Source organism: uncultured Negativibacillus sp., assembly GCF_944388365.1.
Classification (GTDB): Bacteria; Bacillota; Clostridia; order Oscillospirales; family Ruminococcaceae; genus Negativibacillus.
Genome location: NZ_CALXIN010000003.1, coordinates 1 through 57,671 on the forward strand (window position 1 = coordinate 1; position 57,671 = coordinate 57,671).

Below are 57,671 nucleotides of genomic sequence, written 5' to 3' on the forward strand. Positions count from 1 at the left end.
CGTAATTACAACACAAAGAAAAACAAGAAAAACGATCCTGACAGACTTGAGATGAACAAATACTGCAAGTTCTGCCGGAAACACACACTTCACAAAGAAACCAAGTAGGCGAAAGGCGGGCTGTTTAAATGGCTGATGAAAAGAAACCAGGCTTGCTGAAACGTATCGCCTCGAAGCTTTCCCGTTTTATCAAAGACACAAAGGGTGAAATGAAGAAGATTGTCTGGCCGAGCAAAAAGACCGTTGTCAACAACACCGGTGTTGTTATTCTCGTCCTGGCAGCATTCAGCATCTGTATTGGAATTGTCGACTTCGTATTCAATGCAGTTGTCGGTTTGTTCCACTAGTCGAAAGCTTACAAGAACATCTACACCAGCGGAGGGATTTACACTATGGCTGAAACTCCAAAATGGTATGTGGTGCACACCTATTCCGGTTACGAGAACAAGGTAGCATCGGATATCGAAAATGCGGTGGAAAACCGTAAGCTGCACGATTTGATCGCCGGCGTCATGGTTCCTACCGAAAAGGTTGTTGAGATCAAAGACAACAAAAAGCGTGAAGTGGAGCGCAAGATTTTTCCAGGCTATGTGCTTGTCAACATGATCATGACAGATGATTCCTGGTATGTTGTCCGCAACATTCGTGGAGTGACCGGCTTTGTCGGACCTGGTTCCAAACCGGTTCCGCTGTCTGACGAAGAGGTAGCTGCCCTTGGTGTGGAGAAAAAACAGGTTGAAGTCAACTTTGAAGTTGGCGACTCTGTTAAGATCATTGACGGTTACCTTGACGGCTTCATCGGTGTTGTGGAAGAACTGGACACCGAGCGCAACATGGTCAAGGTGGTCGTTTCCATGTTTGGAAGAGAGACGCCCGTAGAGCTTGAACTGGATCAGGTAGAGACAATAGAATAAATATCGTCTTTATGAGGTGACTTAAAACCATAACCCGTTTTAGGTCGTGCCCGAAAGGGTTTGTTCTGCTGTTTTTGCACTGGGTAAAAACAGCACAGTGGGAGGGACAAAAATTTTTACTCTGTCCCGACTGACCACATTTTATGGAGGTGCAATTTACTAATGGCTCAGAAAGTTACCGGCTTCATTAAGCTGCAGATTCCTGCCGGAAAAGCGACTCCGGCACCACCGGTTGGCCCAGCTCTTGGTCAGCATGGTGTAAACATCATGGCATTCACCAAAGAATTCAACGAGAGAACCAAAAATGATGCAGGTCTGATCATTCCAGTTGTAATCACTGTTTACGCTGACAGATCCTTCACTTTTGTTACCAAGACCCCTCCGGCTGCTGTACTCATCAAGAAAGAGTGCAATATCCAGTCCGGTTCCGGCGTTCCAAACAAAACCAAAGTTGCAAAAATCACAAAAGCACAGTTGCAGAAAATCGCTGAGATGAAAATGCCAGACCTCAATGCTGCAAGCCTGGATGCTGCTATCAGCATGATCGCAGGTTCTGCTCGCGCAATGGGCGTCGAGGTAGTTGACTAGTACTCCCCGGGTGGGAGGAGATTTCCGCATTTACCACTCAGGATAAGGAGGAGTAATTTAAAATGAAACACGGAAAGAAATATCAGGACAGCACCAAACTGGTTGATACTGCTGCTCTGTACGATACCACCGAAGCAATCGAAAACTGCCTGAAAACCGCAAAGGCAAAATTTGACGAGACCGTAGAAATCCACGTAAGACTGGGTGTTGACTCCCGTCATGCTGAACAGCAGGTTCGTGGCGCAGTTGTACTGCCAAACGGAACCGGTAAATCTGTTCGCGTACTGGTATTCTGCAAAGGCGACAAAGTTGACGCAGCTCTGGCTGCTGGCGCTGACTACGCTGGTGCTGAAGAGTACATGCAGAAAATCCAGGGCGGCTGGATGGAATTTGACGTTGTCATCGCAAGCCCTGACATGATGGGCGTTGTTGGCCGTCTGGGTAAAGTTCTCGGTCCAAGAGGCTTGATGCCATCTCCAAAAGCCGGCACTGTAACCCCTGACGTTGTAAAAGCTGTTCAGGAAGCAAAAGCTGGTAAGATCGAGTACCGTCTGGACAAGACCAACATCATCCACTGCCCAATCGGCAAAGCTTCCTTCGGCGTTGAGAAACTCCAGGAAAACTTTGAGACCCTGATGGGTGCCATCGTAAAAGCAAAACCAGCAGCAGCAAAAGGTCAGTACGTTAAATCCTGCGTTCTGGCTACCACCATGGGCCCTGGCGTAAAAGTTAACCCAGCTAAGTTCTGCTAATCGGCTTTTGGCTGAAGATAGAGAATAATAAAACCCCTTCCGCAATGCGGGAGGGGTTTTTTGCGTGCTGGTTTCTGTGGCATGACGAAAAATAATTCGTTTTGCAATGTATCCCCGAAAAGTTCCCAGTGGGAAGTTTTCGGCAGTAGAAGCCTCTAGCTGGATACAATATCACGCTTTGGTTTCAGCTAATACATTCGCTCATTGGAGCAGGAAAGTTTCAATCGAGCGAAACAAATAATTTTGGCTCAATAGCACAGACAGCAGAAAAATCTCCCACTGGGAGGTTTTTCTGGCAAGTGCGCAACGCTTATCTGTCAAGGGGGCTTTTCTCTTACAAAAGCCCCCTCTGTTTCAATCCAAAATTTGGATTGAAACATTCACCCGCAAAATGCGCCTGACGATAAAAGCTTTTCGCTCGTTGCGACGAGCGACTAAAGGCTCTGCCTTTAGAATCCGCGAGCTTTTTGAAAAAAGCTCGACCAAAAACTTTTATTCTTGCGCTAAAACTCCCCTAAGAGCCAAACACTTTTCTTTTGGCCGGACAAATATGGAACATATTTTGTCCTCTTTTCTATGCAAAGAAAAGGTAAGCAAAAAGCACCGGCGAAATGCCGATGCTTTTTGCTTATACGGGAAAAAGACAATATTAAGAAAATATCAAAAGAAAAGATGAACTGTTCATAGTGCAGACGGTTGCGGCCGACGCGTAGAAACTCCTGCCCCAATCGACAGGTTTATATGAACAGCCTCAAGCTTGTGTGCAGCATGTGCACAACCAAAAATGAATGAATAGAAAAAGAAGTGTGAAAACTTATTACTTTTACAGTATAGTCAATTTCATGCTAAAAATCAACCTTTTTGTTTATCTTCTACGTTTGCAAGTGAAATTTTTGGATAGATAAATGATTTTTCACACTTCTTTTCTTTCATTTTTAGGAGTTTTCACGCTTTAATCTGTTAAAATTTCTGTTTATTTTTACATCCTGTTTTATCCGCCTGATATTCTCATATTTCTCTCTGGTCGCCATGCCTCCGCGGATGTGACGTTCCTGTTTGTTCCGTTCCAGCACTTCCTTGACCTGCTGATACAGCGTCGGACTGAGCTGCTTCAGCCGCTGGGTCACATCTTTATGTACCGTACTTTTGGACACTCCAAACCGCTTTGCAGCCTGTCGGACGGTGGTGTCCTGTTCTATGATATACTGTGCCAGCTGGACGGCACGTTCTTCCGGTAAGCCCTTCACGCTCTCCCCTCCCACAAATTTTGGTTTTCACCCCTATTCTATGCGGGAAGGCGGAGCTTGTATCCATTGTTTCGCAGGCTTTTCTGCGAAATAGTTTGTCTGCTTAAAGGTGCTTGCTTGCTTTTTATCTTCTGTTTGCTTATACTGAAAAAAACACCAAAGGAGGAATTTCAATGACCATTCTGGAAACTTCTTTAACCGAAGATGTTGTTTCTCGATTGATCGAGCTGTCCCGCGACTGGGAGAACGAGGGCAGCTGCCACGGCTATCGTGCCAACACATCCGACGATCTGGAGGGTCGGCGCATCTTTCTGGCGATGGAAGATGGTCAAATTTGGGGCTATCTGTTTGGCAAGATGGAAACTGCCAATAAAACCAACTCGATCATCACTGAAGGAACCCCTTTTTTTGAGTTGGAAGAACTGTACGTCCGTCCAGCTGTCCGCTCAAAAGGAATTGGTCGTAAGATGTTTTGTCATGTGGAAGAACTGCTGACACAGGAAGGCGTTCCATTTCTCTTTTTAAGCACTGCCACCAAAAATTGGAAAGCAATTCTGCATTTTTATCTGGATGAACTTGACATGGAATTCTGGAATGCCCGCCTGTTTAAGCGGCTGAACCTCCGTAACGATCATTTGCTGTAAACGACAAAAACCCCGCCGCAGTTTTCTGCGGCGGGGTTTTTGTGTAAGAGTGACGTATTTATGCTACAATGAATGGCTTATTGATATTCTACAACGTCGATCCAGCGCATCAGGAATTCCTTTTCGGTTTCCTTCTTCTTGGTCAGTTGAGCAGCAGCGACGATCGGCAGCCAGCGGTTAACATACTGGCGTGCAATGTCTGCCTTGGTGCAGAACAGCTTCATGTACAGATCTGCTTTCTTCTGATCCTCCAGTGCAAACAGCAGATAGGTCATGGCAGCATCTGCGGAGGCATTTCCCTGTGCAGCGTGTGCCCAGTCGATGACCCACAGCTTGCCTTCGTTGTCCACGATGACGTTGGTCGGGTTAAAGTCGCCGTGACAGAGCTTGTTGTGCTTTGGCATACTCTGCAGGCGGGTTGCCAGCTCATAGCGGGTAGTTGCATCCACCTCTTTGAGTGAATTGATCTGATCCATCAGTTTATGACGCAGCGTCTTGATGGTAGGGACGCGCTGTTTGTGGACTTCCAGCTGCAAGTCGACGAACAGTTCCATGTATTCCTGCATTTTATCTGGATGTTCCAGCATCAGCTCGGCAAGGGTTTTGCCCTCGACCTTGCTGCGCACCAGACACCAGCCTTCGTCGGTCGAGCAAACCGACATCAGGGACGGCACGTTCAGCGTGGTATTTTCCTCCACCAGAGCTTCGTTGCGCGCCTCGTTGAGGACATCGGACTTTTTATACTGACTGTCAAACACTTTCATGACCTGGGTATCGGTCGCATATAGGGTTTTGTGCGGCCGTGTAAAGATGATATTCTTTTCTGACATCTTGATGGGTTCCCTCCTTAATATGGTTGTCTGCCCGTCTTTGCGCCGTAGGCAAACAAAAGTTTTTGGTTGAGCTTTTTTCAAAAAGCTCATAGGGGTACGGGGGCAACGCCCCTGTGACATTTCAACAATATAAAATAAAAATCGTTAGAGGCAGGGTGCCGTTTCGGTGCTGTGGTGCGAGAGCACCGTTTCCCAAAGGGAAACTTTATTTGTTTTCGCCTGTCTTTGCGCCGTAACCAAATACTTTTCTTTTAGCAAAGAAAAGGTGGTAGGGGTTGTGACATTCCAACAATATAAAACAAAAATCGTTAGTGGCAGGGTGCCGTTTCGGTGCTGTGGTGCGTGAGCACCGTTTCCCAAAGGGAAACTTTGTTTGTTTTCGCCTGTCTTTGCGCCGTAGGCGAACAGAAGTTTTTGGTTGAGCTTTTTTCAAAAAGCTCATAGGGGTACGGGGGCAACGCCCCTGTGATATTTCAACAATATAAAATAAAAATCGTTAGGGGCTGAGTGCCGTTTCGGTGCTGTGGTGCGTGAGCACCGTTTCCCAAAGGGAAACTTTATTTGTTTTCGCCCGACTTTGCACCATACAAGCCAGAGCAAGTTTCTACCGTCAAAAATCATCCACCGGATAATTTTTGAGGAAAGTTTATACTCTTAATTGGTTTTCGAGAACCTTTTCTCTTGCAGAAAAGGAGATTGAAAACTTTTCTCAATCCCGAGCTCTCCCAATGAGCGCCTGACGATAAAGGTGTTTCGCACTCTGCGGAGTGCGACCAAAGGCGTTGCCTCTGGACACCACCACCTTTTGAAAAAGGTGGACGAAAACTTTTGTTCTGTCCTCCCGCTACCCGTCTTTACGCCGTAGGCGAACAGCGTGCAGGCTCAGCCTGCTATTTTCCGTAGTACGCTTTGAGGTACATCTCTTTAATCTCGCTCATCAGCGGGTATCTTGGGTTTGCACCGGTACACTGATCGTCGAAGGCGTCCTCAACCATGCGGTCCAGAGTTTCCAGGAAGTATTTCTCATCGACGCCGTACTCCTGAATGCTCTTCTTGATGCCGACTCTTGCCTTCAGATCTTCGATCTTCTGAATGAACAGCTCCAATGTCTCCTTATCGTCCTTGCCGCAGACACCGCAGAAGTGTGCACATTCTGCATAGCGGGAAAGGGTATGTGGATACTGATACTGGGAGAAGGTTCCCATCTTGACCGGAACTTCCTCTGCGTTGAATCTCAGCACATAGGAGATCATCAGTGCGTTAGCAACGCCGTGCGGCAGGTGATGATATGCGCCCAGCTTATGTGCCATCGAGTGGCAGACACCCAGGAAAGCGTTTGCAAATGCCATACCTGCCATACAGGAAGCATCCGCCATCTTTTCGCGGGCATACGGGTCATTTGCGCCGTTTTCGTAAGCGCTTGGCAGATATTCAAAGATGCTCTTCATCGCTTTGAGCGCCAGACCATCGGTGTAATCGGTCGCCATGATAGAAGCATACGCTTCCAGTGCATGGGTCAGTGCGTCGATACCGGAAGCACTGGTCAGGCCCTTTGGCTGGGTCATCATGTTGTCTGCGTCGATGATCGCCATATTGGGCAGCAGCTCATAGTCTGCCAGCGGATATTTGGTGCCGTCGCGGTCATCGGTGATAACAGCAAACGGAGTAACCTCGGAGCCGGTACCGGAGGAGGTTGGGATGGCGACAAAGTATGCCTTTTCGCCCATCTTCGGGAAGGTGTAAACTCTCTTGCGGATGTCCATGAAGCGCATCGCCAGATCCAGGAAGTTGACCTCTGGATGCTCATACATCACCCACATGATCTTGCCGGCATCCATTGCGGAACCGCCGCCCAGTGCGATGATGCAATCCGGTTCGAAGGCGCGCATTGCATGTGCGCCAGCTTCTGCGCAGGAGAGGTTCGGGTCAGGAGCAACCTCATAGAAGCAGGTGTGCTGGATGCCCATTTGGTCGAGTTTTTCCTCGATCGGTTTGACATAACCATTCTTATACAGGAAGGAGTCGGTGACGATGAAGCATTTCTTCTTGCCCATCACGGTTCCCAGCTCATCGAGTGCAACCGGCATACAGCCCTTCTTCAGATATACCTTCTGCGGTGCTCTGAACCACAGCATATTCTCTCTCCTCTCGGCAACGGTCTTGATGTTCAGCAGATGTTTGACGCCCACGTTTTCGGAAACCGAGTTTCCTCCCCAGGAACCACAGCCGAGGGTCAGGGATGGGGTCAGTTTGAAGTTGTACAGATCGCCGATACCGCCGTGGGAGGATGGTGTATTGATTAAGATACGGCAGGCCTTCATCGCTTCTGCATGCTTCATGATCTTTTCTTTCTGTGCCGGATGCACATACAGCGCCGCTGTATGACCATAGCCGCCGTCTGCAACCAGACGTTCTGCCTTGGCGATCGCCTCGTCAAAGTCCTTAGCGCGGTACATTGCCAGCACCGGAGAAAGCTTCTCATGTGCAAATTCCTCGGAGATATCCACCGATTCAACCTCACCAATCAGGATCTTGGTCTTTTCCGGAACGTTGACGCCTGCCATCTGAGCGATGGTGTTTGCGGTCTGACCGACGATCTTGGCGTTGAGTGCGCCGTTAATCATGATGGTGTGGCGAACTTTGTCCAGCTCATCGCCCTTGAGGAAGTAGCAGCCGCGGTATTCAAATTCCTTCTTCACTGCGTCGTAGATGTCGCCGACAACGGTGACCGACTGCTCGGAAGCGCAGATCATGCCGTTATCGAAGGTTTTGGAGTGGATGATCGAGTTGACCGCCATCTTGATGTCAGCGGTGTCGTCGATGATGACCGGTGTGTTGCCTGCACCGACGCCCAGTGCCGGCTTGCCGGAGGAATATGCCGCCTTGACCATGCCAGGACCACCGGTTGCCAGGATGGTGTCCGATTCCTTCATGACCTCGTTGGTCAGCTCCAGACTTGGAACGTCGATCCAGCTGATGATGTTTTCCGGTGCGCCTGCTGCAACTGCTGCCTCATAGACAACCTTTGCCGCTGCAATGGTGGAAGCCTTTGCTCTTGGATGTGGGCTGATGATGATGGCGTTGCGGGTCTTTAAGCAGATCAGCGTCTTAAAGATGGCAGTCGAGGTCGGGTTGGTGGTCGGGATGACCGCTGCAATCAGACCGATTGGCTCGGCAATCTTTTTGATGCCGTACGCCGCATCCTCTTCGATGACGCCGCAGGTCTTGGTATCGCGGTAAGCATTGTAGATGTACTCAGCCGCATAGTGGTTTTTGATGACCTTGTCTTCTACGACGCCCATGCCGGTTTCTTCCACAGCCATCTTTGCCAGCGGGATTCTTGCCTTGTTGGCTGCCATTGCCGCTGCAAAAAAGATTTTGTCCACCTGTTCCTGTGTGTAGGTGGCAAAGATTTCCTGTGCCTTGCGCATCTCTTTCATGCGTGCCTGGAGCGCTTCAACGTTGTCAATGATCGTCGCTTCTGGTGCCACTGCATTTGTCTTGGTTGCCATCTCGTTTTCCTCCTGTTTCTGACTGATCTATCTTTGGATATGTTAATTTGTTATTTAATTAACGTTATTTATTTAACAATATCAATTATAGTATGTAAAGGACAAATAGTCAAATACTTTTTTCGAAATTTCCCCGAATTTATTGCAGAAAAATCAGATATTCTAAGCTAATATTTTAGCTATTTTAAATAAATCCATTGTAAAACGTGAAAAATCCGCCGCTTTTATATCGAGAATCTCTATTGGAAGTGATCGCCTTTTCATCGGATACTTGATGAGAAATTTCTCGACGGCATAGAAAAAGACCTGCACGGTAAAACCGTACAGGTCTTTTTTATCTTTGGTGTTTCTTTTGGTATCTTGCCCTGATTTGTGTTCCCACTGCTATCAGCACAAGCAGCAGCCATACGGCTGTGCTTGCCCAGAAGATCAGCTGTCTGCGTTGGGTCTGGCTGGAAACCTTCGGAGCGTCGGACGGTTCGTCCGACTGTTCTGCTGTGGAAACAGCGGCTGTCTGCTCCTGTGTCTCCTCCGCCTCCACACGCTGGCCGCGCACCAACAGGCGGTGGCTGTTAACTCCATAGGGCACGCAGGTGATCAGCGTCACCATGTCCTTGCCTTCTTCGATTTGCAGTGCATCGGTCTGCCACGGCTCTACCGTCAGAATCTGATCTGCCTGATAGCAAAGCTCCTCTCCCATCACATACAGAGAAAAGCGGTCGCCGATTTCCAGCTGTTCCAGCTCGGTGAACATCAGCTGGGAGGCAAGGCCGCTGTGGCCGGCAAGCACCGCATGGGTGCTCTCGCCGCCCACCGGAAGGGAGCTTCCGCTCAGATGACCGATGCCCTTGCGCAGAATCTGCTCGGTGGTTCCTTCGTAGATGGGCAGATAGACGTCGATCTTTTCGATCTCCACATAGCCCAGCAAGCCTTCCTCTCCACCGGAAGGCTGCTGACTGGAGAAGGCATCCTCCAGCGCAGACTGCTCTGTGCTGAGCTGCTGGTTGTATTGCTGCGCCTGCTGCCGCTGGCTGTCCTGCTGGGTGCTCTCCATCTCCTGCTGATAGGCTTCAAACTGTGCGCGATACTCCCGCTGGGAATACAGCGACGAAAGATACGGATAGTTGAGCAGCCCAAGTCCCACCAGAACGATCAGCAAAAATATCACCTTTCGGATAGGTCCTTCCTCCTTCTGCGCCGGTGCGATACCACGCCGGCAATGGCGGCTGCTCCTCCCAATGCCACAAATCCCAGCAGCACCATGCGGTATTCCAGCAGCCATCGGCTGTGGGTCTGCTCTGTGCCGGCGGTTTGCACCGTCTCCTCGGTGCGCTGTCCGCGCACCAGCAGGCGGTGGCTGTTGATGCCGTACGGCGTGCAGGTCATCAGCGTGACCAGATCCTCTCCGTCCTGAATGTACAGTGCATCCAGCTCCTGCGGCTCCGCCACCAGAATCTGATCCACCCGATAACAGAGCGTCCGGTCAAGGACCTTCAGATAAAACAGGTCGCCGATCTCCATCTGCTCCAAATCGCTGAACAGCCGTTTTCCTGGAAGTCCGGCGTGAGCGGAAAGCACGCAGTGGGTGCTCTCTCCGCCGGTGGGCAGCGAGCTTGCCTTGAGGTGACCCACGCCCTCCTGAAGCACCGCTTCCTCGGTGCCATGAAAGATCGGCAGCGACAATTCCAGCTTTGGAATCTCCAAAATTCCCATTTGGCCGTCGCCCAGTGGGTTGAGCTGCTGCTCATAGCTTTCCGGCTCCGACTGCTGCTCTGTGGCAAAAGGGTCGGTCACCCGCTCGCTTCCCTGATGCAGGAGGCGGTTGTACGCAACCGCCTCCTGCCATTCTTCTTCCAGCTGTGAGGTAGAAACCTCTCCCTGCACATACTGCACCTGATTCTGATACAGCCATTGGCTGACAAACGGATAGACTGCAAGCCCTGTGCCCAGCACAATCGCCAGCACTGCCAGCAGACTGGTCCATCTTCTTTTCACAATCTTCCTCCTCGGTCCATCAGCTGCGGCCTTTTCTGCGGGAAAGGACCAGATAGACGACTCCGACCACAATCACCAGCAGACCGCCGGCGGTAAACATCCAGCTTTCCATGCTGCCGGTGTTCGGAATGTACATCGTTCTCGGGTTGACGACGCTGAGCTTGATCAGGTCGTCCTCAATCGAGGCACTGCCCATCTGTCCGTCCACCAATGTTCTGGTCACATCCAGACGTCCGGTATACTCCCCGTTGACCTGCTCGCCGCACAGCGTGATGCAGATGTCCTCGTCGGGCAGTGCATAGCCGTCCGCCGTCTGGATTTCTCTCAAGTAATAGGTGTCCTCCGCCAGGCCATAGAGGGTGAATCTTCCGCCCGCATCGACGCTCAGACGGTTGGAGGCGGCATCTGCGCTGACGATGTAGCTGCCGTCCTCCTGCTGCTCGAGCAGCACCGGCTGTTTGTCCTCGCCGCGGTACAGCTCAAAGACGACGCTGCCATTTGCAGGAGTGTTCTGGTCGCCCAGATACTTCTGCAGCCGGACGCCGAAGCTGTAGCTGTGCACCACATCCCAGCGGTTCGTTTCTTTCCATCTGTCCGGCGGGTCATCCGGCGGATTGGTTGGCGGGTTGGTCGGCGGATTGTCTGGAGGGTCCACCTCGCTGTCGTAGTTCATCCGCGCACTGTTGGTCGCATCTGCTTCGGTGACCAGCGCGGTATACTCCACATACAGCTCCTGCCCTCTCAGCGCTTCCACTTTTTGGAGGCCCTGCTGGGTAAATTGCAGCAGCACTCTGGTGCCGCCCACCGCATCCTTCTGATCCTGCGGCAGGTCTGTGGAAAGCAGATTCTCCTTGATCGTCAGCTGGTAGTCCGCGCCCTCCTGATAGGTCTGTCCGCGGATGTCAGTCACGCTGAGGATGCGCTTAAATTCCAAACCCTTGGTCAGCACGTCCTCCACCGAAAAGGCGGTCAGTGTTTCATATTCGCCCATCACCGGTGGATTGATGGTCAGCTTAAACTGAAGCACATCGCCAGGACTTGCAGTAGCGCTGCTCTGCTGGGTGCCGTCGCTTCCGATGACCTTTTTGTCCAGCTTTTCATACACCAGACCGCTTTTGGCCGAGATGGTGACGTTGGTCTGCCAGTCTCCGCTTTTTCCCTGCGGCAGCGGGAAAATCAACGGGCTCTGCGGCTCCACGATGTTGATGGCATCGCCGTTGATGTCCTTGGCGTCGTCGATGTTGGACTGTACCAGCAGGTACAGTCCGAAGTCCAGTGCCGCCGTCGCTTTGCCGTCCTTACCGGTAATCATCTTTTCGCCGGTGATGCCTGAAAGAGTGACGTTGGTTTTCCCTTCCAGCGCTTCATTGATGCTCTGCTGTGCGCCGGCATTGGTGTAAAAAAAGTAGTTAGAGTCGCTGCCGTCGGCAAAACCTGCAATACCCAGTGTATTGGCAACACTCTCCAGGATGCCGTAGCCGGTTTGCCATTCTTTGCTGCCGGTCTGGATGTTAAACAGGTCGCCGATCCTGTAGGCGGTATACTCCACGCCGATGACCGGCTTGGGTTCCTGCCCGCTGATGTTGTTGATCATCTGCTCCACCGTCAGATTGGCGGTGGTGGTGCCAAGATCGTAGTCATACGCGGTGACTCTGGTCGCTGTCCAGCCGTCCGCTCCGACCGGAGCGGACAGACACCCTGCGATGAGCAGGACCGTCAGCAGCAGCGCGGTCAGCGAAAAACAACCCTTCGATCTGATTTTTTTCATCTTGATTCGCTCCTTTGCTCGGAAATGTCTGTCCTAGCGGTCAGAATGTCGTTTGTTGTGTTTTCTGCGTTTTCTGCCTGCCAGATACCATACGCCTGCACAGGCTGCGCCTGCGCCCGCTACACCTGGCCAGAAGAAGCCTCCTGCACCGGTGTTGATGGTCTGGAAGTACTGGTTGTTGTGGACGGTGTAGGTCACCTCGCTGGCAAGATAGCCGCCGGTGACTTTCCAGTATAGGTCTGCCGGTTTCTCGGTTGTCAATGCTTCAAAAGAAACTGCAATCGGCTCGGTCAGGCGGTTATAACCATCCGGCGTGCTGACTTCCACAATCTGATAGTTGATCTGTGTGCCGTTCTCATCGGTCAGCAGCAGGTGGGTGTAGGTCAGCTTGCCGTCCGCATCGGTGGTCTGCTGTACTTGGAATGTCGCTGCCTTGCAGACGGTGTCATCGATGTCTTTCCAGTTTCCGGCGGTGTCCTTGTACTGCAATTCAAAGACGACGCCCTCCAGTGCCTTGCCGTTGCCATCCATCTTCTCGATGTTTACCTTACCCATCGGGAGGTTCTTGACGGTAAACTTCTTGTCGGTGGAAGCCGAGTCAATCGTTTCTGGAGAGACGATTCCAAACAGATTGTCCTTCATCGACTTTTCGACAGTTTCCTCCACCCTGTACTCGTACAGAGTCGTGCCATCTGCGCGCGGCAGGTTCTTCCAGGTGGCGGTCCAGGCAGCCGATGCATAGCAGGTGTCGTTTTCAGTACCCGCTTCGCCGTTCAGTGTCACTTTTGCAGAAGTGTCGCCGTCATACTTAAATTCTGTCCATTCACCATCTTTGGGCCGCTGATAGAGGGTCAGGGTGACCGTCTTGTCTTTGCTTGGCGCACTTGGTTTCCACTGTTTCTCGGCGGTCAGGGTCATGTGGGTGCGCTTGTTGGTGACGGTTGTACCGCTGTTATCCTGATAGGAGACGGTGTAGTCGTTGCCAAACTTTCCACCAGCGTCAAGGATATCGTCATCATTAACCGTCGGTCCTGTCCAGCCCTCTTTCAGCTCGCGGGCACGATAGGTGTAGGTGACAACCTTGTCGTTCTCGATGCCGTTGGTCGGCAGACCGGTCAGCTCCGCTTTCCACAGGTTCGTTGATGACAGCTTCACAACAAGTGGATTGCTGCCATCTGTGACAATCTTCCACTCGTACACGGTTCGGCTGCCATCCGATGAGGTTTCGTTTACCTCGCGCTGGATGACCAGATGCACCTCCTTCGGCAGGCCGTCGGTCAATTTTTTGCCGGTTTCATCGGTCCAGCGCTTCTCCACATTCAGTTCCTGCGTCTGAAGCCGGTTGTGCAGTGCAATTTTCAGCGTTGTGCCGCTTTCTGCCGAAACTGCTGTCACATTCTGCGGTGTGAACAGGCCGCCCAAAACATCTGTGCCTTTGATTTCATGTTTCAGGGTCTGACCATTCACTGTCACATCATACTCCTGTGTCAATCCACCGGCTGTTATCTTTGTCTCAGCAACGGCATAATAGAGTGTTGTTCCGGCTTGATTTACCCTTGGCAAATCTGCAAAGGTTACCGCTTTGGTGCCGCCGATGGTGGTTTCCAAAGTCGGGGTAAAGTCGTAATTCGTGCCGAACCACTTCGTCCAAGGCTCTTTAAAACTGCCATCATCATTTTTGAAATACTGTGATGCAGGCTGCAATTTTTCATCGCCTTCTGCCACATACAGCTCGCCGGTGATGGTGATTTTATCCAGACCCAGGTAGTCGTCGGTCAGCTTGGTACCGTTCTGATCCTGCCATTCCTTGGAGAAATTCAGGTTAATTTTCAGCGAGTTGGTCAGATCATCCATCTTGTAGGTGTTGCCATTTTCCGACCAGCTGCCGTTGGCAGAGGCAGATTTTGGATAATAGTAATAGCCATCTAATCCATCTGTGTCCTCCTTGACGACATATTTCCACTCCATGCCGTTAGGAGCGAACTTTTCCAGACCAGTGATGGTGTAGGTCCATTCTTTTGCTGTGGCATCCGTACCGTCACTTGGTTCCCATTTCCATTCCCATTTTGAACCGTCGAGATTATGCTCAGGAACAGCTATAGGATCCTTTTCTGTGCCAATTCCGTTATTCTCTCCTCCTGACTGTGCAGGTGCCCAGCGCCACAGTGTCAGCGTTTTCTGGAAATCCTCCAGTTTCGGCCGCAGTTCCAGTGCATCATTCTGGTCTTCCCAAACCTTGGTGCCGGTCAGCTTGATGTTCTCCGGCTCGTATTTGTCGCCGAAGGTGGCGGAAACATCGAGGTTTGCCGCGGTTGCATCATTTACGTTTTTGGTCGGATACAGCTCGTTGTCATACTTCAGGTAGCCATCTTCCATTACGCCCTGCGAAGGAGCTTCAAAGATAGTCCCAAAGTCTTCTACTTTGACATCTCCGCCTTTCACAGCGGACTGGTAGTTGAGGTAGCCGACTACCTTTTCGCGGACAAAGTACCGATACTCATAGCCGTTTGGCTGGTAGATCGGCAGGTTTTCAAAGGTAAAGGTATCTTCGCTGTCCAGTACAAATGTCGTTGCATCAGGATCAGCAGCAGCTTCAGCAGCTTCAGCATCTGTTTCTACCTCCGCTGCGCTCCAGGTCAGCTCGACTGGTTCAAAGCCGGCGTCCTCATAATAGTTTTTGCCGTCGGTGGTGTATTCGCGCACAAGCTCGATGGTGACAGCCGGATAAGCCTTCCAGTTTTTGCCGACCTGCAGCAGCTTTTTGACCTTGAGTGCGCCCAGCGTTGGATTATACTCATTCTTAATCTGGTAGCCGCTGCTCTCAATCTTGCTGAATATCTGATCCTTGCTGACAGTCTCATCCTTAAACTCGATCTCTTCGGTCAGGGTGTAGCTGTACTGCTGGCCATTATCATCATATTTTGGGATTTCCTCTCGTTGTTCAGCAGGAGGGGCACCAATAGCAGTCTTGCTACCATCCTTGTTCAGCTTCCATTCGCCGGTTTTATCAAACGTAAAGTTTGTTTTAAGCGCACTGGTCCAATCTCCGGTATTGATGGTGATGCTGGCGATTTCACCGCCCGGAGATGTGCCGTCTAGTTGTCCATCATTACCCAGCACGCCATCGCAGGTGATGGTGAAGGTAACGGTCGGCAGATTCTCCGGTTTCCACAGCGACGGCAGATTGTCCCACAGTTTGACGCCGGAAATCTCTGCCGGAGCCTCGATGCGGTTGGTGAAGGTTCCACCTTCCAGCACCGCTTCTTCGTTTTCGCCGTCCACAACTACTGTCCGTTTCCAATCCTTATCTTCGATCTGTGTTGTATCATCTCCTTCTATCGTTCCAGTCTCCGTGACATAGCTCAGCTCGACCGGAACATAGTCAAAGTTTGCACCGTCCGCCGCCATGCGTTCGGTGGCATAGTAGAAGATTTCCCGACCTTTGTCATCATACTTTGGCAGCTCCTTAAAGAGACAGCTCCATTTATATTCTGTCCACTCGCTACCTTGGAACTCGGTCCAAACGCGGTCGTGGTATGGTTCGACAACCTCCAATTTGTCGGTATCGTTGTCCAGACGGTACAGGGTCAGATAGATATCCGGACGCATGTCAAGAATCCGATAGACATAGTGGTCCTTCCACGTTTTGTGGAAGCTGACATCCTTGGTGCCAGACAGCTTGTTGGTGACCTTCATTTCCTGACTGTCGGTGTCGTCACCATCATCATCATTGTGATTGGACTGATATTTTCCCGCTTCCACCGAACTGCTGCATTCCTTGAGCAGTTCGATCAGCTCGGCGTCGGCAGATTCTTCCTCCAACTTCTTAATCAGCTCATCTTTCTTCTTAATACAATCATTGTAACTGATGTTTTCCGGCAGATTGCCTGTGCCCTTGTACCACATTTCCTTGATGGTGTAGTGGGCCACCTCGCCTAAAGTATTGTACTTTGGCAGGTTGCAGAAGTAATAGTCCTGCGTATTGTTCTCTGTGCCCAAAATCAGCGGCAGGATTGCTTTACTTTCCTTTCCGGCATTGTTTTGAATCTGAACCTTCTCTTCACCGCCCAGTGTGACAGTATTCTCTTCATAATCAATGTCATATTCTCCACTGTCGACATAGCTCTGATCCTGTTCGGCAAACTCCAGCACCAGCACCGGTGTGATGTTGGCTTTTTCCAGTGCTTTTTGCAGTTCTCCGCCGTCCTGCCAGATCTTGGTGGCGGTGATGTCTATGCTGCCCAGTCGACGGTTGGTGACGACATAGACATCTTCGTTCGCGATGTTTCCTTGATCGCCGTTCTTCAATATCGAGTAGGTGATCTCATAATCGTGGTGCTTGGCCAAAACCTTGTTGGTTTCACCGACATAGTTGGCTCCATCCTGCTTGACAGCTCCGCCTGTGATCTGGGTATCACCCATCTGGGTCTCGAGGACATAGACGTTGTTCACATTATAGTTGGTTATACCGCCATTCTGCAGATCCTCGTCGCTGAAATAGAGATAGTCCATGCCGACGCCGTTTGCCTCGAGCGTCAGCGTGCCCAGTTCAACATCGTTTTTACCATCTACATAGTAGTAGGCGGTGATGGTGACATCCTCGCGGTGGTACAGGTCGCTGTCGTCGATCCAGCGCTTTCTAATCAGGATGCGGTACCCTGTACCGATTGGAGGCGGGTTGCTGACCGAACCCTCATAGTCGCCGGTGACAGGGTCGCGGGTGATGTCATAGCCAGCGACATATTTATTTCCATTTTTTTCTTGCTCGAAGATAAAGTATTCCAGCTGATAACCGCCCTCGTCATAGCGCGGCAAGCCTTCGATATGGACCGGCCAGTGGGCAGCATCCTCCCCGATTTGATCTTTCGACAAAGCGCCCAGCTCCTGAACGGTGACGTTGTATGTCTCCTGTCCGATTGTGACCCTCTCTGTTGTTTCAGGGTCATCTTTTGTACCATCCAGGGTTACCTCAAACAGTTCCTTGTTCTGGCCGTCTCTGCCGCGGGAATACAGCTTAAAGGTGACGCCACCGTTTTGGATAACATTTTGTAACTGATCTTCCGTCCAGCCATTCTGCCAGATCTTGGTGAAATCATAGTTGATGGTATCCTTGACCTTGTTAACGATGGCTGCATTTCCTTTCTGAATCTCTTCCTCGGTCGGTTGAATCGACTCAAAGAGAACCGTCTGCCCATTCTCTTTTTCCCACTCGATGATGGGCTTTCCATCCTTATCCTTTGTCATCAAGTTTTTCTTATCTGGGTCGGTTGACAGATAGACCTTTGCCTCCATAAACTTGTATTCCAGTTCCTTGCCATGCTCGTTATAGGTCGGCACCGACATGCTGGCGCTCTGCTGGAGATTTTCTGCCGTAAAGCCCTCCATCTTCAGCACCTTGCCCTCTACGATGTCCCACGGGATCTCATCCGTCGAACCCTTCAGGCGGGAATACAGCTGCAATTCGACCACAAAGTCGGACAGCTCACTCTGGAACGAGGAAGCCTCCCAGCGCTTGGTGGCAGAAATCGTTCTGCTGGCGGTGATGCGGTTGGTCAGCGTGCCGTTTTCGTAGATATAGATGTTGCCGTTCTCTCTGGTTTCGCCCGATGGCAGAGGGTCAGGCGTAACTTTTCCATCGTCGCCTACTGTGCCAAATACCTGCTCATAGTCGGAACTTCCCTCTTTTTCGATAATTTCCTTGCAGACATAGATGTACTCATATCCCTCTGGGCCGTATTTGTCCAGCTGGGTACTAAAGTCGATGACTTGAGTATCTTTGTCAGTATCCAGCTTTACCGTCAGAATTTGTCCATCTGCACCACGAACCGGCGAGGCCTGATCCCAGGTTTCTTTTCCAGGGCGGTAGCGCCAAAGTTCAAAGCGGCCTGTTGGACGTTTACCCTTATCATCCATATCCAGCCAGACTTTGTTTGCCTTATAGGTGGTATTTCCCTGCAGTGTCAGCACCATGGTATCGCCATGGAACACCTTATCGTTGTTGACGCCCTGTGTTTTGTACTCGACGGTCAGCCAGTCGCCTTCATCACCGATGCCAGTTGCCGGCAGATTTATTTTGCTGACGTCGACTTTTTCGTCATTGTATTGAACTGCATACTGCACCCTGTCACCGTTGACCGTATAGGTGCCAAGGCCGGTAATTTTGACGATATAGTTGCCATTGTCATCCTTATCTACATTACAATCAATCGAGGAATCATTCTGCAAAAGCTTTGCAAGATTGATGGTACCCGTTCCGTCCTGAACATTTTTTGCCGCATAGTACAGGGTAAAATTCTTCACGATCAGATCTTTTATCGTGCCGGTGTCAGGATCGCCTTTCGCGCCGTTTCGCAGATCCACGGTAAAGGAGAACGGTTCTTCCAACAGGTAGTACCATTTTCCCTTTTTCGATTCAGCCTGCCCGTTCCACCAGGTGTAGTTGGGTATATCTTCCTCCGGCACATACTTCCAGACGACCTGTCTGCTGTTGTTTTCGTTACCGCCATAGTGGATGGAGGTTGGAAGGTTTGCTGTGGCCTTCCAGTGATTTCCACTTTCTGTTATCGTGATCAGGTTATCTATATTGTCTAACCCTACCTGCCCCATATTTTCGGCAGTCAATTCGATGTAGTCCTTGTCGGTCACATCTTCCTTGTTCTGTCCTTTGTCCAGAATACAGAACGCCAGCTTCATCCCTTCTTTATAGTTCGCTGTTGAAGGACGCTTGAAAGTATCATCCTTATCAATCCAGTAGATGTCCTGGGTCTGATCGACTCTTTCAGCGATCGCGACGTCCTTTTTCTTTTCCTCCAAGAAGTCTTTCAGCGGATAGGTGCTTTCCTTTTTGGCAAGCTCTTCGGCTGGCTCACCTGCCGATGTCACCGTTACCGAGGAGGTCAGTGTTTTCGGCGGATTGTTTTGGGTATCATCGGTCAGCGTGACCGTCACTGTGCGGGTCCAGGGTTTATCTTTTTCGATCTTAACCGGATTATCCGTGGTACCCCAGGTCAGTGTTTTTGCATCAGTGTCCCATGTTTTACCCGATTCATCTTTGACAGTCGGCGCAACCTCGGTGTTCGTTTTTGCTGGTGCCTGCATAGTGATGATGACGTTGGCATCCGAGCCATCCTCCGCGGTATTCTCCACCGTAATCTGATAGGTCACCTGCAGTTTGCCCTTGTCACTAAAGGTCGGCTGGCCCGACAGCTTATACGTTACACTCACTGCTGAATCTGCTGTCGGCACCGGATCACCCTCATCAGGTGCTGCTCCCAGCGACAAAGGAGTGGCTGCCGATGCCGAGCGGGTGAGTTCTTCCCCTGTCTGGGAAATCGCTTTAAAACTGGTGGCAACGCCGATCTCGCCCTCGGCAAATTCATCCAGCACCTTTAATGCCGAACCGTGCAGCACAAACTGAAGGTCAGGTGCAGCAAGCTCCCGACCTTGATTTTCTGCGTCGGTTATTGTTTTTGTGTAGGTGATGGTCAGAGCAGAGCCATTCACCACAGCAGAGATGTTCTCTGCTGTGGCTGACACGTTACCGGTAACGTCCAAATTGTCGATGGTGACCACCGGCACCTCGCCGATGAGCACCTGATTGCCGACCACCTGTGCATTCCCCGTTGGGTACTGCAATCCCTGCGGCAGTGTAAATGACTGCTCCAGCGTCCATTCTCTGGTATAGATGGTACCGGTCTGCGCATCGTTTTCCGACTGGATGGTCACATGGTAGGAAAAATCCTTGTCGATGATGCGCTCTTTGGGTGGTTCTTCAGAGGGATTCTTTTCCTTTGGCAGCGAGTCGGACTGCCCGTTATTTTTATAAAGCGTTCTGTCGGCCTGCTGAACCATTCCCATCTGATACAGCACCGATGACATCGCAAATACCTTGCTCACCGTTCTTGGCTGTGTTTCAAACAGGTCGCTGCGTTTCGGCTGACCATCATCCGGTTCTGCCGGACCTTCGACCAGACTGAGTTCGCCCCACGAGAACGGCTGCACTGCAAAGGTCAGTGTTCCGCCGCTGATTTGATGAATCACCTGTGGAGGAGTTGTGTTTTCCGGCTGTTCTGTTGGCTCGCCGTCCTGCTGCTGACCTGCCGGATCATCGTCCTGCTGCTGATCTGCTGGATCATCGTCCTGCTGCTGACCTGCCGGATCATCGTCCTGCTGCTGACCTGCCGGATCATCGTCCTGCTGCTGACCTGCCGGATCGCCGTCCTGCTGCTGACCTGCTGGATCGTCATCCTGCTGCTGACCTGCTGGCTCGCCGTCCTGTGGCTGATCTGCTGGCTCGCCGTTATTGCCCTGCGGTTCCAGTTCGGTCGATGGACGAGCGACAAATTCTTTGACAATCTGTACTCCCTGCAGTTCCACTGTTCCTTCGCTCTGGGATTCCTGCTGCAGAGCTTCGCCCTCGGTCTGGAACTGTTCCTGCTGTTGGGCGTTTGAAAGTTCTTCTTTGCCAGCTTCACTTTCGCCGGTTTCGCTACCAGCTTCGCTGCCATCGGTTTCATTGCCGCCAGTTTCGTTTCCGCCGACTTCGCTGCCATCGGTTTCGCCGCCGGTTTCGCCGCCTTCTGGTACTTCAATGTCGCCGGTTTCTCCGTCGCCTGGTACTTCGATGTCGCCGGTTTCTCCGTCGCCTGGTACTTCGCTGCCACCGGTTTCATTGCCGCCAGTTTCACCGTCGCCGGTTTCGTTGCCGCCAGTTTCGCCGTCACCGGTTTCGCCGTCGCCTGGTACCTCACCTTCGCCGGTTTCTCCGTCGCCTGGTACCTCACCTTCGCCGGTTTCGCCGTCGCCTGGTACCTCACCTTCGCCTGGTGCCTCACCTTCGCCGGTTTCGCCGCCTTCTGGTACCTCACCTTCGCCTGGCACTTCGACGTCACCATCAGTTGGAGGCAGTGTTTCCTCCGGCGTTTCAGGAGCAACCGGTTCCACAGGCTGTTCTGTCTGCAGCCAGGTTTCGTTGACTGTAATATCCTGTTCGGTTACCGGAATGGATATTTCCTCGTTGTAACCGTTTTGATAGAGCAGATTCAGTGGCTGATTGACCAGGGCCTGACCTGCGCTCAGTGAAAATTGCAGAATGGTACTGCTGCCATCCTCATAAAGTTCCACTGGTACAGAAATGCCCATCGTGTCCATCCACTGCACGCCCTCTGGCTGTGCCTGATTGATCGCCTGCAGCGCATGCTGCGGCAGTCTCACCGCAATCTGTGTGTCTATCGTTTCCGGAACATTGACATTCATATAGAATGTTCCCGTTTCCCCCATCTGCACCGTGCTTTTTTCTGCTTCCGGTGCAAAGCTCAAGGTAACCCCTGCTACCTCCTGAGGGATCTGTTGATTCTGTCCATCATCAGACACCGTTTGTTCCTGCTGAGCAGAGAAGATATCTCCTCCCCACGCGAAAACGATGTCTGGCAGATTTGTCAGTGCGATTACCAGCACAAGTAACAAAGCAACTGCTCTTTTAGAAAAGAAACTTTGCTTCATCTTCGTTCCCCTTCCTCTTCACTTTCTCGTCATCTCCAATACTTTTTCCAACAAATTGTTTGCATATAACAAACATGCTATTTGTGAACCTGATGGACAGTCTTAGAATTCACAAATATTTCGCTTTGATTATACCATATTTATACGTTATTTGAAAAGATGTTTCAACTATGTTGTATATTTCGTCATTATTTGATAATTATTAAACATTCCGTGTTATTATTTTATATTATCTTCATTTATTTTTTACATCAATTTAGCGTTAGTGATGATTTTGGTCTATCGTTTTTATACAAAATATCGTTGTGTCGAATCTTAGTTCGTGCTATAATGGAAGTTAATTTAATTTGCGTATAACGGAAGGAGAGTTTTTCGATGCAACCATCAAACAGTAAAACCGTCCTGTTTGAACAGACTGCCATCCCGAAAGCTGTTGCACAGCTTGCCGTTCCGACCATCCTCAGCTCGCTGGTCATGGTCATCTACAACCTTGCCGACACCTACTTTGTCGGCATGCTCAACGACCCTGTCCAGAATGCAGCGGTCACACTGGCTGCGCCGGTGCTGCTTGCCTTTAACGCCATCAACAACCTGTTCGGTGTCGGCAGCTCCAGCATGATGAGCCGTGCGCTGGGACGAAAAGACTATGAAACCGTATCCAACAGCTCCGCCTTTGGCTTTTACTGCGCACTGGGCTGCGGCGCCATCTTCTCCCTGTGCTGCACCGTCTTTCGCCAGCCGCTGCTGAGCCTGCTGGGTGCAGACAGCACCACCATCGACGCCACCGCCTCCTATATGCTGTGGACCGTCACCTGCGGTGCAGTGCCTGCCATCCTCAATGTCGTCATGGCTTATCTGGTCCGCTCGGAAGGTTCGGCCATACACGCCAGCATCGGCACCATGAGCGGCTGTCTGCTCAACATCGTCCTCGACCCGATCTTTATCCTGCCATGGGGACTCAACATGGGAGCCGGCGGCGCGGGACTTGCCACCTTTATCTCCAACTGTGTCGCCTGCCTGTATTTCTTTGTGCTGCTGGCTATCAAACGCGGACGCACCTTTGTCTGCATCAACCCCAAGAAATTCACCCTCAAAAAGGAGATTGTCCGCGGCGTGTGCGCGGTCGGCATCCCGGCCTCGATTCAGAACCTGCTCAACGTCACCGGCATGACCCTGCTCAACAACTTCACTTCCGCTTACGGCGCAGATGCCGTCGCTGCCATGGGTATCTGTCAGAAGATCTACATGGTTCCGATGTACGTTTCCCAGGGACTTTCCCAGGGCATTATGCCGCTGATCAGCTATAACTACTCCAGCGGCAACATCCGCCGTATGAAACAGACGGTCAGCTTTTCGCGCAAGGCTGCGCTCACCATCATCATCTCGGTGGCGCTGCTCTTCGAGCTGTTCCCAGCCACCTTTGTTTCGCTGTTCATGCAGAACGAGACGATCATCGCCTATGGTACCCACTTCCTGCGCGGCTTCTCGCTGGGACTGCCCTTCCTGTCGCTGGATTTTCTGGCAGTTGGTATCTTTCAGGCGGTCGGCATGGGACGCGAATCGCTGCTGTTTGCCATCCTGCGCAAAATCGTGCTGGAAATCCCTGCCCTGTGCATCCTCAACTGGCTGTTCCCTCTGTACGGTCTGACCTATGCCCAGTTTACCGCTGAGGTGATTCTGGCCATCGCTGCACTGATTGTAACAGCCCGCCTGTTCCGCCGTCTGGAACGCGAACATTCCGTCCCGACTCAGAGCACAGAAGAATAATTCTGTTAAGCAAAAAGGATGTCCTTTCTATTGGAAAGGACATCCTTTTTTATTTTGCTATTTTCCGTTTGATCTCTGTATCTCATGGGCTTGTACAGAGAATCCGTCTATTCTTTCTCCTCCAAAGGTGCGTAAATCGACATCACCTGTTCTGCGACACGCACGCCATCGTGGATGGTGGAATCCACCATCCCAACGGCGAAATGCTACCTTCCCGACGGAGTGTTACTTTCTTTCCTCCAAAGGTGCGTAGATCGACATCACCTGTTCTGCGACTCGTACGCCATCGTGGATGGTGGAATCCACCATCCCAACGGCGGAATACTGCCTTCCCAACGGCGTGCAGAAAATTTGCCTATTCCTTCTCCTCCAAAGGCGCGTAAATCGACATCACCTATTCTGCAACTCCTACGACGTCGAGGACGGCGATAGCGTGCGGAGAATCCGCCTACTTCTTCTCCTCCAAAGGTGCGTAGATCGACATCACCTGTTCTGCGACTCGCACGATGTCGAGGACGGCGTGCAGAAAATCCGTCTATTCTTTCTCCTCCAAAGGTGCGTAGATCGACATCACCTGCTCTGCGACACGCACGCCGTCCACGGCAGCGCTCACAATGCCGCCCGCATAGCCGGCGCCTTCTCCACAGGGGTACAGTCCGCTCAGACCCAGCGCCTGTAACGTGTCAGGATTGCGGGTGATGCGCACCGGCGAGGAAGTTCTCGTTTCGATGCCGGTAATGACCGCATCCGCATCGGCAAAACCAGGCAGCTTGCGGTTAAATCGGTGCATTCCCTGCTCGAGCATGGTGTTGATTTGCTCAGGGAAGGCGCTGCGCAGGTTTGCCTCCTTGACACCGCACGAAAAGCTCGGCGTGGTCGAAGCCATCGAAAGGTCAGGGCTGCTCTGTTCCAGAAAGCTCTTGACCGACTGGGCAGGAGCGCGGTAATCGCTTCCACCCAGGCAGAATGCCTTGTGCTCCAGCTGACGCTGGAAGGCGATGCCGTCGAGCACGCCGCTGCCATAGTCGGCGGTATCCACCGACACCACCAGCGCCGCATTGGCATTCTGGGCATCGCGGGCATACTCGCTCATGCCGTTGGTAACGACGGTGTTTTCCTCCGACGAGGACGCCACCACAAAGCCTCCCGGGCACATACAGAAGGTATAGACGCCTCTGCCCTGTTCATTGCGCCAGGACAGCTGATATTCTCCTTTTGGCAAAGAGGGATGACCTGCACTTTTTCCGTACAGTCCGTAGTCGATCACCTTCTGGGACTGTTCGATGCGCACACCCACCGAAAACGGCTTTGGCTCCAGCACCACCTGCTTTTGGCACAGCATCTCAAAGGTGTCGCGCGCACTGTGGCCCACCGCAAAGATGACCGCCTCGGCAGGGATCTCTCCCTGCTCCGTTTTGACCGCCTGCACACGGCCATCTTTAAGCACAACATCCTCCACCTTGGTCAAAAAGTGGACCTGTCCGCCCAGACGGATGATCTCCTCGCGGATGTTTTTGACCACTCCTCTCAGCAGATCGGTGCCCACATGCGGTTTCTGGCGGTAACGAATCTCCTGTGGTGCGCCGTGGCGGATCATCTCCTCCAAAATAAAGCTGCATCGGGAATCGCTGATGCGGGTGGTCAGCTTGCCGTCCGAAAAGGTGCCGGCGCCGCCTTCTCCAAACTGCACATTGGTGGCGGTGTCGAGCCGGCGCTCCTTCCAGAAGCCTTCCACTGCCTGCACACGGCGATCTACATCGGCGCCGCGCTCCAGAATGATCGGACGGTATCCCATCCGCGCCAGAGCCAGACCCGCAAACATTCCCGCCGGACCAAATCCGACGATGACCGGCGGACGCTGCATCGGCTGGCTTCCACAGGAAAATTGCAGCGGGACACTGTGCTGAATCTTGATCTGCTCTGCATTGCGTCCATGGACACGGGACAAAACCTCCCGCTCCTTGCACGCCAGTTCCTTTTCATCGGCATTAAGCTCGAATCCCACCGAGCTGACCAGCAGGATATTGTCCTGGTGACGGGCATCCACGCTGGTTTTGACCAGATAGGCACAGGCGATTTCCTCCCTGCGAAGGTGTGCCATCTTTCGCGCCGCTTCCAATATCTTTTCTCTGTCCGATGAGTCCTTCAGCGATGTTTTTACCTGTGAAACGATAATCGCCATATCAAACCGCCTTTCTGTTCTCTCACAACAACGGGAGACTGCACTGTGCAGTCTCCCGCCTGTATCCTCTGTTCACTTTTCTCAGGATTGATTCTCGGTCGCCTCGTCCTGCTGACCGGTGACGTTGTTTTCCTCGATCAGCACGATCGCCTTATAATCGCCGACCGCCCAGACCAGACCTTTCTTCGGTACCGAGATGGTGACAGGCAGTTCCACCTGTCCCGATGTGATGCTCGAGCTTGCCTGCAAGTCCACTGTTGCCACAATGTCTCCCGCTACCAGGCTCTCCACAATCTCCTGCGGGCCCACGATCTCCACGTTGGTGATCTCCTGGGTCGTCGCCTGTGCCTCATAGTTGAGCGGTACATTCTGTACCACAATATTGCTGACATTAAAGCTCTTTTTGATCATGCCCTCGGAATTAAACTGAACCAGCACATTCTGGATGTTCTGGGTGTTGACAAATCCGGTCGGGAGTTTTACCTCAAACGATTCGGTCTTGTTCAGATCCAGACTCTTGATGTCGATCTGACCCAGCGGAATCGAGGCGTAGTTGTCGATAGCCTCTGGCGGACCTGCTACCTCGATCTCCTCGTTGGAGATGGTGAAGTCCAGTTCATCGACTGGGAAACCGTCCGGAACGTTAATAAAGTCCAGCGTTACCGGTACAACCTTCTTCTTGAGGATCGGGATGGTGACACGCGCCTCGGTCACATCGCTGACCACATACTTCAGATCCAGCTCGTTGCCGTCAGCATCGAGGAATTTGAGCGGCAGCGTCTCGGTGTAGCTGCTGGTCAGTTCCTGGTCAATATCCTTTTCCACTACGCACTGGCTGATGCGGGCAATATCCTCGGCAGGACCGGTGATTGCCACGCTGCTCGGGCTGACACTGACATCGCGGATCAGATAGTTGTCGGCCGGTGCACTGTAACCGGAGAGTTTTGCTTTGATCTCCAGTGTCTTCGTCTGGAGGCTGTCAAATTTAATCTGGATGCTCGACGGAGAAATTTCCTCGATGGTGATGTCCTTGCTGCCGTCCACCACCTCTCCTTTGAGCTCTATGGTGTGCATTCCCGCGGTGGTTACCTTGGAAATGTCAGGGTATACGCGGATATCGTCGGCGGTCAGATTGCCGATGTCATAGATGACACCTTCCACCCGCACCGACACCTTTGGCTGTTCGCTGGAGATGGTGCTCAGTCCCAGCTTGCCGATGGATTCGTCGACCTCTTCCATGTCGATGGAAACGCCCGAGATGGTCTTGCCCTTGGTATCATTGCTGTCCAGCGCCACAAACAGCCAGGCAAAAAAAGCCATCACCACCGACAACACAACCAGAAAGGTTTTGTTGTCAAAAATAGATTCTTTTTTCATCCGAAGGTCCTCCTTTTCCTGTCAATCTCTGCGCGGTGAGCCTACTTTTTCACCTTGCGCAGCAGCGCCTTGACGCTGTTTTGTTTTTGCTGTTCTCCCTCGTGGGAGTGGAGGATCTCATGCCGCAGACGCTGCTCCAGCTGCGGGATGGTAAAGTTTCGTTCGATGACGCCGCCCTGTGCCACCGAGATGGTGCCGGTTTCCTCCGAAACCACCACAACAACAGCGTCCGAGTTTTCGCTCATACCCAATGCTGCGCGGTGACGGGTGCCCATCTCCTTGCTGATGGTGTAGTTCTGGCTCAGCGGCAAAAAGCAGCCCGACGCACAGATGCGTCCATCGCGGATAATCATGGCGCCGTCGTGCAGCGGCGAATTGACAAAGAACAGGTTGCCGATCAGCTCGTTGCTCGGCGTTGCATCCACCACCGTTCCGGTCTTGATGATCTCTCCGAGCTTGGTTTCCCGCTCGAATACGATCAGCGCACCGGTCTTTGTTTTGGACAGATATTCACAGGCATTTGCAATGGTGGTGATGCTCTCGTTCCAGACGCCCGCCAGCTGGCTGTCCTTCTCCTGGGAGGACTGGAAGATGTTGAGCCGGTTAAACTTGGTCTGTGCCACATGCTCGAGCATCCGGCGCAGCTCCGGCTGAAAGACGATGACCAGCGCCAATACACCGGTCGCCACCAGGTTCTGCATGATGAACCTGACCGTCTTCATGTTCAGATTATACGCCACAAAGTAGAGCAGCAGCAGCAAAATCAAACCCTTTGCCAGCTGCATCGCCCTGGTTTCGCGGATCAATTTGATGACCTGATAGATCAAAATTGCAACGATTACAATATCTACAATATCCCATACACCGATCGCCCTGATCGTACCGATGATTTGGTTCCATTCACTTACCATTCTCATCATCCTCTTTGTTGTCTTTTGATTCTCAGCTTCCAATCTCTGCCGGCGGACACATTCACAGCCTGTCCGCGCAACATCCAGCGCCGCAAATCGGCGCTGCTTTTCTCACATGCTTTATTGATTTTATTGTAACATATTTATAAATATAATCCAACAGCCGCTACAAATTTTTTTCTATCGGCGGATGCGGGCAATTTTTTCCGATACCTTGCAGACGGTTCGCACCTCGTCCATGCTATTAAAAGCACCCAGACTCATGCGCACCGTACCTTCGCGGTCGGTGCCCATCTTGCGATGTGCCAGCGCTGCACAGTGAAAACCTGCGCGGACAGCGATATGATGTTGATTGAGCAGCTCTGCTGCGCGCTCAGGATTCAGTCCCACATAATTCATCGCAACCACCGGCAGATTTCTGCCCAGCTGCGGCGGATTGGAGTAGAGCACCACGCCTCGGATGGAACGCAGCCCATGGTACAGTGCGCTGCACAGCTGCATCTCGTGGCGGTAAAGGCGTTCCGGTGTGTTTTTCAGCACAAAATCGACGCCCGCGCCCAGTCCGATGATGCCGCTGGTGTTGATCGTTCCGCTCTCCAGCCGGTCGGGCAGAAAGTCGGGCATCTCCGGCTCCATCGACAGACTGCCGGTACCTCCCTGACACAGCGACTGCGGCAGCAGGGAATTGTTGACGATCAGTACACCGGTTCCCGCCGGACCATACAGTCCCTTGTGACCTGGCATGCACAGATAGTCGATGTGCATCCGCGACAGGTCGATGGTGAGCAGTCCTGCCGTCTGGGCGGCATCCACCACCATCAGCAGACCGCGGCGGTGTGCCATCGCGCCGATTTTCTCCACCGGCAGCCGAAAGCCAAAGACGTTGCTGGCATGGGTGCAGGCGATCATGCGAGTATTGGGACGGATGAGCCGCTCAAAGTTGAGCACCGTCTGCTCGTCGCTTGCTGTCACTGCCGCGACATCGTAGGTAATCAGTCCGGCACGCCTAAGCGCCTCCGCCACACGGTAGACCGCGTTGTGCTCCAAATCCGAGATGATCAGGTGATCTCCTGGACGCAGCATTCCTTTGATGGCGATGTTGACCGACTCGGTGCAGTTTTTGGTAAAGACAATCTGCTCGGACTGACAGCAAAACAGCGTTGCCAGCTTTTCACGGCATTCATAGATTTTCTGTGCGGTCTGCATCGACAGATCATGACCGCTTCGTCCAGGATTTGCGCCGTAGCGCACCAAGGCTTCCCGCACCGCCTGTACAACTGCCGGCGGCTTTGGAAAGGTGGTGGCGGCATTATCAAAATAAATCATCGTCCGGTCCCTCCCTGCGGCAGCTGTTTGATCCTGATGCCGTTTTGTTCCAGCAGCCGGCGGGCCTTTTCGGCGTCTCCGCGCACTGTCAGCTGATATCCACAGCCGCTGGTTCTCTGGTGGTCGCGGCCTGCCCAGGCCATGATTCCACACTGCTGCAGCAGCTTCTGTCCTTTCAGCGCATAGGTCAGCGAGGTGACCGGTATTTCTGTATATTCAATGGTTTGACTCATAGCGATCCTCCTTCAGATGGGTCTTTCCCCATCTTATGCAGAATCGCCGCAGATTGACCTTCTGTCTATCTTTGCAGGATGCACACGCTGTGCGCGCTCATGCCCTCACCGCTGCCGGTAAAGCCCAGCTTTTCCTCGGTGGTGGCCTTGACGTTAACCTGTCCCTGTGTGATTTCACAGGCCGCCGCTATATTTGCGCACATCTGCGGAATGTAGTCCTTGAGTTTTGGCCGCTGTGCAATCACCGTCGCGTCGATGTTGACAATGCGATAGCCCTCCTTTTTGAGCAGCGCCACCACATGGCGCAGCAGTGCGATACTGTCTGCTCCGGCATAGGCAGGGTCGGTGTCTGGAAAATGCTTTCCAATGTCTCCCATCGCTGCTGCGCCCAGCAGTGCATCCATCACGGCATGTACCAGCACATCCGCATCCGAATGTCCCAGCAGACCCAGCTCCCACGGGATGTCCACTCCACCCAGAATCAATTTTCTTCCACGGGTCAGCCGGTGAACATCATATCCATGTCCTGCGCGGATCTCCATCTTTGTTTCCTCCTTCTCTCCGGCGATGGCCCGTGCAACGGCAACATCCTCCGGCGTCGTGATCTTGATATTCTGATAGCTTCCTTCCGACAGCCATACCTTCTGACCGATGTGCTCCACCAGCTGGCAGTCGTCGGTAAAATCCAGTCCCTCCTGCTGTGCCTGCGCCGCCGCTCTGCGGTACAGTTCGAGCGAGAAGATCTGCGGCGTCTGGGTCAGATACAGCGTGCTGCGGTCGGGCGTCTGTGCAATCGAGCCGTCGGGCGCCGCTACCTTGATGGTGTCCTTGGTGCGCACCGCCGCCGTCGCCGCTCCATGCTCTATCGCCGCCTGCAGGCAGCGTTCCACCAGCGCCTTATCCGCAAAGGGACGGGCGCCGTCGTGAATTGCAACGTATTCCACCTTGTCCGACAGCTTTTCCACTCCTGCCAGCACCGACTGCTGGCGGGTCGCTCCTCCTGCCGTCAGCACAAACGGCGGCAGCTGATACTGCTGCCTCCATCCCTCAATCTGCGCAAACATCTCCGGACGCGCCACCACCACAATCTCGCGGATCTGCTCCAGTGCATCCATCGCCAGAATCGAGCGCACCAGCACCGGTATCCCGCCGATGCACAGTCCCTGTTTGTCGATGCCCTGCATCCGCTGCGCCATTCCTCCGGCGGCAATCACTGCGCCGGCATAACCCCCATTTTCTCCCATTCGATGTGACCTCCCTGTTTTGTCCGCCTCTCTATGGTGGCAGAACTTCGTTTATTTTTATAGCAATAAATGTAAAAATTATAAAAATTCTGACAATTACAAAATCAGACCTCGGCGACGCCGAGGTCTGTCGATTCCAACTATCCAAACAGCAAATCCTTGCCGCTGTGCATATGGACGCTGAGCACCACGCCGATGGCAAGGTAGAGCGTACCGGTGGAGGTACCTCCCGCCGACAAAAACGGCAGCGTAACGCCGATAACCGGCAGCAGCTTCAAACACATGCCGATGTTGATGATGATCTGGATGCCGATGAGCGCAAAGACACCCACACAGATATATTTGCCCATCTCATCACAGGCATGCAGTCCGTTGTACAGGATTCGGATGCAGATGAACGCCAGCACCGCCAGCACTGCGATGCAGCCGATAAAGCCGACCGTCTCCCCGATATAAGTAAAGATAAAGTCGTTGTAGACCTCCGGCACATAGCGGAATTGTCCGGTCTCCATAAAGATACCGTTTCCCCACAAGCCGCCGTTTCCGATGGCGATCAGTCCTCTGTCCTGCTGCCAGGTGATCGCTTCGCTGACCATCTCCGGATTGATGATTGCCAGAATTCTGCTTTTTTTGTCGTCATCCAGCAAAAAGTTCCATGCCACCAGCGCCGCCGGCGGAATGACTGCCAGCACCGGCACGATGTATTTCCACGACAGTCCCGCCGCAAACAGCATGCTTGCAAAGATGACCGCCATGACCAGCGCGGTACCGTCGTCGCCCTGCAGGTGGATGATCGCACAGGGAATGGCTCCGTGGATACACAATGCCAGCAGCTGCTTTGGATGGTTTAGCTTTTCGCGCACCGTCGACAGATGGTAGGCAAAGCTGATAATAAACGAAATTTTCAAAAGCTCGGACGGCTGAAAGCTGATCGAGGTGAACGGGATGGGCAGCCATGCCTTGTCGTCGACCCAGTCCACACGCTGTACGCCAAACGGAAAAACCAGCAGCGCCAGTCCATAGCACAATGCACTGTGCCACTTCCACATCCGTGCCATCGTGTGATAGTCAATTTTGGAGAGGACCACCGCCGCAGCGATGCCGCACAGCATCATCGCCGGCTGCACCAGCACGGTATTGAGTCGTCCGATCTCCCCATTTTTATATAAGCTGTAAATCAATAGCGTGCTGAATCCCGACAGCGAGATGCAGCAGACCATCAGCATCCAGTCGGTGTCCCGAATATACCTGCCGATGGCAGAAAAAAAAGATTTTACCATAGCCAAAAGCCTTTCTTCAAAACGTGTTGCGTGTCCTTCTTTTTCCCAGAAAGCATCCGATTTTGTGACTTCCCTATTATATTATGAATCGACCCATCTTTCAACCGGAAATAGATGAATATTGCCGCAGATTTTTTCTTCCCTCTTTTCCCCTTCCAAAAAGTATGGTATACTGAAGTCACCAATTGTATGTAACAGTCTGATTCGATGCGCTGACATATACTTGCGGCAGTGCAGCCGGTTTTTCTTTGCCGGCCGCAGGGATGACTTCGGACATCATTCCTGCCCTTTGTGCCCGATGACAGAAAGGTGCGCTGAAGGAACACTCATTCTTACTTTATTTCTTGAAGGAGGAATTACCATGCTTACAGACATCGAAATCGCCCAGCAGTGCAAGATGAAACCAATCGTTGAGGTCGCTGCTCAGCTTGGCATCCAGCCGGAGGAGCTGGAACCATACGGACACTACAAAGCAAAACTTTCTGACCACCTGGCAAAACGTCTGGAAAACAAACCGGATGGCAAACTCATCCTGGTGACTGCCATCAACCCGACTCCTGCCGGTGAAGGCAAAACCACCACTACCGTCGGTCTTGGTCAGGCGATGACCAAAATCGGCAAAAATGCCATCATCGCTCTGCGTGAGCCATCCCTCGGTCCGGTATTCGGCATCAAGGGCGGCGCTGCCGGCGGCGGCTATGCTCAGGTCGTTCCGATGGAGGACATCAACCTCCACTTCACCGGCGACATGCACGCCATCACCGCCGCAAACAACCTGCTCTGCGCTATTCTGGACAACCATCTCCAGCAGGGCAACCAGCTGAACATCGACCCTCGCCGCGTTCTCTTCAAACGCTGCATGGACATGAACGACCGTGCTCTGCGCTTTGTCAACGTCGGTCTTGGCGGCAAGGCAAACGGCGTTCCGCGTGAGGACGGCTTCCAGATCACCGTTGCCAGCGAAGTTATGGCAATCCTGTGCCTGGCTTCCGACCTGATGGACCTCAAAGAGCGTCTGGGCAACATCCTGGTTGCTTACACTTACGATAACCGTCCGGTCTATGCAAAGGACCTGCAGGTCAACGGCTCGATGGCAGTTCTTCTGAAAGACGCCATCAAACCAAACCTGGTACAGACACTGGAAAACACTCCGGCTCTGATGCACGGCGGCCCATTTGCAAACATCGCTCACGGCTGCAACTCGGTCAGAGCAACCAAACTGGCACTGAAACTGGCTGACTACACCATCACCGAGGCAGGCTTCGGCTCCGACCTGGGCGCTGAGAAGTTCCTGGACATCAAGTGCCGCTACGCCGGTCTTGCTCCATCTGCCATCGTTGTTGTTGCTACTCTGCGCGCACTCAAATATAACGGCGGCGTTCCAAAGGCAGAAACCTCCAAGCCAAATGTAGAAGCAGTCAAAGCCGGTCTGTGCAACCTGGCTGCTCACGTTGAAAACATGAAGAAATTCGGTGTTCCGGTCGTTGTTGCCATCAACCACTTCCTGACCGACTCGGACGAAGAGGTCGAGGTTCTGGAAAACTACTGCCGCGAAAACGACGTAGAATTTGCACTGTCCGACGTCTTTGCAAAAGGCGGCGAAGGCGGTATCGAACTGGCCGAGAAGGTCGTCAAAGCCTGCGAAAAACCTGCAAACTTTGCTCCGATCTACGACGTCAACCTGCCGATCAAGGAGAAGATCGAAACCATCGCCAAGACCATCTACGGTGCAGACGGTGTTGTTTACTCCTCCGAGGCAAACAAGGCCATCGCTGAAATCGAGAAACTGGGCAAGGACAAACTGCCGATCTGTATGGCAAAGACCCAGTACTCCCTCTCGGACGATGCTACCAAGCTGGGACGTCCAACCGGATTCAAGATCAATATCCGCGATGTTAAACTCTCTGCCGGTGCAGGCTTCATTGTTGCACTCTCCGGCACCATCATGACCATGCCTGGTCTGGGCAAGGAGCCGGCTGCTTACCGCATCGACATCGATGCCGACGGCCACATCCAGGGATTGTTCTAAACATCCTGCTCCGAATATTTTCCACCTGATGCACAAGCCTCTGTGGAAAATTGTTCCGGCAAAAACATTCACCCAAAACCTTATTAAAAACCGCGCCATCCTCCCTTGTTTTGGGAGGGTGCGCGCCGGTTTTTCCATTTTACTGAAAAAGGAAGGCTGACCCCTTGAAACGTTATCTAAGTCACAGCACAGAACAAACAGAACAGATTGCCGCCGAATTTGCGTCGACCTTGAAAAGCGGCGATGTCATCGCCTACCGCGGACCCATGGGCGCAGGCAAAACCGCCTTTACCCGCGGATTGTGCCGCGGTCTGGGGCTGTCCGACCACGTTTCCAGCCCAACCTTTGCTTTGGTGCATCAATATGGAAACGGGGACCGTGCCCTGTATCACTTCGATATGTACCGTGTGGAAACCTTTGACGATCTGTATTCCACCGGATTTTTTGACTACCTCGACTACGGCGGCATCATGGCCATCGAGTGGAGCGAAAACATCGAAGCTGTCCTGCCGGACAACGCCATCACTGTGGAGATCCGCAAGGTGGACACAGATCCGGACGCACGTGAGATCCTGATTTTTTAACGATGGAAAGGGGATTGTTCCTTTGATTATCTTTGCTATGGACACTTCGGCAGCCGCAGCCAGCTGCGCACTGCTCGAAGATGACCGTCCTGTCGCCCAGTTTTATACCGACGCCCATCTGACCCACAGCCAGACCATCATGCCGATGGTCGAGGCGATGTTTGCCTGCAGCAAGACCTCGGTCGGTGATGTCGACCTGTTTGCCGTTTCCACCGGCCCCGGATCGTTTACCGGCCTGCGCATCGGTGTCGCTGCCGTCAAAGGCATGGCACAGGCATTAAACAAACCCTGTGTGTCGGTATCGGCGCTGGAGGGACTTGCCTTTAACCTGTCCGACCGTCAGGGACTGATCTGTCCGGCGCTGGATGCACGCTGCGGTCAGGTCTACACTACCCTGTTCGATGCAGACAACGGCATGCACCGCCTGCACGAGGACGCGGCACTGATGGCGGAGGACCTGTGTCACCTGCTGGCAAAACAGCCGGAGGAAAAAACCATCACGGTGCTGGGCGACGGTGCACAGCTGGTGCTCAGCACCATGCATCGGCTCTATCCTGAGCGCACCCTGCAGCTGCCTGGCAGCCATCTGCTGCTCCAGCATGCCTACGGTGTGGGACTGGCTGCCCTGTGCGGCCTGCGGGAAAATCGGATGCAGACCGTCGAACCGCAGCAGCTGGTGCCGGTCTATCTCAAGCTGCCGCAGGCCCAGCGGGAATTGCAGCTCAAACGCAAGCAGCAACAGGAAAAATAAGAGAGATTGACGATTCATTGATTATTCGAGGAGGTTTTTTACCATGCTGGTTATTGGAAGCGATCACGGCGGTTTCCTGCTCAAACAGGAGATCAACAAACATCTGAAGGAACGCGGCGTTGAATTTGTCGACGTCGGCTGCTACGACGAAAACTCGGTGGACTATCCAGACATCGCCAAAGCTGCCTGCGACAAGATCGTCAGCGGCGAGTGCGAGATGGGCATTCTCATCTGCGGCACCGGCATCGGCATCTCGATGGCTGCAAACAAGGTCAAAGGCATCCGCGCTGCCTGCTGCTCCGACTGCTTCAGCGCTAAATTCACCCGTCTGCACAACGATGCCAACGTTCTGTGCTTCGGCGGCAGAGTGGTTGGCCCTGGCCTTGCCTGCATGATGGTCGACGCTTTTCTGGATGCACAGTTTGAAGGCGGACGCCACCAGAGAAGAGTGGACAAGATCCTGGCACTGGAAGAAAATTTCGGCAAATAAATGAATTTTTATAAGAGATTTCAGTAAATTGCCGATTTTTTGATGCAAACTAAAAAAAACTTGCAAAAAATATTTTCTTCCAGCCGCATTTGTTGTAAAATAAGTTTGTAGTTTTTTTAAGGCAAGACTGATGAAAAGAATGCCGCGTGCATGATTTTCATCATCCCATATTCCATTTTGAACATGAAAGGATTCGATCATTATGACTCCTATGATTCTTGACCATCCACTGATTCAGCACAAAATTTCCCTGCTGCGCAACAAAAACACCGGTTCCAAAGAGTTCCGTGAGCTGGTCAGCGAGGTTTCCATGCTGATGTGCTACGAAGCAACCCGCGATCTGCCACTCAAAGAGGTTGAGGTGGAAACCCCTATTTCCATCGCAAAAACCAAAGTCATCGCTGGCAGAAAACTCGCTTTCGTTCCGATCCTGCGTGCAGGTATCGGCATGCTCGACGGTGTACTGTCGATGGTTCCTGCTGCTAAGGTTGGCCACATCGGTCTGTACCGCGATCCACAGACTCTGCAGCCAGTCAGATACTACTGCAAACTGCCATCCGACATCAATGAGCGTGAAGTAATCGTGCTCGATCCAATGCTGGCAACCGGCGGTTCTGCTGTTGAGGCAATCAACATGCTCAAAGAGAGCGGCGCTACCAACATCAAATACATGTGCATCATCGCTGCACCAGAAGGTCTGAATGCACTGACCGACGCACATCCTGATGTTCAGGTTTACTGCGCAGCCAAAGACGAAAAGCTCAACGATGAAAAATACATCGTTCCTGGTCTGGGCGACTGCGGCGACCGTATCTTCGGCACCAAGTAATTTTGCTGCAACAAAAAGCTCCTCTGAAAACAGAGGAGCTTTTTTTCTGCGCAAAAAAGGGACCGGAAGCTTCCGGTCCCTTTTTTATGATAAATCAATCCCGATTACTTTTCAAATGCAGCAAGGCTGGATTCGATCTTTGCAAGCAGCTCCTGTGCCTTTGCCAGTTTTGCCTTCTGGTCGTTGATAACCTTTTCCGGCGCCTTGGAAACAAAGCCAGGGTTGTTGAGCTTGCCGCTGAGGAAAGCAATGTCCTTTTCACAGGCCTGTTTTTCCTTGGTCAGTCTTGCAATTTCCTTGTCGCGGTCTACCAGCTGAGACAGCGGCATAAAGATTTTTGCGCTGTCGGTGATGACCTGTACGCAGGACTGTGCGTCTTCCGGTGCACCCAGAACGATCTGGTCTGCCCATGCAAGTCTGGTCAGGAAGGCGGTGGACTTCAGGAAGATCTCCTCCGAAGCTGTCTCGATGTAGAGCGTTGCCTTCTTGCTCGGCGGTACGTTCATCTCAGAGCGGCGGGCACGAACTGCCTTGATGGCGTCCATTACCTTTTCAAACTCTTTTTCCTCTGCGGAGAAGTTGAGCTCCTCGCAGTATACCGGCCAAGCAGAAACCATGATGCTCTCGCCTTCATGCGGCAGAGCCTGCCAGATTTCCTCGGTGATGAATGGCATGAACGGATGCAGCAGCTTGAGGGTGTTGGTCATGACATAAACCAGTACCTTTCTTGCGGTATCGGCTTCCTGACCATCTTCCCACAGTCTGGATTTTGCAAGCTCTACATACCAGTCGCAGAATACATCCCAGATGAAGTCGTACAGCTTGCTGACAGCGATGCCCAGCTCGAATTTTTCGAGGTTGTCGGTGACTTCCTGAACCAATTTGTTATATTTGGTGAGCACCCATTTGTCCTCAACTGCCAGTTCCTTTGGCAGCTCCAGACTCATGTTCTCATCCTTGAGGTTCATCATGACAAAGCGGGATGCGTTCCAGATCTTGTTTGCAAAGTTACGGCTTGCGATTACCTTTTCATCGCTGAAACGCATATCGTTGCCTGGGGTGTTGCCGGTTGCCAGAGTGAAACGCAGAGCATCTGCGCCGTACTGGTCGATGATTTCCAGCGGGTCGATACCGTTGCCCAGCGATTTGGACATCTTTCTGCCCTGTGCGTCACGAACCAGACCGTGGAACAGAACGGTGTTGAATGGGATATCGCCCATGTGTTCCAGACCGGAGAAGATCATTCTTGCTACCCAGAAGAAGATGATGTCGTAGCCGGTTACCAGTGTGCTGGTTGGATAGAAGTATTTGAGCTCCTCGGTGTTGTTTGGCCAGCCCAGAGTGGAGAATGGCCACAGAGCGGAGCTGAACCAGGTATCCAGGGTGTCCTCATCCTGATGCAGATGGGTGCTGCCGCACTTCGGACATTTTTCCGGTGCATCCTTTGCAACGATAACCTCGCCGCAATCTTCACAGTAGTAAGCCGGAATACGATGACCCCACCACAGCTGACGGGAGATACACCAGTCTTTGATGTTTTCCATCCAGTTGAAATAGGTCTTGTTCATACGCTCTGGAATCAGTTTGATTCGGCCGTCGCGGACAACGTCGATGGCAGGTTTTGCCAGCGGCTCCATCTTGACAAACCACTGTTTGGATACCATCGGTTCAACGGTGGTTCCGCAGCGGTAGCAGGTGCCGACGTTGTGTGCATGGTCCTCGATCTTAACGAGGAAGCCCTGTTCCTCCAGGTCTTTGACGATGGCTTTTCTTGCCTCATAGCGGTCCATGCCGGCATATTTGCCGCAGTCTGCGGTCATGGTAGCGTCGTCGTTCATCACCTTGATGATCGGCAGGTTGTGTCTGCGTCCAACCTCATAGTCGTTCGGGTCGTGTGCCGGAGTGATCTTAACAACGCCGGTACCGAATTCCATATCAACATAGTCGTCGCCGACAATCGGAATTTCTCTGTTAACCAGTGGGAGGGTCAGGGTCTTGCCGATCAGATTCTGATAGCGCTCATCCTTTGGATTAACTGCAACAGCGGTATCACCCAGCATGGTTTCCGGACGGGTGGTCGCCAGAATCACTTCGCCGCTGCCATCGGTCAGCGGGTAGCGCAGGTGCCAGAAGTGACCTGCCTGCTCCTCATATTCAACCTCTGCATCCGAGATGGAGGTCATGCAGTGCGGACACCAGTTGATGATGCGCTCGCCCTGATAGATGAGGCCCTTGTTGTAGAGGTTGACGAATACCTCTTTAACAGCCTCGGAGCAGCCGTCATCGAGGGTGAAACGCTCTCTGTCCCAGTCACAGGAGGAACCGAGCTTTTTGAGCTGCTCGATGATTCTGCCGCCGTATTTGCGTTTCCATTCCCATGCGCGCTCGAGGAAGCCTTCACGACCCAGATCTTCCTTGGTCAGTCCCTCTTCCTTCATGGCGTTGACGATCTTCGCCTCGGTTGCGATCGAAGCATGGTCGGTACCTGGCAGCCAGAGGGTTTCATAACCCTGCATTCTGCGGAAACGGATGAGGATGTCCTGCAAGGTTTCGTCGAGTGCGTGGCCCATGTGCAGCTGACCGGTGATGTTCGGAGGTGGAATCACGATGGTGTATGGCTTTTTATCTGGATTTGGCTCTGCGTGAAAATATCCGCCGTCGAGCCAAAACTGATAGGTGCGATCTTCTACCTGTTTTGGATCATAAATTTTCGACAGTTCTCTCATATCGAAACTCCTTTCTGAAACTCAAATAGAATCAAAAAATCCGAAAAGAAGGATGTTGACGCTGTACCGGAAAATAAAAAACTCCTGTCCTTTGCATCTGCAAAGGACAGGAGTAACTTTCCTGCGGTACCACCTTTGTTGGCAGAAAGCTCTGCCCACTCTGTGCACGTCCAACGAACGCGCCGAACCGGTAACGGGGTTCAATCGTGATGGTCTACTGAGAAAAACAGCGGACTGTTTTTCCGTTTGGCATCCTCTCAAAGGCTACTTTGTCGATTCCGCTTTCTACCGGCTTCTCAGCTTCCGCCGGCTCTCTGGGAGTGCGCTGATCGTTTTACTTCCTTTTCATCGATTTTTCGTTCTTCTGGATTATTCTTAATCTATCATGATTTATCCGCTTTGTCAACTTTTTTTCGCACCAATTTGCAGGAGGATAAATCAGCTTTGTCCGCCCATACTAAGCCTGTGAAGTTTTCGGAGGTGGTTTTTGTGCAGCAAGCCAAGATGATTCGATTTATTCTGTGGACGGTGTTTGGGCTGTGTGCGTTTGGGTGGGCATTTGCCGGACTGCATTTTATTCTGCCGGCGACGCTGCCCTTCTGGCTGGGACTTCTCATCGCGGCGGCACTGCGTCCGCTGACGCTGTTTTTCTCCCAAAAGATGCGGATTCGCCGGCGCAGCGCCGCCGTCTTTGCCACCGTCCTGTTTTATACGCTGCTGGTGGTGCTGCTTTGGGCAGTGGGCCTGGTGATCTGGGGACAGCTGTGTTCCCTGACTGCTTCCCTGCCGGATCTTTATAAAACCGCCTTCCTTCCGGCGCTGGCACGCTTCTTTGAGTGGCTCTCCCGATTTTTGTCCCGCTTTGTGCCCGATCTTGCCGATACGGTGCAGCTGTGGATGCAGAGCCTTGCCAGCGCTGCCGCCAAGCTCAGCACCAGCCTGTCCTCGGCGCTGCTTTCCTTCTGCACCGACCTTGCTGCGGCGCTGCCGATGGTGCTGATCACCGTGCTGGTCACCATCTTCTGCTCCGCCTTTATCTCGCTGGATTATCCACGGGTGATGGCTGCGCTGCACAGCCTGATTCCTGCCCGCTTCTGTCCGCTTGCCGATCAGCTGAAAAGCTTTGCCGCCACCACGCTGCTGCGGCTGCTGCGCGCCTACCTTCTGCTTTTGCTCATCACCTTTTTGGAGCTGTGCGCCGGACTATGGCTGCTCGGAGTGAGCGGCTTTGTGTCCATCGCAGCGATCATCGCTCTGCTGGACATCCTGCCTGTGCTTGGCACCGGCACGGCGCTGATTCCCTGGGCAGTGATTTCTCTGCTGGGACAAAACGGCGGGCGCGCGCTGGGACTGTTTGTGCTGTATCTGCTCATCACCGGCGCCCGCAGCCTGCTCGAACCAAAGCTGGTCGGCCAGCAGCTCGGCCTGCCGCCGCTGGTGAGCCTTGTCTCGGTCTATGCGGGACTTCGGCTGTTCGGCGTGCTGGGAGCCGTGTTGATGCCCTGTCTGGTGCTGGCTGCCCGCTTTCTCTGGCAGCGGCGAAAAACCATCTTCCCTTCTCAGCCGTCCTGAGTGTTGTGGACAGCAAAACGCCAGCCGTTTAAAAAACGGCTGGCGTTTTTGTTTTATCGTTTGACTTCTTTTCTGACTGCCATACGGTGCAGAGCAACAGTGACTGCCACCAACAGCAGCACCGCCGTTCCCAGCGAAAGCAGCAGGTTTGCATTGGTAAAGCCTGCGACCAGATAGCCCACAAAGCTGCATCCGGCCACCAGAAGCGCATACGGCATCTGGGTGGATACATGTGCCAGATGATTGCAGCCTGCACCGGTGGAGGAGAGGATGGTGGTGTCCGAAATCGGCGAACAGTGGTCGCCAAAAACCGAGCCTGCCAGCGTCGCTGCCAGTGCTACTACCAACAGCTGAGGCGCTGCACTTGCGCAGATCTCCACCACAATCGGGATCAAAATGCCGAAGGTTCCCCATGCTGTTCCGGTCGAGAAGGACAAAAATGCCGCTACGGCAAAGATCACCGCCGGAATAATCTCAATCGGGAAGTTGCTTGCCAGCACGACCGTCTTGACATACTCGCCGGTATTAAGCACATCCGAACAGATGGCGCCCAGCGTCCATGCCAGCACCAGAATGATGTTTGCCGAAGCCATCGATTTGACGCCCTCGGTGATGCTGCCCATAAAGTCCTTAAAGGAGAGCAGCTTGCGCGGAACAAACAGCAGAAATGCGACGACCAGCGCACCAAAGCCGCCCATCACCAGCGAGGCGGAGGAATCGCAGTTGCCAAATGCCTGCTGCAAGGTGGTCACATCCGCCTGGGTAAAATAGCCGCCGGTGTAGAGCATCGCCAGAATCGAAAAGACGATCAACGCTGCCACCGGAATCACCAGATCGTATACGCGGCCCTTTCCGCCGGAAACCTGCATCTCCTCCTGGGTGGTATCCATTCCCAGATCGCCGGTGGTTTTTGCGCGGTACTGCGCTTTTTCCATCGGTCCAAAGTCGAGGTTCAGCACTGCCAGACCGACCACCATCACCAGCGACAGCAGCGCATAGAAGTTAAACGGGATGGTCGCCACAAAGGCTGCCAGGTCGCTTTCAAACTGTCCGGTGACCGAAAGGCTGGAGCCGATTGCCGCTGCCCAGGAGGACACCGGCGCGATGATGCAGATCGGTGCTGCTGTCGCGTCGATCAGATATGCCAGCTTTTCGCGGGATACTCCGTATTTGTCGGTGACCGGCTTCATAACGGTGCCGACGGTCAGACAGTTAAAATAGTCGTCGATGAAGATCAGCGCGCCCAATGCACTGGTTGCAAGCTGCGCTGCCCGCGGCGAACGCAGCTTGTTTGCTGCCCAAACGCCGTATGCCTTGGAGCCGCCCGCCTTGGTAACCACCACGACCAGCGCACCCAACAGCGACAGGAACAGCAGAATATTAAACTTGGAGACCGAGCCGCCGGTCCCTCCCATCGTAGAAAATGCCGTTTCAATCGTCTTTGCTCCCACCATCAAAAAGCCCTGATGGGTGAGCGCCGCATAAATTAAAGAGCCGGAAAGGATGCCCAGCATCAGCGAGGAGATAACCTCCTTGGTCACAAATGCCAGCACAATCGCAATCACCGGCGGAAGAATGGACAGCCAGCCTGCCTGGATTGCCTCCATAAAACTACCTCCTTCGGAAAATGTACCCGCACTTTTCTGCAATTCTAAAAAGTCGGACACTGCACAACCATATATTTTTGAGAAAGATCATCTTCCCAAACAAGCTATGAGATTATAGCATAGTGTGCAATATGAATCAAGGAAGAGTTTGTATTTTATTCATAACTTTGCAGTCTTGTCCATTACCTGTCCATTAAATTATGCAAAAATTCTGTTTTTTTATGAAATATCACCCATCCGCCCTAGAAGGTTCCCTGTACTCCTTCGCTGCGGATGGCACTGTCAAGTTCGGCATCCGGCTGCAGCAGCATTTCCTCGGACTGGTACTGATAGATGTCGCCCAAAAGGGCAAAGTATTTTTCCAGATTCACGCGGTAGACCTGTACGCCCAGCTCCTGCAGCTGTTCCATCTGCTGGTCGCGCTGCTGCTGTGCCAATGTGCTGCAGTAGCCGCACGCCATCACTGCCGCCTGCTCGACCGCTGCCTGCTGCTTTTCATCCAGCGACTCCATCACGTCCTGTCCGATCAGCAGATACACCGTCTCCAGTTTGTGCGCACTGGTAAACACCACCAGCTCCTGAGCCTGCTTCTGGCCCTGCTGCACCGTTTCGATTACCTGGGAGAGGCTTGCCTGTGCAATTTCTGCACCACCATCCAGCAGCAGCTGGAAGGGATTGTCGCTCACAATCTCCCGCGCACCGATCTCCTCCTGAAGCTGATCGGAGAAGTACGACGTTTTCACTGCCAGCGGATAGCGCTTGCGAAAATCGGTCAGATCCACCTGCGCATCGGCAGCCAGATCCTCATAGCCGCACACCGTCGCCATCTGCACCTCCATCGGGTAGACAGCAGAAAGCAGCTCATTGAGCCGCTTTTTGGTGCGCTCTGCATTGAGGGCGCTAAATTGATAATCCTCATGTTTAAAGTAGAAGGGAAGGTTGAGCGTCTCCAGCTCCGGCACCGAGGAGACCAGTTCCTCGTTGGAAACAAAGGCAAACTCCGCCTCGGAGGACTCCAGAATCGTTTCCACCTGCTGACTTTCGCTCAGGCTGATTTCCAGCTCTCCGTCCGAATAGAAGGCGGCACGGTTGATAAATTCCTCCGCCGCCGAACGCACACAGTCCGGTGCATCCGAGGAGATCAGCATGGTCATTTGGGTCAGCTCCTTCTGCGGCTGCTGGCCTTTGTCCGGCTGGCTGCATCCTGTCAGGAGGAACAGTCCGCACACGGCTGCCGCGATCACCCGAATCGCTGTGATTAACTTCATGGTGTTCCTCCCTTTCTCAGGATCTCTTGAGTCCTGTGTGTTTTTCCGGCGGCTCTGTCTGAGGTGTCTCTTCCTCTTCCTCCGTGGAAGAAGGTTCCTCCACAGGCTGCGGAACGGTCTGTGGTTGCTCCGTCTGCTGCTCTATCGGCTGGGTTTCTTCCGGCTGCTGCGCCGGCTGTTCGGTCTGCACCGGAGGTACATACGGCGTGTAGGTCTGGTTCTTGATGGATTCCAGCTCGTCGATGCGCACGCCGGTGTTGACCGCAAAGATGTTGTTTAAAAACAGCAGATCGGTGATGCCGTTTTCCTTGATAAAATCCTCGACACCCAGCTCAAAATAACGCTGATCGACGATATAAACATCATCATAGTGGGAAACCAGAAACGGTGCAAACGCATTTCCGTAGGATTCCTTGACCAGCATGATTTTGCGGCCGGTGTGGTTGTCGGTCTGGATGTGGGTCAGCGGGAAATCGCCGTGCAAAAAGACACTGTAGGTGTTCTGTCCACCCGTCGCATAGCTTGCAAAGATGGTGCTTTCCACCGGTGTATAGGGCGCACCCTTCAGATAGCGCCAGGTCGTTGTTTCGGTCGGCGGAACAAAATATTCCACAAAATCAGGGGGTGCTGCCAGCTGCGCATCCTGTGTCTGGTTATAAAACGTGCCTACAAATCCGTCGATCTGATGGCGTTCCATCTCGTCAAGCGCCACCGGCTCAAGACCTGCCGTCTTGCAGAAGGCGATATACGCCGCATAAGCGCCGCGCACCGTCCAGTGGTGGTCGGTACGGAAGTAGAGGTAATCCTCCTTCTGCTTCTCGATCTCGCTGTACGCGTCCACCGGCTTGACCTTTTCGGACAGCTGGGAGTTAACAAATTCGATGTTCTCCTTTTCGCTGGAAGCAATGCCCTCATATTTTTCGGGCAGATAAAACTCAATCGAGGTCGGCGCAATCAGGCTGTATACCTGCACGCCGTCCAGATCCTCGGCATAGGAGCTGATTACCTGCGCATAGCGTTTGGACATCTTTTCGCTGGCGCCGAAGATCTGCATTCCCATATTGCGGTACAAAAACAGATTGCCCGCCTGCTCGCCGCCGGTGCCCTCGCCAGTCAGACCGTTGCCTGGTGCATTGGGGTCCTCATAGGCTTCATAGTCGATGGACGGTGTCTGTGTCTGCTCATTTGAGGTTGGCGGCGTGGTTTCCTGCTCCGGTGTTGTCGGTGTCGGGTCCGGTGTCACTGGTTGGGCGGAGGTCGTCTGCTGGGAGGTGTTTCCCTGATGGATGCGCACATCATCGGGATGGTAGCCTCGCACACTTTCCAGTCGGGATGCCACCGAAACCAGTTGTTCCCTCTGTGGGAAGGTATCCGCATAATAGGCGTCAAACGCCTTGGCAAACTGTCCCGAAAACCAGCTTTGCAGCGTCAGCTCCGGCTTCTCTGCCAGCTCACGCTTTTCGATCTCGGACACGGTCGGCTTTGGCAGCACCAGCGCCAGGATACCGACTCCCACCAACAACAGCAGCGTCACACAGATGTTGATGAGATGCAGCTGATCGGTGCTTCGTTTCTTGTTGTCCACCCTGTCTTTTCTCCTTTCCCAATTCTGCCCGATTTTTTCTGCTTAAAACCGAAAGTATAAAAACGGATTGTAGCTGTCTCCCACCAGCATCGCTGTGCAGACAAACAGCAGTGTTACATTCATCAGCGCACACAGCACTACCGTCGCTGCCTGTGCTGCTTCTCCCTGATGAGCCTGTACCTTTTGTTTGAGCCACTGGGTCAATGGCAGACAGAACAGCAGCGCTGCCAGCAGCCAGTACAGATTGTTTGCAAAGGTGATGCTCAGCTGTGGGTCGATCAGCGGACGGCCTGACAATCCAAACATCACCCGAAAATAATCGCCTAGTCGTCCCAGATCGGTGGTATAAAAGATGGTCCAGCCGATCAGCGTCAAAAACAGCAGATAGGCCCGCGACAGCACCGACGGCAGCCGCTCCAGAATCTTGAGCAAACCGAGCTTTTCGATCATCAGCAATCCCCCGTAGAAGACACCCCACAGGATAAAATTCCAGCTGGCACCGTGCCACAGTCCGGTCAAGAACCAAACCACCGCGATGTTTAACAGCTGGTGCCGGCGGTTGCCGCCCAGCGGGATATAGACATAATCGCGGAAAAAGCTGCTCAGCGAAATATGCCATCTGCGCCAGAACTCGGTGACCGACTTGGAGATATAGGGATAGTTAAAGTTCATCCGATAGTGGAATCCGAACATCCGACCCAGACCGATCGCCATATCCGAATAGGCCGAGAAGTCATAGTAAATTTGCAGCGCGTACAGCAGCACTCCAAACCAGGCGCCTGCCACCGACAGCTGGTCGAGCGGCGCATCCAGATACTGCGTCACCAGCTTGCCGGCTACGTTTGCCACCAGCACTTTTTTGCCCAATCCGACACAGAAGCGGGTGATTCCCTCGCTCATATCGCGGGCAGTGGTGCGGCGGTTTTCGATTTCGGCGGCAACGTCGCTGTATCGCACAATCGGACCTGCCACCAGCTGGTGATAGCTGGACAGGTACATCAGGTACTTGTAATACTGCTTCTGTGCGGCAACCTGTCCGCGGTAGACATCCACCACATAGCTGATGGTCTGGAAGGTATAAAACGAGATGCCGATGGGCAGCGCAATCTGCGGCACCGGCAGCGACAGTCCGGTCAATAGGTTCATATTTTCGACCACAAAGCCGCTGTATTTAAAGACGCCCAGCATTCCAAGGTCAAACACCAGCGAGGCTGCCAGCGCCACCTTTGCGCGGAAATTGTTTCCGCTCCGCTTAAAATACTCGATGCACCGCGCCCACAGGTAGTCCAAAAAGGCGGTAATCATCAGCAAAAACACCCAGACCGGTTCGCCCCAGGCATAGAAGAACAGCGAAAACAACAGCAGCACCACGTTGCGCCAGGTTTTATTCTTAGATACAAAGTATAAAATCAAATTGAGCGGCAAAAACAGATAAATAAAAAATAAATTTGAAAAGACCATCTTTCCACACTCTCCAACGTCGTCCAACGATTTTTACATTCTCCATTATATAACAGATTCCAGGGGATGAAAAGGCATTTTTTCCATCTGTCGTGTAAAATATTTCCCCTTGTGATTCTCTGGTGTTCCTGTTGAAAAGCAAAGCCATTTTCCCCGCGAAATTGCCACCTTTTACAAAGTATTGTCAAAAAAATCCCCCTTATATTGAGTTTGTGCATCATTTGGGGTAAAATAAAGGTATTCTAAACGGGCATGTTCTGCCTGTTTTTTCAAAAAGGATTTTCATCCCGAAAGGATTGTGAAACAGATGAGCGAAGAAAACTACATCGTAAACGAAGGAAAAAACGAAATTATCGAGGTGGACGGCGTCAAATACCAGCGTCTTGCCATCCGCACCCATGTTATCACCGATCAAGATGATGTATGCGACGTCATCGAAAAATATGCAAAACCATACGCCAAACCGGACGACATCGTGTTCATGACCGAGAAAGCCGTTGCCTGCACCCAGAAGCGTGCGATCCCGATGAAGGACATCCATCCGCGTCCGCTGGCAAAATTCCTGTGCAAATTTGTACTCAAAACCCCATACGGCATCGGTCTGGGCATTCCTGAAACAATGGAGATGGCACTGCAGGAGTGCGGTACTCCGCGCATCCTGTTTGCAGCTGCGGTATCTGCAGTAGGCAAGCTGTTCCACAAACGCGGCTGGTTCTACAAGATTGCCGGCTACAAGGCTCGCTCCATCGACGGCCCATGCGACTACACCCTGCCGCCATACAACCACTATGTTGTACTCGGCCCTGCTGATCCAGATGAAACCGCACAGAAGATGTCCCAGCGTCTGGGCGGCATCAAGGTTGCCATCACCGACATCAACGACCTGGAAGGCCAGATCCTGGGCATCTCCCACAGCTCGATGGACCGCGACCTGCTGGTCAAAATCCTCAAGGACAACCCGCTCGGTCAGTCGCTGGAACAGACCCCGATCGGCATTATCCGAGTTGTCAAATAGGATAAAGGGTAAAAAATATAACTATTTGCTAAAAAATCCGAACAGAGAAAACTCTGTTCGGATTTTCTTATAGCTTCTTTGAATGGAATTGTTGACGGTTCAACAGACGAAGCAGACGCGGGCGATTATAACGTTGAAGGATAATAAAACTGCTGTCCACCAGCGCCGCTGCCAGCGAAGTCAGCAGAAACACTCCAAAAGCACCCCAATATTTTGACCAGCAGACTGGTACAAAGGATAGAGGAAGTATCAGCTCATGTACTAGCTCAGATATGCAGGTAGCCTGCACCACTTCCGAAAGTGAATTGTCCATTGAAAACTGCTTGGGATTATAGGTGGGCATCCGTTCTTTCCAGCAGCGCACACGCAAAAATTGGTAAAAAGGTGTTTCCCATCTTTTTTGAGCAAACCATCGGTTTTGAGGATTCATCGGCTGTTTAATCATCCGGCTCACCAATTCTCCGACCACCAGCCGCATTGAAAAGTGGTAGCAGACAGTAGCTGATGTAATCGCCAGGCTTAAAACCCATGACCAGCACCAACGCCAGTACACCACCATCAGAATTAACGCAGCCAATGCAGAAAATAGAGCCGTCAAATACATTGTCTTTCGCATCATTTGCCTTCCTGCATTTGTTGTCTTTCTACGCCCTCCGCCGTCACTCTTGCCAGAATCAGTCTGGATGGCTTCGGCGGCTGGTTTGACCAGCTCAGCGCCGCCAGATAACGTTCGGTTGCCTCCGCCACCTTTTCCTCCCGATGGGTGTACAGCTGTGCGATGACCTCGCCGCGCTGCACCTGTGCGCCTGTCTTTTTGACAAAGCGGATGCCTGCCGCCGGATCGATGCTGTCCTCTTTCTTCTCGCGGCCTGCACCAAGCATCCCTGCCACTGCACCGATCTCCTCGGTTTGCATCGCGGCAAGATAGCCGTCCTGCGGCGCCAGCACAGCAAAAGCCGGCGCTGTCGGGAACTTGGACGGTTCCTGTACATAGGACAGATCTCCGCCCTGCCGCTGCACCATCCGACAGAAGGTTTCATAGGCGCTGCCGTCCGCAATCGAACGCTTGGCATCTGCAAGGCAGTCCTTCAGCGTTCCTTTGCCTGCCAGATACAGCATGTTGCCTGCCAGATGGATGCACAGCTCGGTCAGGTCCTGCGGACCTTTGCCGCGCAGTGTCTGGATGGCCTCCACCACTTCGATGGCATTGCCTGCCGTATCGCCCAGCGGTGTGTTCATATCGGTGATGAGAGCGACGGTTCTTCGTCCGGCCTGTTCACCGATGCCGACCATCGTCTGCGCCAGTGCGACCGAATCCTCCACCGTCTTCATAAATGCGCCGCTGCCGGTCTTGACATCCAACAGGATGGCGTCAGCACCGGCGGCAATTTTTTTGCTCATGATGCTCGATGCAATCAGCGGCAGACTGTCCACCGTGGCGGTCACATCGCGCAGCGCATAGATTTTTTTGTCGGCGGCAGCCAGTGCGCCGCTCTGACCGATCAGCGAGATGCCGATCTCATTGACGATCGAGAAAAACTCCTCCCGATCCAGCGCAGTCTGATAGCCTGGGATGGATTCGAGCTTATCCACCGTACCGCCGGTGAACCCAAGCCCGCGGCCGGACATCTTCGCCACAGGGATCCCACAGGCGGCAGCCATCGGAGCCGCAATCAAAGTGGTTTTATCGCCGACGCCGCCGGTAGAATGTTTATCCACCTTCACTCCATGGATGGCAGACAGGTCGGACATTTCGCCGGAGTGTGCCATCGATAAGGTCATCGCGGTAGTTTCCTGCAGATTCATCCCCTGAAAGCAGACCGCCATCAAAAAGGCGGACATCTGATAATCGGGGATTTCTCCCGCCGTAAATCCCTGTACCATCCAGTCAATTTCCTGTGCAGTCAGCGGATGACCAAGTTTTTTCTTTTCAATCAGGTCATACATTCTCATACCAAATATCCTCCCCTCTTGCGGCGATCTTATTTTGTTGTCGGGCAGCTTAACGAGCGAAGCGACCTGCGCGAGAACGGAGCTTTCGACTTCCCTCTCAACCGACAACGCGAACTGCGTGCAGGTTCAACCTGCCAAAAACTTTATTTTGTGTTGGCGGGCAGCTTAACGAGCAAAGCGACCTGCGCGAGAACGGAACTTTCGACTTCCCTCTCAACCGACAACGCGAACTGTGTGCCGACTGAGCAAGCTCAGTCAACTCAACCTGCTTATTTATCTCTAAACACAACGTGACCATCCTCAAAACGGTCGATAATTGCCAGCGACTCCAGATGAATTCCGCGCTCCCGCAGCATCTGGCCGCCCTCCTGGAAGCCTTTTTCAATGACAATACCACATCCGACCGTCTCGGCACCCGACTGCGCTACAATATCCAGCAGTCCCATCATCGCCTGACCCTTTGCCAGAAAATCGTCGATAATCAGCACGCGGTCGCCTGGGTTGAGGTACTTCTTAGAAACCTGCACATCAAAAGTGGTGCCGCGGGTGAAAGAGGTTACCTGCGAGGTATATAACTCTCCGTCCAGATTTTTGGACTTGCTCTTCTTCGCAAAAACGACCGGCGCATAATCAAAGTGCTGTGCAACCACGACCGCAATACCGATGCCCGATGCCTCGATGGTCAAAATCTTGTTGACGCCCTGACCATCAAAACGGCGGCGAAACTCCTTTCCGATCTCATCCAGCAGACGAATATCCATCTGATGATTCAAAAAGCTGTCCACCTTCAGCACATTGCCCTCTTTTACGTTGCCATCCTTCAAGATTCTTTGTTTCAATAATTCCATACTGCTCTCCCTTTTCTATTCCGTGGCTGATTTGAGGCTTCCCCCTGCCTTATCAAAATCGGCACACCTGTTCTCTTTTCTTTCCTATCATTTTATCAATCTATCGGCATCACGTCAACGAAAAAAAGTACAAAAAAGGGCATACTTCTTGTAAAGATGCCCTTTTTCATTCCATTTACTTTTCGCAATCCTCTGCAATGGTTATAGAGATTAGTTACCGCCGCGGAAGCCTTTTCCGATGATTTCGCTGGTGTTGCTGATCAAAACAAAGGCATGCGGATCGGTCTGCTTGATAACCTCCTGCAGCTTCACACCCTGCTTTTTGCTCTGGGCCGTCAGGATAACCGTCTTGTCGGTATGTTTAAACAGACCTTCCGCATTATAGATGGTGGCGCCGCGGTGCAGCGTATTGGTGATATAATCGTAAATTGCTTCCGGCTTGTCGGTAATGATGGTGAAGGACTTGTAGGTGTTCATGTCCTCCAGGAAGAAGTCAACGGCAAAGGAGCGGATAATCAGACCAACCATCGAGAACAGACCGGTTGTTGGACCAAAGGCAACAAAGGTCATGATGGTGATAAAAAAGTCGACGATCAATAATGCCTTGCCGATATGACATTTAAAATACTTTTTGACGATCATGGCAATAATATCGGTACCGCCGGTGGAGGAACCAATATTAAACAGCATTGCCGAACCCCAGGCCGGCAAAAAGACGCCCAACAAAAGCTCCATAAACGGCTGATCGGTCAGCGGCTGTGTCATCGGCCACAGAACCTCCATCACCTTCAGCACCGCCGAAAAAGCGATGGTAACATAAAACGTCTTAAATCCAAAGCCTTTTCCCAGCAGCAGCAAACCAACGACCAACAGCGCAATATTGATGACCGAAACGATGGTTCCGTTGCTCAGATTCGGATAATAATGGGTCAAAACGACCGACAGACCGGTGACACCACCGGTTGAGAAATTATTTGGAAACTTGAAAAAATAGGTACCTGCTGCGGTAATAATTGTACCTGCATTCAAGATGATAAAATCCTTCAGCCACTGCTTTGTTTTCTCCTGCATACTCTCATCACCTTTATAAAATAATAAAATCGGGATTTCCCACGCTCAAATTATAGAAACTATCCCGATTGTTTTCAAGTGAAAAACACTATTTTTTCATCTCTGAATAAAATCTTGTCATCCTCTCTAAATTAAAGTGCGAAAATGGAGAAAACACCATCAAATTAGACAGAGAATGCGTTCCGTTTTTTAGCACTCTGCCCATCATTTTAAAAAAGCGCAAAGAAAAGGCACCCTATTGGGCGCCTTTTCCTCAGATAGACATGTATCGTGAATTTTCAGGTTTCTTATTTAACTTTTGCAGGTTTCTGGTTTTTCCAGTCATCATACAGGTCTTTTGCAACGTTGGACAGAGCCCACAGACCGAGTACGTTCGGGATTACCATCAAGCTGTTGAACAGGTCGGAGAGGTTCCAAACCAGGTCAACTTTCAGAGCAGAACCGATAACGATAAATACAACAACCAGTGCTGCATAAACCTTTGTAGCTTTTGCTCCGAACAGATATCTTACGTTCTTCTCACCGAAGAAGTACCAGCCAATGATGGTGGAGAAAGCGAAGAAGAACATACAGATTGCGATAAAGATAGCGCCGAAGGAACCAAATCCGGATACGAATGCAGCCTGAGTCAGCTCAGCAGCGGTCAGAGGCTGATTTACTTCATGCAGCTGACCAGTACACATAACAGCAAAAGCAGTCAGGTTCAGGATGATGATAGTATCGATAAATACAGAGCAGATTGCAACCAGACCCTGATCGCAAGGATGTTTAACTTTTGCAACAGCGTGTGCATGTGGAGTAGAACCCATACCAGCTTCGTTGGAGAACAGACCACGAGCAACACCGTACTGGATTGCTTTAGCAACACCAACACCAGCAAAACCGCCAAGAGCAGCTTCTGGATTGAATGCACCAACAAAAATCATTCTAAATACGTTTGGAATCTCGCCAGCATGCATGATAATCAGAATCAAAGCGCCCAGAATGTAGAAAGCAGCCATGATTGGAACGAGTTTCTCTGTAACGGATGCGATACGGCCAATACCACCAAGGAAGATGAAGCCAGCAAGAACTGCTACAGCAACACCTACATAAACTGGGTTGATGCCGAATGCGCCTTTAAATGCAGCACTAATCGAGTTTGCCTGTACCATATTGCCGAAGAAGCCCAGCGCCAGAGTAATCAGAATTGCGAAGATTGCAGCCAGAACTTTACCAAATGTGCCTTTGTAAGCAGCACGGATGTAGTAAACAGGACCACCGGTAACCTCGCCGGAATCGTCAACTGTCTTATATTTCTGTGCCAGAGATGCCTCAACGAAGATGGTTGCCATACCGAAGATAGCGGAAACCCACATCCAGAAGATAGCGCCAGGGCCACCCATTACCATTGCGGTAGCAGCACCTGCCAGGTTACCTGTACCTACCTGAGCAGCAATCGCTGTTGTCAGGGACTGGAACGAAGACATACCGTCTTTGCCAGCCTTTTCACCGTTCAGATTGATGTTACCAAATACTGCTTTTAACGAACGACCGAACTGGACAAACTGAACACCACGAAGTTTGATAGTAAACCAGATACCGGTACCTACCAGCAGCACTACCAGGACTTTACCGGACAGGACACCCTGTAAGGCTACTACAACTTGGTTTAATTGATCCATAAAAGCTTCCATACATTTTTCCTCCTCAACATTTAAATTGTTGGTGATTGCTTGGTGATTTCATTATAACTTAATTTTACATATTTGTCCATAGAATATTAATAACTTGCTTCAATTTTGTTCATATTGCGCACGCAACAATGTTAGAATCTAAACTAATCACAATGTTTTTATCCTTTAGAGATAAATTATCGTCAAAAATTGAACAATATGCCCACAAAAATCATGGGCAGAAGCAATTCTAAAAGCTATTTCACCCTCTTTCATCGTGATTATGCACAAGAAGCTTTTTATTTGTCGTTTCCGTTTGTACGTTTATGTCACTACTTGTTCTTTCACAGAAAGACAATCTTCCTTCTTTTTCGCCGACAACCCGCGACTTTTCTCTCCAAAACAAAAAGAGCGCACAGGGCGCTCTTTTTGTTTTTAGTCTTTTCGGTTGAGAAAATCTGCCAGCTGTTTTACTTCCTTCACCGTTTCCTCAGACTCCATCGCATGGCAGGTATCGGTGATAAAACAGCAGACCGGATCAAAGATTTCCTTTGCATTCATCTGCCGCAGCAGCACCGCCGAGGTGTTCATCGGCGAGGTGGCTGTTCCCTTGCCGCCGCCGACCAGCAGCATTCCTCCGCGCTTTGGTTTTTGCAGCAGGCGCTGATGACGATAATTGCGCGATGCCCAGTACATCTGCAGGCGGCTGAGCACGCTCAGCACCGGACCGGTGATCTCGCAGAAATAGACCGGCGAAGCGATGACAACGTTGTCACACTCCCGCAGATAGACGTCAATCTCATCCCATCCATCCTTGACGCAGCAGCCCTCGTGCTCCCAACAGTACCGGCAGTCGCAGCAGGCATGGATGCCGCAGGTGTGGGCATCCACTACCCGATACTCTCCCTCCAGCTGGCGGGTCAGCTCGTTGATCAGCGCATAGGTATCGCCGTTTTTTCGAGCAGATCCATTAAAAATCAATGTTTTCATCTTGCATCCTCTTCCCTCTATCAAAATAGGGGACCTTCCCCTTTATCCATGCCAGTCGGCTAAAATTGCCTTGGCTACATCTGCAAAAAAGGCGCCGCAGTCACCGCGCGGGCGGTAATATTTTCCGTCTTTATAGATGGTGTCCTCGTCAGCACCGACGACAATGGTGCTGCCGTCCTCCATCTGATAGGTGATGACAGCTTCCGGCATGGTTTCCTCCTCCACATTGCCCCAATAGCGCAGACCGCCAGCCAATGCTGCCGCCAGCGAAAGATCCTCCTGCGAGACCTCCACGCTCTCTCCTGCAATCTCCACCGTAGCCGCTACCAGCTTTTCTTCATCCGGCATTCCCCAAATGGGAAAACCGTACACCAGTGTGCGCGCGATAAACACTCCCAGCAGACAGCCGATAAAGATTCCAACCCATTTTTTGACGCCGCCTTTTCCCTGATTTTCATATCTCATTTTTGCTCTCTCCTTGTTTTACCTTTTATGAAAAAAAGATGCCCTCTACCACATTGTAGAACAGTTCTCCATTGTTTCCCTTTGGTGCATAAAATGTTCCATCCTTGTAAATGGTATCTGCATCTGCACCCACGACGATGGTGCTGCCGTCCTTCATCTGATAGGTGATGGTCGCCTCGGGAACCGTCTGGTCCGCTTCTCCAAACCAGCACTTGAGCCCGCCGGCAAGGTCTGCCGCAATCTGCATATCCTCCGGCTGCACCTCACAGCTCTTGTCTCCCAGCGTCACCTGTGCTGATATAATGTCATCCACCTTGGGCATTCCTCTGACCGGCACACCGTACAGCAGCAAAAAGCAGATTGCCGTCAGCAAAACGATGCCGACCATGCCGCCCATCAGCTGCAAGATCAGGTTTCTTGCCCCATTTTGATTTGGATTGTACATAATTTCCTCCATTGCGTTTGATTTTTCCTGTCCTACTATTATACATCTTTTTGTCACCGACGCAAACAGGAAAGAAAGCACAAAGAGTTTGACAAAAATTGAGCAAACTGCTTTGTGCTTTCTCTTTTAATCCATCATTCTCGCAGATTCCTCAGCCTGTTGAAGCACCGTTTCGCCACTTCTTACCAAAGCGTGCATCAGAAAATTTTATCTGCAAAACGACAAAGTGCCAACAAGTACAGTCCTTCTGCACTTGGAATCTTATACCTTATTTTTCTGCCTTGATAACGGCAACCATCATTGTTGGAAAATCCGGCAGAATGGATGTCAGCCCCATTTCCAGCTCTTTGAGTCCTGCGCTGTGAATTTCCTGCCGAAAAGTATCAAAGCTCACGACGCGGCAGGAGGTTCCTGCAAGCATCATTTCTCTTCCCGTTTGCCCGTGGGTTCTGCGCTGTAAGGTAAATGCCTCCTCGGGATTGGAGCAGACCTCCATCTTTCCATCTCCCATCGTTCCAATCAAAGCTATCCCGTTTTCTTTTAGGTGTTCGCCGATGAACTGATAGAATTTGCTTCTGTCCTCCTCCAGCACAAACATGTGCAGAACTGCCACCGCATAGATAAAATCAAATTTCTGCTCTAACCTTTCGTTCAGGCAGTCCAGCGTGCAGAAGTTTTCCCGAAAGTCAGAATATTTTTCCCTGCAATAAGCAATCGCCTCCCCTGAAAGATCGGTCGCCAGCAGGTGATAGCCCTCTTTTAACAGGTAAGCTGCATCTCTTCCTTCGCCACAGCCGATTTCCAGCATTTGAGCCTGTTTTGTGATCCCGTATTTTTGGATGACCTGTCCTACAATTTCGGATGGAGAATCGGACGACCACTGGAGCCCTTCCTCATGCACCTGCCGATAGCGTTCCTCATAGGCTTCATAATACCTTCTTTTTTGCTCCATCTTCCGTTCCTCCCATCCTGTTTTGGTCTTTCTAAGAATTATTATAACATGGATGCCCGTTGTTTGTCTGCTGTTGCTCTCAACATAAAAAAACAGAGCCTCGTGGATTTTTCACAAGGCTCTGTCAAAACGGTGAAAAGTCTCACCGAACTTATTTGTTTGCCTCTTCGACAGCAACTGCACATGCAACGGTAGCGCCTACCATTGGGTTGTTGCCCATGCCGATCAGACCCATCATCTCAACGTGAGCCGGAACGGAGGAGGAACCTGCAAACTGTGCATCGGAGTGCATTCTGCCCATGGTGTCGGTCATACCGTAGGAAGCAGGACCAGCAGCCATGTTATCCGGGTGCAGAGTACGGCCTGTGCCGCCGCCGGATGCAACCGAGAAGTATTTTACGCCGTTTTCAACGCACCATTTCTTGTAGGTACCTGCAACCGGATGCTGGAAACGGGTCGGGTTGGTGGAGTTACCGGTGATGGAAACGTCAACCTTTTCCTTCTGCATAACAGCGACGCCTTCCTGAACGTCGTCGCAGCCGTAGCATCTTACGTTTGCCTTGTCGCCGTCCGAGAATGCAACCTCACGGACAACGCTCAGCTCGCCGGTGAAGTAGTCGTATTTGGTCTCAACATAGGTAAAGCCGTTGATTCTGGAGATGATGTAAGCAGCATCTTTGCCCAGACCGTTGAGGATAACGCGCAGAGGAGATTTTCTTGCTTTATTGGCGGTTCTTACGATACCGATAGCGCCTTCAGCAGCTGCGAAGGATTCGTGACCAGCCAGGAAGCAGAAGCAGTTTGTTTCCTCTCTGAGCAGCATTGCGCCCAGATTGCCGTGGCCAAGACCTACCTTGCGGTTTTCTGCAACCGAACCTGGAACGCAGAAAGCCTGCAGGCCGATACCGATTGCCTCTGCAGCATCAGCAGCTTTGGTGATATCCTTTTTCAGTGCGATTGCAGCGCCCAGGGTGTAAGCCCAGACTGCATTTTCAAATGCGATTGGCTGTACGCCTTTGACGATCGACTCAACGTCGATGCCCTTGGAGAGACAGAGATCTCTGGCTTCTTCCAGGGAGGTCATTCCATATTCTTTCAGAGCTGCCTCAATTTTAGGCATTCTTCTTTCCTGTCCTTCAAATTTAGCCATGATGTAGTTCCCTCCTATCTCTTATTCTTCACGAGGATCGATGTACTTCGGTGCGTTTTCATAGCGGCCGTAGGTACCGATGTTCTTCTCGTATGCTTCTTTTGGATCCATGCCGTGGCGGATTGCTTCGAGCATCTTGCCTACGCGGACA

General features: G+C 52.0%; 44 protein-coding genes and 1 riboswitch (1 of these 45 running past the window's edge). Of the genes, 14 read left to right on the forward strand and 30 right to left on the reverse strand.

All coding sequences use genetic code 11. From position 1 onward, the window contains the following. The 5 genes from rpmG to rplA all read left to right on the forward strand — a co-directional run. A partial coding sequence (gene rpmG, locus Q0L39_RS00795) for a 50S ribosomal protein L33 (protein ID WP_296626489.1) occupies positions 1–108 on the forward strand: 108 nt, incomplete at its 5' end. A gap of 20 nt (positions 109–128) precedes the next feature. Continuing rightward, entirely contained in the window at positions 129–347 is a 219-nt protein-coding gene (gene secE / locus Q0L39_RS00800; RefSeq protein WP_296626437.1) for a preprotein translocase subunit SecE, read from the forward strand. A 45-nt stretch (positions 348–392) separates the two neighbouring features. After that, positions 393–914 (forward strand): transcription termination/antitermination protein NusG, encoded by a 522-nt coding sequence (nusG, locus tag Q0L39_RS00805; RefSeq protein ID WP_296626438.1) that lies wholly within the window; start codon positions 393–395, stop codon positions 912–914. 162 nt (positions 915–1,076) lie between these two features. Next, a complete protein-coding gene (gene rplK, locus Q0L39_RS00810; protein WP_296626439.1) occupies positions 1,077–1,502 on the forward strand; it encodes a 50S ribosomal protein L11 in 426 nt (141 codons plus the stop codon). A 62-nt stretch (positions 1,503–1,564) separates the two neighbouring features. Beyond that, on the forward strand, positions 1,565–2,254 hold the full coding sequence (gene rplA, locus Q0L39_RS00815; RefSeq protein WP_296626440.1) for a 50S ribosomal protein L1: 690 nt from the start codon (positions 1,565–1,567) through the stop codon (positions 2,252–2,254). A gap of 664 nt (positions 2,255–2,918) precedes the next feature. Then, a riboswitch (purine riboswitch) is annotated at positions 2,919–3,019 on the reverse strand. A gap of 170 nt (positions 3,020–3,189) precedes the next feature. Here the strand turns inward: rplA and spoIIID are convergent. After that, complete coding sequence (gene spoIIID / locus Q0L39_RS00820; RefSeq protein ID WP_296626441.1) at positions 3,190–3,501, reverse strand: sporulation transcriptional regulator SpoIIID; 312 nt, start codon at positions 3,499–3,501, stop codon at positions 3,190–3,192. Between the two features lie 173 nt (positions 3,502–3,674). Between spoIIID and Q0L39_RS00825 the strand changes: the two genes are divergently transcribed. After that, positions 3,675–4,145, forward strand: a complete 471-nt coding sequence (locus Q0L39_RS00825) for a GNAT family N-acetyltransferase (protein WP_296626442.1) — start codon at positions 3,675–3,677, stop codon at positions 4,143–4,145. 77 nt (positions 4,146–4,222) lie between these two features. On the opposite strand, the gene Q0L39_RS00830 is transcribed toward Q0L39_RS00825, so the two are convergent. From Q0L39_RS00830 to Q0L39_RS00855, 6 genes are all read right to left on the reverse strand, one after another. Continuing rightward, positions 4,223–4,981 carry an aminoglycoside phosphotransferase family protein gene (locus Q0L39_RS00830; protein WP_296626490.1) on the reverse strand — a complete coding sequence of 253 codons (759 nt, stop codon included), beginning with the start codon at positions 4,979–4,981 and terminating at the stop codon, positions 4,223–4,225. A gap of 887 nt (positions 4,982–5,868) precedes the next feature. Then, complete coding sequence (adhE, locus tag Q0L39_RS00835) at positions 5,869–8,490, reverse strand: bifunctional acetaldehyde-CoA/alcohol dehydrogenase (RefSeq protein WP_296626443.1); 2,622 nt, start codon at positions 8,488–8,490, stop codon at positions 5,869–5,871. Between the two features lie 334 nt (positions 8,491–8,824). Beyond that, entirely contained in the window at positions 8,825–9,658 is an 834-nt protein-coding gene (locus Q0L39_RS00840) for a class C sortase (RefSeq protein ID WP_296626444.1), read from the reverse strand. Continuing rightward, a complete protein-coding gene (locus Q0L39_RS00845; RefSeq protein ID WP_296626445.1) occupies positions 9,655–10,485 on the reverse strand; it encodes a class C sortase in 831 nt (276 codons plus the stop codon). Before Q0L39_RS00845 ends, Q0L39_RS00840 begins: the two co-directional genes overlap by 4 nt. Before the next feature lie 19 nt (positions 10,486–10,504). Further along, positions 10,505–12,253, reverse strand: coding sequence for a SpaH/EbpB family LPXTG-anchored major pilin (locus Q0L39_RS00850; RefSeq protein ID WP_296626446.1), 1,749 nt, complete (start codon positions 12,251–12,253; stop codon positions 10,505–10,507). A 33-nt stretch (positions 12,254–12,286) separates the two neighbouring features. After that, positions 12,287–21,754: a Cna B-type domain-containing protein gene (locus Q0L39_RS00855; protein ID WP_296626447.1), complete on the reverse strand. Its 9,468-nt coding sequence runs from the start codon at positions 21,752–21,754 to the stop codon at positions 12,287–12,289. Positions 21,755–22,129: 375 nt separating this feature from the next. Between Q0L39_RS00855 and Q0L39_RS00860 the strand changes: the two genes are divergently transcribed. Beyond that, positions 22,130–23,521 (forward strand): MATE family efflux transporter, encoded by a 1,392-nt coding sequence (locus Q0L39_RS00860; RefSeq protein WP_296626448.1) that lies wholly within the window; start codon positions 22,130–22,132, stop codon positions 23,519–23,521. Between the two features lie 535 nt (positions 23,522–24,056). Here Q0L39_RS00860 and Q0L39_RS00865 read toward each other — a convergent pair. The 7 genes from Q0L39_RS00865 to Q0L39_RS00895 form a co-directional block, all read right to left on the reverse strand. Then, positions 24,057–25,703 (reverse strand): FAD-dependent protein, encoded by a 1,647-nt coding sequence (locus tag Q0L39_RS00865; protein ID WP_296626449.1) that lies wholly within the window; start codon positions 25,701–25,703, stop codon positions 24,057–24,059. 81 nt (positions 25,704–25,784) lie between these two features. After that, positions 25,785–27,080 (reverse strand): CdaR family protein, encoded by a 1,296-nt coding sequence (locus tag Q0L39_RS00870; RefSeq protein WP_296626450.1) that lies wholly within the window; start codon positions 27,078–27,080, stop codon positions 25,785–25,787. Positions 27,081–27,121: 41 nt separating this feature from the next. After that, positions 27,122–27,991: a diadenylate cyclase CdaA gene (gene cdaA, locus Q0L39_RS00875; protein ID WP_296626451.1), complete on the reverse strand. Its 870-nt coding sequence runs from the start codon at positions 27,989–27,991 to the stop codon at positions 27,122–27,124. 180 nt (positions 27,992–28,171) lie between these two features. Next, complete coding sequence (locus tag Q0L39_RS00880; RefSeq protein WP_296626452.1) at positions 28,172–29,317, reverse strand: aminotransferase class V-fold PLP-dependent enzyme; 1,146 nt, start codon at positions 29,315–29,317, stop codon at positions 28,172–28,174. After that, positions 29,314–29,550 (reverse strand): hypothetical protein, encoded by a 237-nt coding sequence (locus Q0L39_RS00885; RefSeq protein ID WP_296626453.1) that lies wholly within the window; start codon positions 29,548–29,550, stop codon positions 29,314–29,316. The genes Q0L39_RS00880 and Q0L39_RS00885 overlap by 4 nt, the downstream gene beginning before the upstream one ends. A 65-nt stretch (positions 29,551–29,615) precedes the next feature. Next, positions 29,616–30,794 (reverse strand): 2-C-methyl-D-erythritol 2,4-cyclodiphosphate synthase, encoded by a 1,179-nt coding sequence (ispF, locus tag Q0L39_RS00890; protein ID WP_296626454.1) that lies wholly within the window; start codon positions 30,792–30,794, stop codon positions 29,616–29,618. Between the two features lie 140 nt (positions 30,795–30,934). After that, positions 30,935–32,074 carry an FtsW/RodA/SpoVE family cell cycle protein gene (locus Q0L39_RS00895; protein ID WP_296626455.1) on the reverse strand — a complete coding sequence of 380 codons (1,140 nt, stop codon included), beginning with the start codon at positions 32,072–32,074 and terminating at the stop codon, positions 30,935–30,937. Between the two features lie 361 nt (positions 32,075–32,435). On the opposite strand from Q0L39_RS00895, the gene Q0L39_RS00900 reads away from it, so the two are divergent. The 5 genes from Q0L39_RS00900 to upp all read left to right on the forward strand — a co-directional run bounded on the left by Q0L39_RS00900 (position 32,436) and on the right by upp (position 36,757). Continuing rightward, the gene (locus tag Q0L39_RS00900; protein WP_296626456.1) at positions 32,436–34,103 is read left to right on the forward strand and encodes a formate--tetrahydrofolate ligase; all 1,668 of its coding nucleotides are present in this window, start codon (positions 32,436–32,438) and stop codon (positions 34,101–34,103) included. Between the two features lie 164 nt (positions 34,104–34,267). Beyond that, complete coding sequence (gene tsaE / locus Q0L39_RS00905; RefSeq protein WP_296626457.1) at positions 34,268–34,687, forward strand: tRNA (adenosine(37)-N6)-threonylcarbamoyltransferase complex ATPase subunit type 1 TsaE; 420 nt, start codon at positions 34,268–34,270, stop codon at positions 34,685–34,687. A gap of 22 nt (positions 34,688–34,709) precedes the next feature. Further along, a complete protein-coding gene (tsaB, locus tag Q0L39_RS00910; protein ID WP_296626458.1) occupies positions 34,710–35,438 on the forward strand; it encodes a tRNA (adenosine(37)-N6)-threonylcarbamoyltransferase complex dimerization subunit type 1 TsaB in 729 nt (242 codons plus the stop codon). A gap of 43 nt (positions 35,439–35,481) precedes the next feature. Next, complete coding sequence (gene rpiB / locus Q0L39_RS00915; RefSeq protein WP_296626459.1) at positions 35,482–35,928, forward strand: ribose 5-phosphate isomerase B; 447 nt, start codon at positions 35,482–35,484, stop codon at positions 35,926–35,928. Positions 35,929–36,130: 202 nt separating this feature from the next. Next, positions 36,131–36,757 (forward strand): uracil phosphoribosyltransferase, encoded by a 627-nt coding sequence (gene upp / locus Q0L39_RS00920; protein ID WP_296626460.1) that lies wholly within the window; start codon positions 36,131–36,133, stop codon positions 36,755–36,757. Positions 36,758–36,861: 104 nt separating this feature from the next. On the opposite strand, the gene Q0L39_RS00925 is transcribed toward upp, so the two are convergent. After that, positions 36,862–39,483 carry a valine--tRNA ligase gene (locus Q0L39_RS00925; RefSeq protein ID WP_296626461.1) on the reverse strand — a complete coding sequence of 874 codons (2,622 nt, stop codon included), beginning with the start codon at positions 39,481–39,483 and terminating at the stop codon, positions 36,862–36,864. 489 nt (positions 39,484–39,972) lie between these two features. Here Q0L39_RS00925 and ytvI point away from each other — a divergent pair, with 489 nt between their 5' ends. Further along, positions 39,973–41,055 carry a sporulation integral membrane protein YtvI gene (gene ytvI / locus Q0L39_RS00930; RefSeq protein WP_296626462.1) on the forward strand — a complete coding sequence of 361 codons (1,083 nt, stop codon included), beginning with the start codon at positions 39,973–39,975 and terminating at the stop codon, positions 41,053–41,055. 53 nt (positions 41,056–41,108) lie between these two features. On the opposite strand, the gene Q0L39_RS00935 is transcribed toward ytvI, so the two are convergent. The 4 genes from Q0L39_RS00935 to Q0L39_RS00950 all read right to left on the reverse strand — a co-directional run bounded on the left by Q0L39_RS00935 (position 41,109) and on the right by Q0L39_RS00950 (position 46,976). Beyond that, positions 41,109–42,662, reverse strand: coding sequence for a Na+/H+ antiporter NhaC family protein (locus Q0L39_RS00935; protein WP_296626463.1), 1,554 nt, complete (start codon positions 42,660–42,662; stop codon positions 41,109–41,111). Between the two features lie 242 nt (positions 42,663–42,904). Beyond that, positions 42,905–43,930: a hypothetical protein gene (locus Q0L39_RS00940; protein ID WP_296626464.1), complete on the reverse strand. Its 1,026-nt coding sequence runs from the start codon at positions 43,928–43,930 to the stop codon at positions 42,905–42,907. A gap of 16 nt (positions 43,931–43,946) precedes the next feature. Next, the gene (locus tag Q0L39_RS00945) at positions 43,947–45,515 is read right to left on the reverse strand and encodes a DHHW family protein (RefSeq protein WP_296626465.1); all 1,569 of its coding nucleotides are present in this window, start codon (positions 45,513–45,515) and stop codon (positions 43,947–43,949) included. Between the two features lie 42 nt (positions 45,516–45,557). Next, positions 45,558–46,976: an MBOAT family O-acyltransferase gene (locus Q0L39_RS00950; protein WP_296626466.1), complete on the reverse strand. Its 1,419-nt coding sequence runs from the start codon at positions 46,974–46,976 to the stop codon at positions 45,558–45,560. A 307-nt stretch (positions 46,977–47,283) separates the two neighbouring features. Between Q0L39_RS00950 and Q0L39_RS00955 the strand changes: the two genes are divergently transcribed. Then, entirely contained in the window at positions 47,284–47,991 is a 708-nt protein-coding gene (locus Q0L39_RS00955; protein ID WP_296626467.1) for a coenzyme F420-0:L-glutamate ligase, read from the forward strand. A 67-nt stretch (positions 47,992–48,058) separates the two neighbouring features. Here the strand turns inward: Q0L39_RS00955 and Q0L39_RS00960 are convergent, their stop codons facing one another. The 11 genes from Q0L39_RS00960 to Q0L39_RS01010 form a co-directional block, all read right to left on the reverse strand. Continuing rightward, positions 48,059–48,607: a hypothetical protein gene (locus Q0L39_RS00960; RefSeq protein ID WP_296626468.1), complete on the reverse strand. Its 549-nt coding sequence runs from the start codon at positions 48,605–48,607 to the stop codon at positions 48,059–48,061. Next, positions 48,607–49,944 carry a pyrimidine-nucleoside phosphorylase gene (locus Q0L39_RS00965; protein ID WP_296626469.1) on the reverse strand — a complete coding sequence of 446 codons (1,338 nt, stop codon included), beginning with the start codon at positions 49,942–49,944 and terminating at the stop codon, positions 48,607–48,609. The genes Q0L39_RS00960 and Q0L39_RS00965 overlap by 1 nt, the downstream gene beginning before the upstream one ends. A gap of 269 nt (positions 49,945–50,213) precedes the next feature. Continuing rightward, complete coding sequence (locus tag Q0L39_RS00970; RefSeq protein ID WP_296626470.1) at positions 50,214–50,792, reverse strand: xanthine phosphoribosyltransferase; 579 nt, start codon at positions 50,790–50,792, stop codon at positions 50,214–50,216. Between the two features lie 210 nt (positions 50,793–51,002). Further along, a complete protein-coding gene (locus tag Q0L39_RS00975) occupies positions 51,003–51,863 on the reverse strand; it encodes a YitT family protein (RefSeq protein WP_296626471.1) in 861 nt (286 codons plus the stop codon). 287 nt (positions 51,864–52,150) lie between these two features. Then, positions 52,151–53,527, reverse strand: coding sequence for a sodium:alanine symporter family protein (locus Q0L39_RS00980; RefSeq protein WP_296626491.1), 1,377 nt, complete (start codon positions 53,525–53,527; stop codon positions 52,151–52,153). Positions 53,528–53,953: 426 nt separating this feature from the next. Next, complete coding sequence (locus tag Q0L39_RS00985) at positions 53,954–54,508, reverse strand: flavodoxin family protein (protein WP_296626472.1); 555 nt, start codon at positions 54,506–54,508, stop codon at positions 53,954–53,956. Between the two features lie 42 nt (positions 54,509–54,550). Next, on the reverse strand, positions 54,551–54,973 hold the full coding sequence (locus tag Q0L39_RS00990; protein ID WP_296626473.1) for a hypothetical protein: 423 nt from the start codon (positions 54,971–54,973) through the stop codon (positions 54,551–54,553). A 25-nt stretch (positions 54,974–54,998) separates the two neighbouring features. Continuing rightward, positions 54,999–55,418: a hypothetical protein gene (locus Q0L39_RS00995; RefSeq protein WP_296626474.1), complete on the reverse strand. Its 420-nt coding sequence runs from the start codon at positions 55,416–55,418 to the stop codon at positions 54,999–55,001. A 268-nt stretch (positions 55,419–55,686) separates the two neighbouring features. Further along, positions 55,687–56,370: a class I SAM-dependent methyltransferase gene (locus Q0L39_RS01000; protein ID WP_296626475.1), complete on the reverse strand. Its 684-nt coding sequence runs from the start codon at positions 56,368–56,370 to the stop codon at positions 55,687–55,689. Positions 56,371–56,521: 151 nt separating this feature from the next. Further along, the gene (locus tag Q0L39_RS01005; RefSeq protein ID WP_296626476.1) at positions 56,522–57,520 is read right to left on the reverse strand and encodes a GGGtGRT protein; all 999 of its coding nucleotides are present in this window, start codon (positions 57,518–57,520) and stop codon (positions 56,522–56,524) included. Between the two features lie 21 nt (positions 57,521–57,541). Further along, positions 57,542–57,671, reverse strand: partial view of a hypothetical protein gene (locus tag Q0L39_RS01010; protein ID WP_296626477.1) — the end only. 563 nt of this gene lie beyond the right edge of the window; the window shows 130 of its 693 coding nt (coding positions 564–693); its start codon lies off the right edge, out of view; the stop codon is at positions 57,542–57,544.

Bases quoted from the DNA above. Each gene is read 5' to 3' on its own strand.
- secE (WP_296626437.1), top strand. From the start codon at position 129: ATGGCTGATGAAAAGAAACCAGGCTTGCTGAAACGTATCGCCTCGAAG.
- nusG (WP_296626438.1), top strand. From the start codon at position 393: ATGGCTGAAACTCCAAAATGGTATGTGGTGCACACCTATTCCGGTTAC.
- rplK (WP_296626439.1), top strand. From the start codon at position 1,077: ATGGCTCAGAAAGTTACCGGCTTCATTAAGCTGCAGATTCCTGCCGGA.
- rplA (WP_296626440.1), top strand. From the start codon at position 1,565: ATGAAACACGGAAAGAAATATCAGGACAGCACCAAACTGGTTGATACT.
- Q0L39_RS00825 (WP_296626442.1), top strand. From the start codon at position 3,675: ATGACCATTCTGGAAACTTCTTTAACCGAAGATGTTGTTTCTCGATTG.
- adhE (WP_296626443.1), bottom strand. From the start codon at position 8,490: ATGGCAACCAAGACAAATGCAGTGGCACCAGAAGCGACGATCATTGAC.
- Q0L39_RS00850 (WP_296626446.1), bottom strand. From the start codon at position 12,253: ATGAAAAAAATCAGATCGAAGGGTTGTTTTTCGCTGACCGCGCTGCTG.
- Q0L39_RS00855 (WP_296626447.1), bottom strand. From the start codon at position 21,754: ATGAAGCAAAGTTTCTTTTCTAAAAGAGCAGTTGCTTTGTTACTTGTG.
- Q0L39_RS00860 (WP_296626448.1), top strand. From the start codon at position 22,130: ATGCAACCATCAAACAGTAAAACCGTCCTGTTTGAACAGACTGCCATC.
- Q0L39_RS00865 (WP_296626449.1), bottom strand. From the start codon at position 25,703: ATGGCGATTATCGTTTCACAGGTAAAAACATCGCTGAAGGACTCATCG.
- Q0L39_RS00870 (WP_296626450.1), bottom strand. From the start codon at position 27,080: ATGAAAAAAGAATCTATTTTTGACAACAAAACCTTTCTGGTTGTGTTG.
- cdaA (WP_296626451.1), bottom strand. From the start codon at position 27,991: ATGGTAAGTGAATGGAACCAAATCATCGGTACGATCAGGGCGATCGGT.
- Q0L39_RS00880 (WP_296626452.1), bottom strand. From the start codon at position 29,317: ATGATTTATTTTGATAATGCCGCCACCACCTTTCCAAAGCCGCCGGCA.
- Q0L39_RS00885 (WP_296626453.1), bottom strand. From the start codon at position 29,550: ATGAGTCAAACCATTGAATATACAGAAATACCGGTCACCTCGCTGACC.
- ispF (WP_296626454.1), bottom strand. From the start codon at position 30,794: ATGGGAGAAAATGGGGGTTATGCCGGCGCAGTGATTGCCGCCGGAGGA.
- Q0L39_RS00895 (WP_296626455.1), bottom strand. From the start codon at position 32,074: ATGGTAAAATCTTTTTTTTCTGCCATCGGCAGGTATATTCGGGACACC.
- Q0L39_RS00900 (WP_296626456.1), top strand. From the start codon at position 32,436: ATGCTTACAGACATCGAAATCGCCCAGCAGTGCAAGATGAAACCAATC.
- rpiB (WP_296626459.1), top strand. From the start codon at position 35,482: ATGCTGGTTATTGGAAGCGATCACGGCGGTTTCCTGCTCAAACAGGAG.
- upp (WP_296626460.1), top strand. From the start codon at position 36,131: ATGACTCCTATGATTCTTGACCATCCACTGATTCAGCACAAAATTTCC.
- Q0L39_RS00925 (WP_296626461.1), bottom strand. From the start codon at position 39,483: ATGAGAGAACTGTCGAAAATTTATGATCCAAAACAGGTAGAAGATCGC.
- Q0L39_RS00935 (WP_296626463.1), bottom strand. From the start codon at position 42,662: ATGGAGGCAATCCAGGCAGGCTGGCTGTCCATTCTTCCGCCGGTGATT.
- Q0L39_RS00940 (WP_296626464.1), bottom strand. From the start codon at position 43,930: ATGAAGTTAATCACAGCGATTCGGGTGATCGCGGCAGCCGTGTGCGGA.
- Q0L39_RS00950 (WP_296626466.1), bottom strand. From the start codon at position 46,976: ATGGTCTTTTCAAATTTATTTTTTATTTATCTGTTTTTGCCGCTCAAT.
- Q0L39_RS00955 (WP_296626467.1), top strand. From the start codon at position 47,284: ATGAGCGAAGAAAACTACATCGTAAACGAAGGAAAAAACGAAATTATC.
- Q0L39_RS00960 (WP_296626468.1), bottom strand. From the start codon at position 48,607: ATGCGAAAGACAATGTATTTGACGGCTCTATTTTCTGCATTGGCTGCG.
- Q0L39_RS00965 (WP_296626469.1), bottom strand. From the start codon at position 49,944: ATGAGAATGTATGACCTGATTGAAAAGAAAAAACTTGGTCATCCGCTG.
- Q0L39_RS00970 (WP_296626470.1), bottom strand. From the start codon at position 50,792: ATGGAATTATTGAAACAAAGAATCTTGAAGGATGGCAACGTAAAAGAG.
- Q0L39_RS00975 (WP_296626471.1), bottom strand. From the start codon at position 51,863: ATGCAGGAGAAAACAAAGCAGTGGCTGAAGGATTTTATCATCTTGAAT.
- Q0L39_RS00980 (WP_296626491.1), bottom strand. From the start codon at position 53,527: ATGGATCAATTAAACCAAGTTGTAGTAGCCTTACAGGGTGTCCTGTCC.
- Q0L39_RS00985 (WP_296626472.1), bottom strand. From the start codon at position 54,508: ATGAAAACATTGATTTTTAATGGATCTGCTCGAAAAAACGGCGATACC.
- Q0L39_RS00990 (WP_296626473.1), bottom strand. From the start codon at position 54,973: ATGAGATATGAAAATCAGGGAAAAGGCGGCGTCAAAAAATGGGTTGGA.
- Q0L39_RS00995 (WP_296626474.1), bottom strand. From the start codon at position 55,418: ATGTACAATCCAAATCAAAATGGGGCAAGAAACCTGATCTTGCAGCTG.
- Q0L39_RS01000 (WP_296626475.1), bottom strand. From the start codon at position 56,370: ATGGAGCAAAAAAGAAGGTATTATGAAGCCTATGAGGAACGCTATCGG.
- Q0L39_RS01005 (WP_296626476.1), bottom strand. From the start codon at position 57,520: ATGGCTAAATTTGAAGGACAGGAAAGAAGAATGCCTAAAATTGAGGCA.